The following is a 41,366-nucleotide window of genomic DNA, read 5'->3' as shown; positions in this document are numbered from 1 at the left end:
AAAATAAATTCGCCGCAAGATAATGCGGCGAGATTATCATTGTTATATTTATTTAAAAATATAGTTTATTTATTAAACCATTTTTTATAGATAGCATCTAACTCACCGTTAGCTTTTAATTTATCTATTGCTTGATCAAATTGGTTAAGTAATTTTTCGTTACCCTTACGGATAGCAATTCCTAAACCTTCACCAAAATAGTCGTGGTCAGTGATTTTATCGCTTAAAGCAACAATATCTGCCTCTTTGCTTAGCCATTCTCCAGCTACAATTGAGCTTGAAACTATTGCATCAATTCTCTTCGCTTTTAAATCTAAAATAGCGTACTGATAACTATCATAGCTAACTGCTTTCATATCTGGGAATTTATCACTTAAATATTTAGGATAAGTTGTTCCTTTTTGTAGACCAACTCGTTTACCTTTTAGTTGATCGAGACTAGTTAACGTATCTTTCAATGTAACAAATTGGATTGAGCTATCATCATAATAAATTTTAGTAAAATCAACTTGTTTTTGTCGTTCTGGCGTAATATCAATTCCGGCTATAGCGGCATCAATTCGACGAGTTTTTAAGCTAGGAATTAAACCATCAAATGATTGATTGACAATTTTGCATGAAACTTTTATTTCATCACAAATCTTATTAATCACATCAATATCAAAGCCGATGATTTCATTTTTTTCATTAGTAAATTCAAAAGGCGCATAAGTTGCTTCTGTTCCGATTGTTAAGGTGTCTGCTGCTTGAGCTACAAAAGCAGTTCCTGCAAGACAAATGGCTAGTAACGTTTTTTTCATATATCCACCTAATTTTATTTTAATTAATGTGACAAATAAGCTTTAAACTCTTCAGTTTTAGGATGAGCAAAACATTCGAGTTGTCCTCGCTCAATAATTTTACCTTGCTCCATATAAATTACTTGTGAAGCAATTTTGCGTGCAAAATCAACTTCATGCGTAACTATAATTTGTGTAATACCTGTTTGAGATAGCTCATTGATAATTTCGGCAATTTGCGATGTAATTGCTGGATCTAATGCTGCTGTAGGTTCATCGAATAATAATATTTGAGGTTCCATCATTAACGCTCTAGCAATAGCGACACGTTGCTGTTGTCCACCTGAGAGGTGAAGCGGGTAGCGTTGTGCCATATCATCAATTTGCAATCTTTGTAATATCGCCATTGCTTTATCGCAAGCTTCTTTTTTAGATAACTTTAATACTTGGCAAGGTGCTTCAATCAAATTTTCTAGTACCGTCAAATGCGGCCATAAATTATAGTTTTGAAATACCATGCCTACATTTTTACGGAGATGTCTAATTGTTGATTCACTGATTTTTTCAGAAAAATCAAAATGAGTGTTAGCAATAGTCATCTGCCCTGAACTAGGTATTTCAAGTAAATTAAAAACTTTTAATAAAGAGCTTTTTCCTGCTCCACTTTGACCAAGTAATACAATGGTTTCACCAAGTGGATAGCAGAGTGAAACATCATTTAAGGCCTGATGTTTACCATAAAAACAGTTAATATGGTTTAATTCAATATTCATTGTTAGTTATACATTTTTCTTGATGCTAAAGTTGATTAAATATTACTTTTTTCTGCATAAAAATGCAATCTAATTTATTAGACAAGTCCTCTTTTGTCTGGTTTTTATACTTAAAGATGCACTTTCCTGAAAGTTTTTATAATCTTTTGTTATTTAGGATGGTTATTGAGCATTAGATAAAATAGGAATTACAGGACCAAGATATCTAGGTTCTTTTTTTAGAATATAAAGATCAATAAATGCACTAACACGCGCAAACATTTCGCGAATACGGACTAACTTCATATTTTTAGGGGAGGGCACAGCAAAACATTGCGCTTGTATGTCTTGTGCAAGGGCAATAAAAATAGCTCGTTCGCAATGAAACTCTTGAGTGATAATAGTAAAATTATTTGCATCAAATACTTTATTGGCACGAACCACCGAATCGAAAGTTCTAAAACCAGCATAATCCAAAACGATCACATCGCTAGGAATTCCAGCTTTTATCAAATCCTTCTTCATAGTAATTGGTTCATTGTAGCTTAAAAGAGCGTTATCACCACTTAATAATAAATAATCAACTTTGTTTTGCCAATAAAGATCAATTGCTCCATCAATACGGTTACGATAAAAATCATTTAAGCCTCCTCCTCGAACATATTTCGATGTTCCAAGTACAACACCAATAGTTCGGTAAGGAAGTTTGTTTTCATCATGATAAATATAAGGAGCCGTTTTATAGCTGATCCAATAATCTAAACCTATAATAGCAGTTATTGAAATCAAGCTGAAACTAACAATATAAGCAATAAGCTTTTTTAATTTCATGCTAAAGCCACTTAAAAATAAATACCATTATTGGAAATAAAAAAGGTGCTGTCAATGAGGTCATAACACCACATAAAACTAATGATAACGAACTATACGCACCTTCGTTATAATCAACTTCAATACAACGGGCAGTGCCGACAGCATGTGAAACAGCACCGATAGCTAATCCTCTTGCTGGTGCTGATTTTATTTTTACTAAATTTAATATTTGATGTCCAAATATACCGCCTAATGTTCCAACTAATATCACGCATAATGCAGCTATTGACGGTACACCATCTTGATTACTTGCAATTGTTACTGCAATGGCAGTAGTAACAGATTTAGGTAGCACAGATGCAGCAATCTCAATACTTCCACCTAACCAAAATACAATACAAACACCGGTTATCATTGAAGCAAGCGATGCGGTAAAAGTAATAATCATTATTGACTTCCAACGAGCTTTAATTTGGGGAATAAGTTCATATAAAGGATAGGCGAGAGCAATAACAGAATAAGGCAAGAGGTCATTAATGATTTGTACGTTGTCAACGTATTGTGTATAGCTAGTGTTTGTTATCAGTAAAATTGGAATTAATACTATGACCGTAATTACTAGGGGATTAAATAACGGATTTTTTATTTTAAATGATATTTTTCTAATAATGAAGAAAACAAAAAGTGTTAATGGTAGCATCCATATCATGGCTGATTGACCTCACCTTTTGGTGATGAAATTGAATTTTTTGCTGCGACTTTATGACATTGTTCCGTTAAAAATGCAGTTAGAATCAATACAATAAGAGAACCACCTACACAGCCAAATATAATCGGAACCCAATTTTGTAATAAAAGTGAATAATTATCCATAATCCCCATTGCTGCAGGAATAAATAACAATGTCATGTAACGCATGAATAGATTACAGCTATTTTTGATCCAGCAAGTGGGAATTAACTGAAATGCAAGTAAGAAGAATAAGATCAATAAACCAATAATACTGCCAGGAATCATTATAGGTAGTATTTTAGAAATAATATTACCAACCCATAAACAAAGAGTTAATATGACCAATCCACGACCATAACTAAAAAGTGTATAGTATAAAGAATATAGTCTATGTCTGATGGTAGCGTGCTTAGCTAGAAAATGTTTCATAACGTAAATGCTATTAATCTTAATTATAAATTATGACGTTGCTAGTGTGACATAAAGTTATTTGTCTATATGATACGCTTGTCAAAATTAATTACCAACTAAATAATGGTAGTAATGATAAAGTTGTTTAATTAATGCTAGTTTTTCTGGTTGCTGAATATAAGTTTCAGCATATTGCTCTAATATTAATAAGTAATCTTGAATTTTTGGGGTGTTGAGTTTATCACGACAATAATCTTTCCAAATAATCTGTTCATGCTCTGTTAATGTTTGTGGGTAATTTCGCGCTTTATAACGAAAAAACAGTGTTGGTAAACGAGGATCATCAAACGTTAATGATAAACTATCTAATAGATGAATTGGAGTTGTTCGAATAGTTTCGCAGCGTAACTTATCTTGGTTATTTAGAAATTTTCCATAAATTTGAGAATCAACATCAGCGTTAATAGTATTAATAGGACTATTATTATCAATATTAAATAAAGACTGCATTTTATTTTGTAATAAATTTTGATTTTCTAACAATTTATGTTGGTTTATTAAACATTGCTCTATATCAATGTTAAACCGATTAGCATTTTCAGGTAATAATGTTTTTAATGGTGCAATAATAGGACATTTATTGGTATGAACCAATTTTAAAGGAATTCGTGATTCACCTAATTGTAGATCTTCAGTTTTGGTGTAGAGCCTTTCCTTTATTTGCTCAACGGGGAGATCGATTAAGAGATCTATATTACCAGTTAAATCGCAAATAACAGCGGCATTATTTTGTACTGGATGCCAAATTATAGGTGAAACTAAAGATAGATTACCACGATGGCTACCTAACATGCCTGATACATGAACTATTGGTGTCATATTAACTACATCAATAAGTTCAGCAACTTTATTTTTTTTACGTAATGAGAAAAAATAATTAAACAGTTTAGGTTGTTTTTCTTTTATTAATTTAGCCATTGCTATAGTTGCATAAACATCAGACATTGCATCGTGTGCATGTTCATGTTTAATGTTATTTGCTTTTGTTAGATGTTCTAAACGAAAACTTGGAAGGTTTTCATCATTAGTTGGCCAAATAATTCCTTCTGGTCTTAGCGCATAACAAGCACGAACTACATCAAGTAGATCCCATCTTGAATTGTTGTGTTGCCAACAATAAGTATAAGGGTCATAAAAATTACGATATAAAAGATTACGCGTTACTTCATCATCAAAACGAATATTGTTATAGCCTAAAATACAAGTATTAGGTTTGCTAAAAGTTTGATGAATTTGTCGAGTAAATTCAGCTTCACAAACTCCTTTGTTATTAGCTTCTTGAGGTGTTATGCCAGTAATTAGTACCGCTTCTGGATTGGGTAGATAATCTTGAGTTTGACAACAATATATAACCAAAGGATCTTCAATAATATTAAAATTCTCATCAGTTCGAATTCCAGCAAATTGAGCAGGGCGATCTAATGCAGGATGAGTTCCAAATGTTTCATAATCGTGGAAGTAAAAAGTTGGCTGTTCTTGGTTATTTTTCATTGTTCTTCTTTGCTCATAATTGTTCTTTTATTTATTTAAATTCAATAAGATATAATAAATTTTTGTTCATTTTTGTTTTTAGCTATTTAAGCGGTTTTTTATTTGTTCACTTGCAAATGTGTACAGATTGAGTACATAATTATATTTTTATATGTGTACAGAATGTAGAAAATAAAATGGCATTAAGTGATACAAAATTAAAATCAATATTAAATAAACCTTACACAGGGTTGCCTGAGTTAACCGATGGTGATGGTTTGGGAGTAAGAATATCACAAAAAGGAACAATTGCGTTTCAATTTCGTTATAGATGGAACGGAAAAGCTCAAAGAATGACAATAGGACGTTACCCATCATTATCGCTTAAAGATGCTAGGATTTTGGTCGGTGAGCTGAGAGACTTATACAATAAAGGAATCGACCCAAAAAAGCATAATCAAGCAAACAATACAGGTATGACTTTGAATGCTTGCCTTGATTATTGGATGGAAAAATATGTATCAACGCTTAGAGATAAAACTGCCACACTATATCAAGCCGTTGTATGCAAAAATCTTTATAATCAATTTCCTGATATACCAGTTAATGAGATACCTGTGCGTGACTGGGTCACTTTTTTTGAAAAGCAAGAACAAATTAATCTTAAAAGAGCCAGAACAATACTAGTGCAGGCTAAATCTGCAATAAATTGGTGTATTAGTCGTCAAGTTATAGACTCATGTGAGTTAATGAAATTAAGCCCTAAAAATATAGGCGTTAAAACTGAAATTGGTGATAGGGTATTAACATATAAAGAGTTGGCAAAAATATGGCTAGCAATTGAAAATAGCAGGGCATCAACAATAAATAAGCTTCTACATCAAATGCTAATGTTATGGGGGGCTAGAAATTCAGAATTACGACTTGCTTCTGTTGATGAATTTGATATGGGTGAATTGATTTGGACAGTTCCAAAGGAACATAGCAAAATGGGTAACGTAATAAGAAGACCTATTTTTGAACAAATTAGACCAATGGTTGAAAAATTACAAAATATGTTTAATGATAAAATGTTTCCCGGAACATCGTTAAATACCTCTATTACAATTTCAGCAGCTAATAGGTATGTAAGACGATTGCGTGAAAAATTAGATATGCCAGAATGGAGCTCCCATGATTTTAGAAGGACATTATCAACTAGATTATCAGAGGAGGGAGTTATGCCCCATATCACAGAAAGGATGTTAGGGCATGAACTTGGTGGTGTTATGGCTGTTTACAATAAACATGATTGGTTAGAAGATCAAAGAAAGGCATATGAATTATATGCTGATAAGATCCTTTGGCATATTAAACACGTTGATTAATTCCGCCATTATTAAACCAGTCAATTACCGCTTTTTTATTGTATCGCTTTGGATAATTCAATACAGCAGCAGGAAAACCTTTATTTTTTGTTAAATTATAAATTGTTGTCCTGCTTTTGATGCCAAACTTTTGCATGATTTCTTTTTCTTCGATTAAGTCATACATTTTATTTTTCTCCAGACTTTTACTTATACTGTATTTTTCGCCAAATTTGGCGTTAATTCATTAAAGGGGTATTCCCCCATTGGGGGATATTGTTTATTTATTTAACTCTGATGGTTTCTTCTCAACAATCTTCATAAATCCAACACCGAAATACTTAATATAAAGATCATTAATAAAAAAGAGCATTTCGTTAGCCATACCAAGTCTTTCTTCATCCCAGCTATCAAGTGCAGTATGCACCTCGTCTGCAATAATGCCGAATGCGTTAGCGGCTAAAGCTGACTGATTTAAAAGTGCACCAGCTATAAATGAGCTGAATTGATTGCGTATATCTTCATTAGAAAAGTTATTAAGTAAATTAGAATCATTTGTAACTGAAAAATCAGCACTTGGGTTATGCTTTTTTGCGAACAATATAAATTGCTGTCTTACCGCATTTGCCGCAACTTCATTTAATTCGCTGTTAATAATCATTTTAGTTAAGCTCATCTTTATGCCTCCTATTTAACATGTACGCATCAAGTTTGTTATTTTGTATTTTTCCATTAGTCGCTTTTACCTTGTGTTAATTGATACTCAATAGCAGAACGGAACCCTTGCGCAAACACATCAAAGATTTGTGCTGTATCGTTTTCAACATAGTTGTTTAAAGCTTTAATATTTGGGTCACGCACCAGTGAAAAATCTAGCTTATTTTTAACAACAAATTTTTCAAAACAAGTGTGAACAGTAAACATAAGATTATTCATTGGTTGATTCCTCCATTTTTATAAAAGCATTTTCTATAACACCTTTTAATATCAGTAATGCAGAACCGAATTGATTCATGGTTTCATCATCCACAGTAGTTAAATCGGCACAACGAAGCGTGTCAGCAATAGCGCCGATACCGTCATTTGCGATACTAAGCACTTCTCTTAATTCTTCTTTAGAGGCAGATGTTGAGAATAAATAATTAACTGGGTTATACATGGGTTATACCTCCATATATGATTTAATGGCTTTTATCCCGTTTTCGTTGTAACGAAAGTTGGTGACTTGCTTATCTGAATGTTCAGCTTTATCTAGCACAAAGATGCCGTTTTCCGCCGTCTTCAAATTGTACTTATTAGCAATTAGTCCCACCTTGTGACCTGATATTCCCAGTTGTGCACCGACTTCTTTTGCTGAATAAGTTTGTCCATCTAGAATAGGATAGGGGACAACAGAACCTGCGATTGGATTAATTAACTTAGCATAGATAGCTTGTTTTGATGGCGAACTCAAATTAGATAAGTGGCCACATAATTTTTCAGCAACGTTATAAACTTCTTTTATCGCTCTCGCTTTTCTTAATTCTGGTAACCCTGAGTTATCAATTTTTGGGGTAGGTGTAAGCTCGCCTTTTTTGTAATCCAAAAATACTTGGTTAACCGTCAACTGAAATTTTGGACTGATCCAACCGGCATAAGAAATGGCCAAAAGTTCATGGGCGAAAGTACCTTGATTAATACCGCCTTTTGTGACAGTGATTATTTCTTGACCGAAGGCAGAATTCTGCCTTAGCTCTTCAATAAGTTCTTGAGTAGACTTTGTGGCTAACCACGCTTTAGGTCTTTTAGCATCTTTGCCCCCACTGGCTTTATGCAAAGCATTAAGATTATATCGACCTTGCTCATCGGTCGTAATTGAGATTCCAGCTATTACTGGACAAGATAAATTGTTTTTGATACTATTTTTCATGGTTTCATTCCTAAGTTGTTGGTTTGATTTTCCCCTTTGATGGCGGTCTTAGGGGATCCACTTTTTGCCTTTTTCCTGATATCCACAAGTATTTGTGGAAATACTTCATATATGCAATTGAGATCACCCGTTTCTAAAAATCGATTATGAATCTTGGTTAAAGGTTCGATAGCATTTATGCATCGATTATTTAACTGCCTTATCACATTAGGGATTTCTTTTGCTGAGAAAAGAGCACTAAATAATGGCTTTTTCCCTTCACTAACCAAAAGAGATATAAATGGCTCATCTAAAAAACATCCTAAGCTGAAATTACTCATTTTTACTCCCACCCAACAGGTTTTGATAATTTTTCTAATTTACTTCTTATGTTTTCAATAACATCAGCAACCAACCACGCCGAGCTATTAATTTGATTATTGGCATAATCTCCGTCTGGTTTTGTTACTGTTAGAATTAACCCGACAACGCCTTTCAACTGCAATAATTGGCAATCAATTTCTTCATGCTCATCAGCGGTTAATTGAGTACATACATTCTTGTCGTCCATTTTTTACCTCATTTTTGTCTTGGTAAGTTATCTAAAGCTTCTAATGTCTCTTCTAACCGATCTGCTATCATCCACGCACAAGTGTTAACGTGGTCGTTTCTATTGTCGGAATCTGGGGATGTTGTTTCATTGATTAACATCGCCACAGCTTTCATTTGAATTAGCGTTTCTTGAATTCTTTCTCGTGACTCGTGATTTAATAAATAGGCAGTCTTCATTAGTAGCTCCTTATTGAGATTGATTTTTTATTAACCATTTGAATTAATTCAGATATGATGGTTATTAAACTAAAATAAAGTTGATAAAAGCAATGTTACAGTTAAAACTGTATTAAGTAAACAGCTAAAACTGTATTTTTAACTGTAATTAATCTAACCGATTATTTTTTAATCAATAAGGTGTTTTAAAGTTGTGGGGGGTTTAGGAATAAGAGATGCCAAGATCGCTGAATATTTGTTCCATTGCATTATGAGAATAAACGTCATAATCTTTTATATTATAACTTTCTTTTTCAACTAAAAAGTAAATTAATGGTGTTAATAGCTGCTTAAACTCAACCATTAACATCTGGTTTTCTTCAATTTTATTAAATATATAGGGTTTATCTGTTAGAAATTTTATATATTCATCAATACTATATTTATCAAGTAATTCTTTTAATTCTTCTAGCAGATAAATATTATTAGAGTTATCTTTTGCATCATAATTATCATTGGTTAATTCGTTAGCTATTTTTATGGTTACATCTACCCAAGATCCACTAAGTTCAGATATGAATATATCAATCGTTTCATCTGCTTTAGATAATAATTCATCTGTTGTTTCCATTAGGGCCATACTTTTTGCCATTAACCTTTTTACTTCTGCTGGTATATCTTTTGTAATAGATTTGTAAATCTTATCGTGGGACATTTCAGCATAAGCATGTTGTAATAGAGTTCTAACTTGTATTTCACATGGAGTGTCTTTGTTTATTGATATTCCATCATAATTAAAATTTTTTTTAGAATAAACAATATAATGTAGGGATTTATAGTCAAATATCCTAGGGTCATTTTTCCTCCAATCATCCAATTCCCTATCTTTTGAGTAGCACCAATCAGGACTATTTTCTATTATATTTTTTAATGCCATAACATGGCTTTCAAGAAGAACCACAAAACGAATACCTATCTTGTCTGTTATTTCTTCATAATTTCTTTTTTTACGTATAAATGCTTTTGCTAATAATGAGTTGATATCTTTTAATCTTGGATGATTTTCTCTGTATAACGGAATTTTTATTGCGTTCTCTACAAAATTTTCAGGTAATTTATTTACTATTCTAGACAAAACAAAATCACCCCATGCTTTAAACATGGGCATTTCTGATTCATATTTTTTCCTAAATTCATTCTGATCCATTTAGTTTTGGTTACTTAGATCGCCTTTAACTTTTATTGTAGTATATCCTTCATTATCTTTTAAACCAATTTTTATTAAATCATTAAAAGATTCTGATGGAGCTGTTATCTTAACATTTGTAGAAAAGTCTAACCTTCTAATTTTAAGTTTATTTTTTATAAGCGTTATATCTTTACTTATAGAAATAGTAGGGAAATCTTTATTTTTTAAGTAATTAATATAATCTTGGTTTAATTCTTTAGGGAAAAAATCTTCAGCAAACTTTAAAGGTTCTATGACTGTGTTTTGAGAAACTTTTAGTTCAATATGTAAAGCTTGTTGTAATTCAATTTTTTTAGAGTCAGGTAAATTTGTTTGTTTTATGAATTCAGTAGTTAATTCATAAAATTTTCTGGTATTTTGTTTACTGTCAGATGGAAGAGATAGACCTAAAAAATTAGAGTAAAAATATGTGGCTGCAGACTCTGTTTTTAATGACTTTATGTTACTATCAAAAAGATAAGCATATTCTTTGTCTTTAATAAAAACTCCAATTTTATATAATTTAGATGATGGTGTTAAAAAAACATTTTGTAAATAAGTTAGCATAACAGAACTTTCTTCTATTTTTTTGCTAAATCCTGATTGTTCATCAGCTTTTATTATAAAAATACACGGGATATTTATTGCAGTTATTGTTGCAGAAATAACAACTATCAATCCTCCAGGCCATTTAGCACTTGTATGAGCTGTGCTATATCTTTCTGCTATTTTTTTAGATACTGTAATAAATTTTTCATCCTCAACATGGTAACATTCTGAAGAATAATAATAACAGCTATCATCTGATTTTAATGCTATGTCCATCTTAATCGATTTTGATTCTTTACCCATGACCCTGATAATTCTATTTTGAAGATTTTTTAAACCATCAATAGGAAGAGTTGTAAGACAATCACTAACATTTGGTTGCTTTACAGTTTTATTTTCTGGTTTAAATACTTCATGAGTGATTATTTTTTTTATTTGTAAGTTTTCAAAACTGACATTCATTATATTTCGCTCCAAGTTTTTATTTTATCTCTATTTTAGTTATCTTTTGCGTCTGAATATTCTGTGTTCAACCATTGTACCAACTATTCTTATTTGCTGGGTTAGTGTACTCATTGTTGTATAGTCAGGATTTAACGGAATTAGCTCAAATTGCATTCTTTCATGTTCATCATATCCTAACTCTCGATATTTCTTGAACGTAGCTTCTGATTCGCCGTTCATTGCAACAACAAATTCACCAGGAATAGGTCTAACAGCTGGATCTATGATAACAACATCACCTTCTTTAAATTCTGGCTCCATTGAGTCGCCTTTTATTTGTAATGCAAATGCTTTATCTGATAACTCCAATGAAGTCATAATGTATTCAAATCCTGTTGAATCCCTTAATTCGCATGATTCAGTCCAAACTCCTGCTTGAACATAACTAATTAAAGGTACTTGGCGAGCCTTTAGCGCTATAGGCTCTACATTTTTTACTTCTTTCTCTTTTCCGCTTAATAACCACGCCATATCACATTTAAGAGCAACAGATATTTCATATAAATAGCGAGGTTTTTTTACTTCCCCACTTTCAATCGCTTGATAAGATTGTTGTTTTATTCCAACTTGTGAAGCTACTTGTTCCTGCGTTAAGTTCAATTCTTCTCGTCTAGCTCTAATTCGTTGACCAAGATTATTCATTTTTTAAAGTCCTCATTGTTATGGAAAAAATAATACAGATAAATCTGTAATTGACAAACAGTATAAACTGTTATGTAATACAGTAACAACTGTTAAATAAGCAGGGTTATATATGAGTATTGGAGAACGAATTAAACAAAAGAGAATTGAACTAAATCTAAGTCAATCTTTTTTAGCTAATTTAGTTGGTATGAAACAACAATCAATTAGTGATTTGGAATCAGGAAATATAAAAAAACCAAGGAATATTGTAGAAATAGCCAAGGCTCTGAGTTGTTCTGTTGAATGGCTGTATTACGGAAATGAAAATAAGCAATGAATAATGAAACAAATATTAATTATTGCTTACCCGAAACTTATTGCAAGGATGATGAAAAGTGGATCGCGGAAATGCTATCTAAGCTACCGCAGCGAGTTCGGAAAAGGGTGTCTGCTTTATATACAGATGTATTTGTAGCCGAATATAAAAAAGAGCCAATAGCACATAAAAAGGAGAATAAAGCTCGTAGAGAAGCCAATACAAGGCTTCGTAAATATGTAAAACGTTATTCAAGTGTAATGAGTTGTCAGGTCTGTGAGCCGCCAATAGTTACACTGTAACGAAAATCCTCAACATGTTTTGAGGTACTCATCAAGAGAGAGAAGCGGCTTTTGATGGGTAAGGGCGGGGGTGCTTGGTAGTTTAATAATACTACTGAGTATATATATTTTATTACTATTCCAAAGAAAGAATTATTTATATAGATCTTAATTATTATATATATAGGGGCATGAATGAAAGCTGAGATTATAGCAATACTAGCCAAGCAGTTTGACAAGACGACGGTATCGGATAAGCGGTTTTTTATGTCGGCATTGATTGCTAAGTTGAACCTAAATGGTTATGTGGTTGAGAAGGAGGCGAAGCATCCTTTCTTGGAAAATGCAAAGATCAACCTCAAGGTAAGTAAGAACGGTAAGTCTTGCTGGATTGAGCTTGATAACAAAAGCCCTCGTATTCGTTCACTGGAGCGTATTCAGTCACTAGGTGAACATGGTGAGCAAGGTTTTATTTTGTTGAGAAATAGTTTTTTATCTCAGCACAAAACGTTAGGCATTGATGTGGTTTCAGCGAGAAGGTAATCATGCTTAATATCACTCCAAATCACGCTCAAAAAAAGGGACTTGTTGAACTTCGTCAAAACTGGAAGGGATACCGCACATTCATGGTTAGTAGCCCAACAGGGAGCGGTAAAACGGGGCTTGCCGCATTCATAACTGATGGTTTTATTAATAACAATATGCGCGTGTTATTTATCGCTCCGTACACCGTTTTGATTGAACAAACAATGGCTCGTTTTGTTCAATACGGGATTGATGAAAATCTTATTTCTGTGATTTGGCAAAAGCACGAACTATATGACCCAAGAAAACCGATTCAGATAGCCAGTGCCGATACTTTGATTCGCCGTGAACTTCCTGCTGATGTCGATCTGATTATCATTGATGAAGCTCATTTAAAACGCAAAAAGTTACTGGCATACATCAAAGAAACATCAGCAAAGGTTATCGGGTTATCAGGAACACCTTTTGCAACATTCCTAGGGCAATATTACGAAAAACTCATAAAGCCAACCAGTATGAAAGAGTTAATACAACTTGGCGAGTTAAGCCCTTATGAATTCTATGCACCAACTAAACCCAACTTAAAAGGTGTTAAATCTCATAACACAGCAATGGGAAATGATTACAACGAAGATGAACTAGGCGAAATTATGTGCGGCGCTGATTTGGTGGGTGATTTAGTACAAAACTGGCTAGAACACGGCAATGACTTACCAACAGTTTGCTTTTGCGTCAATGTTAAGCACGCAAATTATGTCACTATCCAGTTTAAAAAATCGGGGATTAACGCTGAGGTTATGACGGCAAGCACTCCACAGGATGAGCGTAAATTAATTATTGAACGGTTTGAGTTGGGCATTACTAAAATCCTTGTCAATGTTGGTGTACTTGTTGCTGGTTTTGATAGTGATGTTCGATGTGTTATTTATGCCCGTCCAACGAAGTCAGAAATCAAATGGGTTCAGTGTATTGGTAGGGGACTTAGGACAGCGGAGGGAAAAGACAAGTGCGTTATTTTTGACCACAGCGGAACAGTTCACCGTTTAGGTTTTCCTGATGATATTGAGTATGACAAATTACCGTCAAAGGATGATGGTATGAAGGAAAATAAAATCCAAGAACGCCAAACTACCGAGAAAAAGCCAAAGGAATGCCCGTCTTGTAAATTTATGAAGCCTATTGGTGTTTATACATGCCCTAAATGCGGTTATGAGCCATTAGCTAATGAAGATGTTGAAACAGACGAAACCCGTAACATTCAAAAAATTAACAAAGGTAAGCGTACTGAGTATAGCCAATCAGAAAAGCAATCTTGGTGGTCTCAAATTTTGTTTTATCAGCATCAAGTAGCACAAACCAAAAATAAATCATTAAGCGATGGATGGTGCGCTCATGTTTACCGAAGCAAGTTTGGCGTGTGGCCAAGAAAGTTGAATTATTGCTTAAAAGAAATTGGTCCTGAGGTAAGAAATTTTATTTTAAGTAAACAAATTGCATACGCTAAAAGCCGTGGGGTATCAACACAAAAAATACAGCAAGACTTATCGTTAGCAACTGATGAAGTATTATTGGGCGGTCAAGTATGAGAACCGTGGACGCAATCAAGTATCACATTCCTGCTGTTTTAGCGCATTATAATTTGCCTCCAATCACTGGAGGTAAGCATTATCGTGGTGAATGCCCTATGTGCGGTAAGAAAAATCATTACCGCATGGATAACAGAGATAATAAGGGGACTTGGATTTGTAGTTGTGGCAATGGTGATATTTGGAAGCTATTGCAAACAACCCAGCAAAAAGATTTTAGAACGTTAGCGAAAGAAATCGATCTGCTGATCGGCAATTCATACACTAATAATAATCAACCTAAACAGTTAAAAAGCAATATAAATGAGCTTAGGAACAGGGTTATTAAGAAATTTAATAATCTTGAATCACTAAAAGGAACTCAGGCAGAAAAATACCTCAATAATCGTCATATTACGCTACCAGCTAATGTATGCAACATAAAGTATTCACCAAGCGAGGGAAAGGGAAATACTGCATTAAGTGCTATTTATGCATTAGCAACGGATCTTAACGGAAACCTGTGTTATCTGCATCGCACGTTATTAAATGGAGACAGTAAAGCAAACATTACCGCACCCAAGAAGCTAAATAGTTTACAAGATGAAAATTATTTGACTTATGCAAAGTCGGTAGCAATTCGATTATTTCCCGTTTCGTCAACGCTTGGAATTGCTGAGGGGATAGAAACAGCTTTGTCATGCTATCAAATTTATAGATGTCATACATGGTCTACTATCAATGCGGCATTTTTAGAAAAATTTATAGCACCACTTGGCGTTAAGCATCTGATGATTTTTGCTGATACTGATTGGAATTTAACAGGACAATCAGCCGCATTTAAATGCGCTAGAAATAACCTTTTATCGATACATAACGATGTTGAAAAGGTAACGATTAGATGGCCAGAAAAAGGTGATTTTAATGATGTGCTGATCCAGGGGCTAAAAGTTTATGAATGGGCGAGTTTAAAAGAGAAAAAAGGGGAGTAGGCGTGACTTATAAAATAACAAATGCAAAGCATAAAAAATATATCAAAGAATTCTATTCAGTCACTAAGTTTTTAGTTGTTGTCATTGTGATTGCGTTATTTTTGGGTGCGAGGTAGTGAAACGTGGTGACTAAAGCAGAATTAAAAATATTAGAAAAAGCATTTATGGCAGGATTAACAGGAACTTATTTTCAAAGCGAATCAAAGCTAGCCAAAAAATTAGTTGAGGACGGTCTGTTACAAGAGGTTACATCAGAGGAAATAACTTGTTTTGGGATGATGATAGTTAGGCATTTAAACTTAACTCTATTAGGTCATTTTATATATTGCGATAGTTGTGCAGAGGAGTAACTTAATGACAGCTGAACAAATTCTACAAAAATTAACTCGTAAATCAGCTCATTCATTTCTTCAGTTAGGTCAAACAGCTAGACGCATTGGAGAAAATAAGCGTCATCAGTTTTTAAAAGATGCTGTGCATTATGACCAGAATACAGGTATTTTTACGTCTACTTATAAAGAGGGTATCCATGTTAAAGGCATACATGACAAGCAAGGGCGGTTATTTATTGTTGTAAATAGCCGTAAATACGCTGCAGAACGACTGGCGTGGTTTTTAGTTACTAGCGAATGGCCAAAACGTAAAATCCAGCACAAAAATGGCAATATTGCAGATAATCGCTTTGATAATCTAGAAGAAGTTCGTGCAATTGAAAGGAAGATACCCAAGGTAACATTATCAGAGGGCGTGCATTATTCAGCATCAGATAATAAATGGGTTGCTATTGTTTATCGTAATCGGCAGCACTACAATTTGGGACGTTATACCAGTGAAAAAGCAGCAATAAAAGCGGTTGCAAGGTTTACCAAAAATCTGAATGAAGATGCGTTAAAAAACGAGAGTGCATACCATGCATTGGAGCAATTAAAGAATAAAAAGCAACTTGGTACCTGTATGTCACTGACAGCTTACCAACGCTTATTTATTGAAAATATTCTTACAGGTTGGGGAGCGTGGGCATATCAAGAGATAAAAGAAAGTAATGAGAATGTGATTGCTAAAATGATGATATCATCCTCCGATATTAGTAATACTGCGCTAGTTGATATTATTGATAGTTTATATAGCCAAGGATATAAGGGTAAAGAGTTATTCGAAAAAGCTAGTGATATTATTGCTTCATTAAAGCACCGCCACGCCGAACAATTAGCTGATGATGAAGCTTTAAAGGTGGACAAGCTTTTAATTGAAACATTCGGCAGAAACAGCCCTATTATCAAAATTGCGGTTAGCTATTATGTTTATGGTCACGCTATGTCAGATATAGCTAATTATCTCGAGAAAATAACAGATTTTAGACTAACTAACTATCAAGCAAGAAATAGAGTCAATTGGTGCTTAGATTACCTTAAAACGAGATTTTATCGAGCTTATCAATTTTTGGGAGAAAAATCGTAAAAATGCTTGAAATTATATGTGGCGCATGATATAAATGTGCTATATTCGACGCGAATAGTTGGATATAAGCCTTGTTAGAGATAACAGGGCTTTTTTTATTGCTTGCTACAACGTGGGAATGCTGACGTAGCAAACTGATAGAAAAATTCAGGGTAATGATAACAAATTCATTACAGAGCAATGTAATAAAGAAAGCCTCAATTAAGAGGCTTTTTATTATCAAGGTAAAATTTCACAGCATCAACAATAAGCTTAGCTTGTGATACATCTAGGTTTTTACTTGCTTGTTCAATTAATGCGATATCATCAACGTGTAGTTTGAAGCCTTTTACTTTAACTCCTCGTTTTTGGTCGCTTTTTTGATTAATTTCAACTCTTGTTAATGCCATGTTATCCGCCTTGATTTTTTAAAATTAAATTGTTATATTTAAGGTCATCGGAGAGGTTCCCCTCTCCTTTGAACTACTTTAGAATGCTGGGGAGCTAATCAAAAGTAGCAGAATTAAAATGAATATTTTCTTTTTCATTTTTCTTCTCCTTAAGCCCTCGTCTTAGGTCGGGGGTTTACCTTATCAAGTCCCTCACTTGATGCTTATTATTGTAAGTTAACTTACAATAAAAGTCAACACTATTTATCTAAAAATTTTAATTTTTATAGATTTATTACTGAATAAAATTATTAAATGAAGCCGCTTAATTGCGGTTTTTTTATGTCCAAATTTCACATATGTCGGCGACATTGATGTCGTCGAGTCGTAACTGCGCCTAAACTTCTGCCGTTTAGGTCTATTTATTTCCACAGAATCGACAGCAAAGCTAGACACACACATAACTACCAATAGCTAGTACGCTGTCACATCATTAACTCATATGAAGAATAATAACATGTATAAATCATCAATCATGGAATGGTTGCAATCGAATGCGCCATTAATTTATGGCGTCGTTTTATCCATCATCATAGCCTACGGTCGTTTAACGTATGATGGTGTGGGCGGACGTCGTAAATGGGTAGAAGCGTTATTGTGTGGTGCGTTATCATTAGCTGCTAGCAGTGGACTAGACTATTTTGGCTTACCAGTTAGTATGAATCCTTTTATTGGTGGTGCGATTGGATTTTTAGGGGTTGATAAATTACGTCAAATATCAAATTCAATGTTAAGAAAAAGGGTTGATAACAACGATGACCAAGCTAACTGAACATTTCACACTAGAAGAATTTACTCGCTCGACGACAGCTAGTAGATTAAAAATCAATAACTCTGTGCCTGCTGATTTAATGCCTAACGTGCAATTAACGGCTATTAAGCTGGAGTTGGTAAGAAAAGCTTTGGGTAAGCCAATCATTATCACGTCTGGATATCGCTGTCCTGCGCTAAATGCTAAAGTTGGCGGTGTAGCAACAAGCGCTCACACAAAGGGATTAGCGGTAGATTTTAAATCATCATTTGGTACGCCAAAAGAGATTTGCCAACGATTAATTGATGCTGGTGTGCAATTTGACAAACTGATACAGGAACACAATCAGTGGGTACATATCGGGTTCAGCCCAGCGAATAACCGTCGCATAGTATTAACTGCGGTCAAAAATGGTGGCAAAACTATTTATCTGAACGGTTTAAAATGAATAAAACATACACGACTATAGCGATTATTTTTGTTTTCATGATTTATATTATTATCAATCTACATTTAGATAATGAACGAATTCAAAAAACAAACGCTGAACTGTTCGGAAAAATCGAACAGTTGAACCAGGATATTGCTAAAAACAATCAAATTATAGCGCAACGAGAGCAAGAAAAAGCTCAAGACGCTATGTCAATTAAACAACTTCAAGAGCAAATGAAAGATGCGCTTAAAAATAATCAATGTGCTAATGAGTATATGCCTGACAGCGTTATTAATTGGATGCGGAACGGTAAAAACTAAGTACGTTTATCAATGCAATATCCCTGCATCACTAACACAGCCAAATAACGAGCCTCATATTGATAAACGAATCACGTGGGGACAGTGCCCTGTTTTGTACACTGAGTTATTAAACGAGCTTAGGCAGTGCAATGCGGATAAAAAAGCAATAATGGAGGTTAGTAATAAGAAATATAAACCCCTTAACTTTTTGTGGAAATAAAATATAATTTAACAAATCTATTCAGTGAGGAGTTAAATTATGGAACTAGAAAATAAGACTAAGACGAAAGCAATGGGAAATTGTCCTTATTGTGGAAATCGTGTTTCAGCAATAGTTATTGAGGAAAATATATTAAGAAGGGATAAATGCGAATGCCCTTCTTGTCATGAGGTTATTTATGTTTGTCGATGGCCTGGTTGTCATAATTATACTGTTGGAGGGGATTTTTATGATGATGAACTTTGTCCTAAATGCGGTAAAGATATTTTTGACTCAACAACCAATCTAGCAAAAGTAGCAGCGGGAATTATAACAGCAGAGTTTATTAGAAAGAACATGAAAAAATAATAGAATATATTCTCAATCAAACCGCTTAATTGCGGTTTTTTTATGTCTGAAATTTGCCATCACACGGCAAACACACGGCAATTAACAACAGTGTTCGTTCTTACACTTATATTTCAAATCCAAGCGAGTTATAGGAGATATTAATGCAAAATTTTAAAACAATTCTAGACGCCGCTATTAAAGCTCGAAACCATGCAATAAGTAATTCAATGCTAGATTCAGCTATATCAACACACAAAAGTGATGCAAGAATGACTGAATACAAAGTTAGATGCGCTACTACTTTAATTCGCTATTTAACGAAGCCATCAATGTCTTTATGGGATTCTAATAGTAAATTAAAAGAGTATCTAGCAACCAATCAACTACTATGATAAATGTATACAACAATCAACGATGGCGTAAAGCCAGACAAACATATCTACAGAGCAATCCATTTTGTGTTATGTGTAGGAAGCAAGGCAGATATGAACCAGCTACAGCAGTAGACCACATTATCCCCCATAAGTTAGAACAAGCATTAATATCGAAAGACCCAATAAAGATAAAGAAAGCCCAAAAGCTATTTTGGGATTCATCAAACTATCAAGGATTATGTAGTACTCATCACTCAAGCACTAAACAACGTATTGAGAATAAAGGTACAGAAATAGGATGCGATGTTAATGGTATGCCCTATGGTGGGCATTGGGTTGACTGTAAAAAATAAACCATTATTTTATAACAAGTTATCAAAAAATCATAAATAAGGGGAGGGGGTGGTAAATTTCTACAACTTTTGGTCGTCCAAACCGCCCACCCTCATTCATTTTAACGCTAACCCGATTTTTTTAGTTTTTTTTAGGATTGATTATGACCGCAAAAAAGAAAACACGCTCAGATAGCACTACGGCGGTTATCAGGGCAATGGATAATGCCGCTAAAAATACAATTGAACCACCAGAACATGCAGGGTTGACGGCTAAAGCTCGTCCTTTTTGGGATGCTAACATTAAATCGAAATCGTTAGATTTATGGACGGATACCGACCTTATTGAATGTGCTGATTTATGTAATAACCAGTTAAGAATTCTCGAATTAAGGAAAGAGCTGGCTAAAGAGAATAAAAAAACTGGCGAAGAACGAAACTCTAACGAGATAAAACGAATTGATAAGCAGATTACTGATTTGGGTCGGTTAGTTGCCGCACAAAAAAGAAATCTGCAAATACACTCTCACGCAACAAACGGCGAATCACGAGATCAAGTTAATCATAATAAAAACGAGCAAGAAGCTAGAAGATATTTGGGTAAACATGATGATGGCTTGCTTGCCACTCCCATACATTAAGGTGGACTATGACGAGAGGTGAAAAAGTAATTGCTTTTATTGAGCGATATTGCCGAGTCCCCGACGGCGAACACCTTGGTGAGCCGATGCAATTGGCTGATTTCCAGAAAAGGTTCATTTTAGATATTTATGATAATCCGCATGGCACTAACTCGGCATACCTCAGTATTGCGAGGAAGAACGGCAAGACAGGTTTAATTGCTGGGCTATTATTGGCGCACTTAGTTGGACCAGAAGCCGTACAGAATTCGCAAATCGTAAGCGGAGCAATGAGCCGAGAACAAGCTGCAATAGTCTTTGATTTAGCTGTTAAAATCGTGAATTTAAACCCTGAACTACAAAGAATTGTAAGGGTTGTACCAAGTGGGAAAAGACTTTATGGTTTAATTTGTAACGTTGAATATAAAGCGTTAGCCGCTGAAGGAAAAACGGCACATGGACTATCGCCAATTCTTGCTATCTTGGATGAGGTAGGGCAAATAGTTGGACCAAGAAGCGATTTTGTTGACGCAATTACAACATCACAAGGGGCACATAAAGCACCATTACTCATTGCGATTAGCACACAAGCGGCTAATGATGCGGATTTATTTAGTGTGTGGCTTGATGATGCAAAAAATTCTAACGATCCGCATATTGTTTCCCATGTGTATTCTGCTGAAAAAAATGCTGATGTATTGGATGAAGAAGCTTGGAAAGCAGCAAACCCAGCCCTTGGTCTGTTTCGTTCCTATGATGATTTGAAGCGGCTTGCTAATGCCGCTAATCGAATGCCGAGCGAAGAAAACAAGTTCAGAAATTTAAACTTAAATCAAAGGGTATCCGTCGTTAGTCCTTTTGTATCTCGCAATGTTTGGGAATCTTGCTCAGCCAAGCCGACGTCAGAAGATATCATTAGTTTTGCGGGGCTTGATTTATCACAAAAGAATGACTTAACCGCATTCGTTGTTATATCAAAAACAAGTGATGGGCACTGGAACGTTCACCCGTATTTTTGGGCAACAGAAGTTGGCATACATGATCGTTCAAAACGGGACAGAGTGCCATACGATGTGTGGGCTAAACAAGGTTACTTAAGAACAACGCCACGGGCATCTATTGATTATGAGTATCTAGTTAAAGAACTAGATGAAATCATCCAAGAATATAACATTTCAGCTATCGCCTTTGACCGATATCACATTGACTTTTTAATCAAGGAATTTGAGCGAATTAATGCCAACCCACCGTTAGTTAAGTTCGGGCAAGGTTTTAAAGATATGACGCCTGCCTTGTCGATTTTAGAAGATGAGCTTTTAAATGGAACTATCCGACACGGTAACCATCCAATATTAACTATGTGTGCTGCTAATGCTGTTGTTACAAGGGATGAAGCGGACAATAGGAAGTTCGATAAGCACAAAGCAACAGGACGGATAGACGGAATGCAAGCGTTAGCTATGGCTTTTGGTGTAACAAATAAAGAAGATGAGTTGGAAAACAATTTATCAGATCACATCCTAAACGTAGGAATACGGTCCTTATAATGAATATTTTTAATTTATTTAAACGTAAATCGCAGGGCGTTACCACCTCTCAAGAGGTACCCAATTACATCGGTCTTTCACTAGATACTTACGCGGGTCGCAGAGTTAGCCCGGCCCTAGCTATGCAGTTAACGGCGGTATTCGGTTGCGTGAGAGTGCTAACGGAATCGGTTGGAATGTTACCTTGTTTTTTATATCAAGCGACCGATAACGGGCGAAAGAAAGCACCTAAAGAAAAACTGTACTCGCTTTTGTACGTTGCACCAAATAACTATATGACACCGCAGGAGTTTTGGGAGTATCTAATCGGTTGCCTTTGTTTGCGGGGTAACTTTTACGCTTACAAAGTTAAAGTATTCGGTGAGGTCGTTGAGCTACTCCCGCTTTTACCTGGTAGCGTACAGCCCAAGCTTAATGAGAAATGGGAGCCTGTTTATCAAGTCACATTCCCCGACGGCTCTTGTGATGTTTTATCCCAAGAGGAAATTTGGCATGTACGCACATTCTCAATGGATTCTTTAGTTGGACTAAGCCCTATTAGTTATGCACGGCACGCTATAGGGTTAGGTTTAGCAACGGAAGAACACGGCTCCAGACTGTTCAGTAATGGTGCGGTATCAAGCGGTGTATTACAAACTGACCAAGTGTTAACTGATGAAGCGTACAAACGATTAAAAGACAATTTTCAAGAGCGCCATCAAGGTTTATCAAATGCACATAAGCCAATGATTCTAGAAATGGGTTTAAAGTGGAACAACATCAGTATGTCTGCCGAGGATGCCCAATTTCTAGAAACACGTAAATTTCAATTAGAGGAAATATGCAGAATATTCCGAGTGCCGATGCACATGGTGCAAAACACAGACAGGGCGACATTCAATAATATTGAAAATCTCGGCATGGGTTTTGTTAACTACTCATTAGTGCCATATCTAACACGTATTGAACAGCGCATAAATGTTGGTCTGGTTAACAAAGAAAAGCGAGGGCAGTTTTATGCCAAATTCAATGTAGGAGCTTTATTGCGTGGCGATATGAAATCACGTTATGAATCGTACGCCACAGGTATTAACTGGGGCATTTTGTCACCGAATGAGTGCCGAGATTTGGAAGAGCGTAACCCTAGAGAGGGTGGAGACATCTATCTAACCCCAATGAATATGACTACTAAACCACAGGATAATAACAAAAATGCTAAACAAAAAGAGACTTGATATACCCTTTGAAATTAAGTCAATCAGTGATACAGGTGCGTTTACGGGCTACGGCTCGGTGTTCGGCGTAAAAGATAGTTATTCCGATATTGTGATTAAAGGTGCTTTTGCAAATTCGCTTAATAAGTGGAAAGAAAAAGGACGTTTACCCGCACTCCTTTGGCAGCACAAGATGGACGAACCTATCGGCTATTACACAAAAATGGTTGAGGACGATAACGGATTATACCTTGAGGGGCAGTTATTAATTGATGATGATCCACTCGCAAAACGAGCACATGCTCATATGAAAGCAAAATCATTATCGGGATTGTCAATTGGCTATATATTAAACGATTATGATTATGACAAGGAAAAATCTGCATTCATTTTAAAGGATATTGACCTTTGGGAGGTTTCCGTTGTCACGTTCCCTGCCAATGATGAAGCAATGATTGATAACGTAAAAAGTATTTTCGAAAGTGGTGATATACCGCCGCCGAAAGAAATAGAAAGAGTACTGCGTGACGTTGGACTCTCCAGAACTCAGGCAAAGGCGTTCATGTCTGAGGGATACTCTTCACTAAAACAGCGAGACGTTAGTAATAGCGAAGAAAACGCATTAAACATTTTAAAATCCATTTTTAATTAGGAGATTATATATTATGGCAGTAGATCAAAAAGATGTTGAACTTGTCGCGCAAGAAATTAAAAATCAATTTGAACAATTCAAAGCAACTAATGACAAACGACTAGATGCAATTGAACAAGAAAAAGCAGCATTGGCGGGGAAAGTAGAATCTCAGAACGCAAAATTATCAGAATTAGATAATATAAAAACTGCGCTAGAAAACGAACTAAAAGAGGTCAAACGTCCCATAGGTGGCAACAAACAAGCAACAGCACATAAAGAAGCGTTTGCCATGTTCATCCGCAAAGGTGACGAACAAGGATTAGCCGAACTGGAACGAAAAGCAATGCAAACTGGCGTTGATGCTGACGGTGGTTTTGCAGTACCAGAAGAACTAAATACTGATATTTTAGCCGCATTGCGTGATGAAGTTGTGATGCGTCAAGAATGTACGGTAATGACGGTTGGCACACCTGATTGGAAAAAACTAACAAACAAAGGCAGCATTGCTAGTGGTTGGGTTGGTGAAACCGATGAGCGAACAGAAACAGGAACACCAAAACTCGGTGTTATTTCTCCTGTCTGGGGTGAAATCTACGGTAACCCATACGCCACGCAAACCATGCTTGATGATGCCTTTTTTAATGTTGAATCTTTTATTGTGAATGAGCTTTCTCAAGAGTTTGCAGAAAAAGAAGAAGAGGCATTTACACTCGGTGACGGAAATAAAAAACCGAAAGGCTTTTTAGCTTACGAAACTACAGCGCAAGCAGATAAAGATCGTGACTGGGGTAAATTACAAAACGTTGTAGCTGGTGCGGCGAATTTAACAACTGATGATATTGTGAAGTTAACTTACACACTGCGTAAGGTCTATCGTGCAGGTGCTAAATTTATGATGAACAATCAATCATTGTTAGCGGTTCGTTTACTAAAAGACTCTAACGGTAATTACATCTGGCAACCGGGCTTACAAGTTGGCCAACCATCACTATTATCGGGTTTTGCTGTTGCTGAAAATGAGCAAATGCCTGATATCGGCGACAGCTCAGGTAAAGCACCAATTGCGTTTGGTAACTTCAAACGCGGCTTTTATATCTTTGATCGCATTGGTATTCGTATGTTACGAGACCCATACACTAAGAAGCCATTTGTTGGATTCTATACAACCAAACGTGTTGGCTCTATGTTGAATGATAGCAATGCTATTAAAGTGTTAACTATGCCAGCAGTTCAATCACGTTCAGCAAAATCTTAACTGAAATGACAAGGCCCTTTATTAAATAAAGGGCTTAGAGGTTTTTATGTCTACCATAACTTATAAATTTCCAACGCTAGATGAAATCAAAAACCAATGTCGAATTGATAATGATGATGAAGACAATTTATTAAATATATATTTAAAGGCCGCAATTAGTAGAGCACAGAATTACACCAACCGTATATTTTATGAGGATGAAATACCGGCTGACGCATGTCCATCAGCCATGTTAGTTGAACCAGATGTAAAAATTGCAATTTTGTTGGCTGTGGGGTATTGGTATCAACAACGTGAAGATGTTGCTAACGAACAGTTATATTCTATTCCTCTTGGCTTCAATGCCTTATTAAACTCTTACAGGTATATACCAATATGATTAGAGCGGCAGGCAAACGAAATCAAAAAATATTGATTCGCCGAAGGTTTGATATCCCCGTTGGTTTTAGTGATGTAGATCCTGAATACTCAAAAGGTTTTTACAAATGGGCTAAAGTCACACAACCGAACTTTGCAACCTATTTTAATTCAATTCAGACCGAGAATGTAATCACTCATTATTTCGAAATAATTGCCAACGACGGGATGCCAATATCTGTTGATTATGAAATTGTTTGGAACGGTTCAGTTTATCGAATTAAACGATGTCGTTGGTTAGATCAGTTAAAAAAATATCTTTTACTTGAATGTGAGGAGTTTGCACTAAATGAATGATTACAACGTTCATGTTGATTTTAAATTAACCGAAGTGGCTGAACTTGACCGAAAAAAATTGCGTAAAACCTTCGTCAAAATCGGTAGAAAAATTCAAGCAACATCACGCTCATTAGTCAGTAAAAAACAGGTTTCCAAAAGTGGTGAATATCCGGGATATCGAAGTGGTAAGTTGAGTCGTTCTATCGGTTATAAAGTGCCTCGTCCTACATCACGGCGACCAGGACTCATGGTTATTGTGATGCCGAATGTTAAAGGCGGAAACAATATGGAAAAGCTAATGGGTCCGTATTATCCAGCATTTTTATTTTATGGCGTTAGGCGTAATGCCAAACGCGGGAAAAGCCATAAAAAAGGAGCATCAGGTGGAACGCCTTGGCGCATTGCACCACGTAAAAACTTTATGATTGATGCGTTAAATAAAGAATCATCATGGAGTAAATACACGCTAGCTAAAGAGCTAGTCAACTCAATGAAGCAGGTTAAACAATGAAATTATCACATATCGTCCACACATTGCGCCATTTTAGCCCTAGCTTTGAAGGTCGTGTTGGGGGCGCTGCTGAATTTTCAGCTATTAAAGATACAGCATTTTTAAAATTACCTGCCGCTTATGTGGTTCCGCTTGATGATAGAGCAGAAGATAACAAGTCACAAACTGACTATTGGCAAAATGTGACTGAGGGGTTTGGGGTTATTGTTGTATTAAAGCCGCTTGATGAGCGAGGGCAACACGAAGCATACGACATTGTTGAAAATATCAAAGTTGAACTGTGGCGAGCATTGCTGGGTTATGAACCTTCACCTGCGCATTATCCTATTCAATATGATGGTGGTGATTTACTTGATTTAGATCGAGGGAGAATTTTTTATCAATTTAATTTTAGCGCAGTGCGGGAAGTTGGGTTTGAGGATACTCGACAATATTTTGATTTAAATGCTATTGATAACCCAATTCCTGATCCTGATTGGCAACCCGATCCAAACAAACCTGATATTACTGAACCTCCGCAGTATAACCCGCTAAACATCGGCGACTTTGATACTTTAGCAGGGACTGTTAATGAACAGGATTCAAAGGTAACCGTTAATTTTGAACACAATAATATCTATGAGGGCAATAATGATAATTAGACCAGTGAGTGGCAAGCAGGTATATGACCCCAATAGCGGGGATTATTTACCAGCAGACGGTCGTAATGTTGAGTTTAACCAATACTGGGCTAGACGACTAACAAATAATGATGTTGAAGAAGTTACAAACATCAAAGTAAAACAAGAAAAAAGGGTAGCTAAAAATGACAATTAGTTTTAATAACATTCCTAGCAATATAAAAGTGCCGCTATTCTATGCTGAAGTGGATTCATCAGCGGCTAATACAATTCAAGATAGTGGTGCTTCATTAATCATTGCGTATCCATTGGCTGAAAGTCTAATTGAGCGTAATAAACTTACTATTATGCCAACAGCAGATCACGCTAAAAAACTCGCAGGACGAGGCAGTCAATTATCTAGAATGGTTGAAGCCTATCGCAATATTGATAATTTTGGTGAACTTTTTGTCATCGCTGTAGATGAACCCACAGCAGGCTCGAATGCGTCGGGTACTATCCAAATATCAGGTATAGCAGAAGAAACAGGCACATTAAGTTTCTATATCGGCAACAGTAAAATTCAATCACGAGTAACCGTCTCTGATACTGCAGAAAGCATAGCAAACGGATTATATAATGCGATTAATACTCATCTTGATTTACCTGTTACCGCAACCGTGACGAATAGCACAATAACGCTAACAGCTAAAAACAAAGGGTTGAGTGGCAATGACATTCCTTTGTGCTTTAACTACTATGGCACAATCGGTGGAGAAGAAACCCCAGACGGTTTAAATATTGTTATCACTCAAATGCATGGTGGAACTGGCACTCCAGATTTAACGCCGGTTATTGCTGCCATGGGTGACAAACTCCTTGATTTTATCGCATTCCCATTTAATGACTTATCATCTTTGGCAACATTTAATCATGAAATGGATGATACTACGGGTAGATGGAGCTATGCGCGCCAATTATATGGACACGCTTATACCGCTAAAAAAGGTGATTTATCTGAGCTTGTCGAATTTGGTGATAAATTAAATTACCAACATATTACTGTTGCCGGTTATGAGAAAACCATCCAAACGGGTATTGATGAATTAGTTGCGATGCGAACTGCTCGTAATGCTGTATTTATTCGTAACGATCCTGCTCGCCCAACGCAAACTGGATTATTAAATGGTGCATTGCCAGCATCCGATAGTCACCAATTCACGCTTACAGAACAACAATCATTATTAAGTCACGGCATTGCGACAGCATATGTTTCTAGTGGTAATTTATTAATTCAGCGAGATATCACCACATATCAACGTAACAGTTACGGCATTGCGGATAATAGCTATCTTGATAGTGAAACACTTCATACACTTGCATATGTATTACGTAAATTACGTAGCGTGATCACATCGAAATACCCACGTCATAAACTGGCTAACGACGGTACACGATTTGGTGCTGGACAAGCAATTATCACACCCGCAGTAGCTAAGGCGGAAATTAATGCAACATATCGTCAATTAGAATTACTAGGCTTAGTTGAAAATTTTGATGTGTTCAAGAAGAACTTAATTGTTGAACGAAATGTTAACGACCCAAATCGATTGGATGTGCTATTCCCACCCGATCTCGTTAATCAACTACGCGTTTTTGCTGTGTTAGCACAGTTTAGATTGCAATATCCAGAGGAGAAAAACTAATGACACAACGACGTATTGCAGGAACAACTTACATTAAAGTTGATTCTATCCAGTTATCGTTAACGGGCGGTATTGAAGTCCCAATGAATACTAACGTTAAAGAAAGTATTTTGGGGTTAGATAATAGCGTTCACTACAAAGAAACGTTCCGAGCTCCGTACATTAAAGGGACATTTAAAGTACCGAGTGATTTTCCAATCGATAAGTTAATGTCTAGTGATTCAATGACCGTTACCGCAGAATTGGCCAACGGTAAAGTTTACGTTTTGTCTAATGCCTGGGCTGAAGGTGAAGTCAATCACAATGCCGAAGAAGGTACAGCAGAAATCGAATTTCACGGTGAAGAAGGATTTTATCAATAATGAAAGAAATTAAATTATCACAGCCGATTATGGCACACGGCAATGAGTTACATGTACTTGAATTAAAAGAGCCTACCGTTAAAGATATCAAAAAATTAGGCTTTCCATTTGATAGCCAAATGATTGGTGACCCTAAAAAAGTGGCCGATTACATTGTTGCGCTAGGTAACGTTACGCCAAGCTCCGTTGAGCAACTTACACCCTATGATTTTTTAATGATTACGGGTGAAATTATGATGTTCTTCGGCCCAAAGGAGAAGGTGGAGAATACAGCGGAGGAGCAACCGACAGCGGAATAATTACAATCGAATATCTTGTAAACCTTTGTTTTGACCTCGCCAAGTATTGGCAACTTTCCCCCTTTTATATCATAGAAGAACGTTCACTATCCGAAGTTTTTGAATTATGTGAACAAGCAAATCGCATAGAAAATAGCAAGGAATCATAAATGGCAGGCTTTAACTTAAAAGCAGTGGTGACATGTGTTGATAAACTGTCACCTCAATTAAATACCATGAAAGGCAAACTTGAAAAGTTCCAAAAAAAAATGAACAAATCAGGCTTTGGCAAACTTGGTTTAAAAGATGCTGTAACAGGTTTGGCTATTTCTGCGCCGTTTGTTAAAGGGGTGAAAGATGCGATGGCGTATGAAGAAGTAATGGCTGACATTAGGAAAGTCGTTGACTTTGATACGCCTGAACAATTTAAACAAATGGGCCAAGATATTCGTGAAATGTCATTATCATTACCGATGGCTGCGAAAGATATTGGAGCCATTGTTGCCGCAGGTGGGCAAGCAGGTATACCCAAAGAGGATTTAAAGCAGTTTGCCGAAGATGCCGTAAAAATGGGTATTGCTTTTGACACATCAGCCGAAGAAGCAGGCAGTACAATGGCTACTTGGCGCACAGCTTTAAAACTCACTCAAAGTGAAGTTGTTGGGCTATCCGATAAGATCAATTTATTGAGTAACACACAAAATGCAAAAGCAAAAGATATATCAAGCGTTGTATCACGGATCGGTACACTTGCAGCAACATCAGGGGTTAGTGCAGATAAATTAGCGGCATTAAGTTCAACAATTATTGCAACGGGTACCAATACCGATCAAGCGGCTACAGGTATTAAAAACTTTATGCTGACGCTAACATCAGGAAAAGCAGCGACAGCGAAACAACAAAAGGCCTTGCAACAATTAGGCTTCACATCAACTCAAATAGCGAAAGGGATGCAGAAAGACGCCGAAGGGACGATTATGTCGGTACTTGAATCGCTAGGTAACGTGTCGGAGGACAGGCGTACTGCTGCATTAACGGTTTTATTTGGAAAAGAAAGTGTTGCCGCAATATCGCCATTACTCAACAATATGGAGTTATTAAAGGAAAACTTTAAACGTGTCGGTGATCAATCGCTGTATGCTGGATCAATGCAGAAGGAATATGACTCCCGTTCAAATACAACCGCAAATAAACTGCAGCTTTTTAACAATGCGCTAACCAATATTAGTTTATCAATTGGTGATGCGCTGTTACCTGCATTTACTGAGTTATTAAATCAAATGCAGCCGCTAGTTGTTTCATTCGGCCATTTCATCCAAGAAAACCCTGAACTAGTGAAGATGGTTGCAATTGCGGTTGCAGGGTTAATTGGTCTTCGTGTTGCGTGTGCGGGGGTGAATATTATTGTTGGCGCGTTATCAACAGGGATCACATTTTTCAACGGGGTATTGAAAGGCGTTACTGTTGCAACAAAACTGTTTACATTTGCACAAATAGCATTATCAAATGCGTTTAAAGTTGTGCGTATAGCGTCAATAGCTTTGAACGCTGTGATGGCCATGAATCCAATAGGGCTTATCATGACAGGTATTGCTATAGCAGCTACATTAATCATCACATATTGGGATGATATAGTTAAGTTCTTTCAGTGGTTGTGGGGTGTTATTAAGCCTTACGTTATGCCAATAATCAATTTCTTTATTGAAGGGTTCAAAGTTGGAGCTTCTTTTATTGTTAATGCTTGGGGTGCTGTTAGTAAATTCTTTAGTGGTATCTGGGAGTTTATCCAGCCTTATGTCATGCCTATTTTTGATATATTCATTGAGCCCTTTAAAAATGCGGGTGAAGTTATACCAAAGGTATGGGAAAGTGTGCAGAAGTTCTTTAAAGAATTGTGGGATAACGTTAAGTCAGGCATCCAACCGCTACTAGATGCGTGGGACTATATTTTCGGTGATGATGAAAAGGAAGTAAAAGTTAAAATTGATACGGCAAATTTACCGAAAGAAATGGCGAAACCAATGGTTACCTATCCTCATTATCAAGCACCACAAATGCCACTAAACAACTTTTCAAATAATAATGTAAATCGCAACAGTAAAGGCGAGCTTGTTGTTAAGTTTGAGAATGCACCGAATGGCACAGTAGTAAAAGAGACAAAACAGGCATCAGGTTTTAATACTAAAACTGACGTTGGCTGGAATCCCTACGCTAACTTTGGGAGAAATTAATGAGTTTTATGAGCTTTATGAACTTAAACTGGTTAAATAATTTATTGCCGGCTAGTTTTCGCGGTGTTCCTTTTCAAGTTAGCGGTACATCATCAGAGTTTGGACGGCGGAATCAGACGCATGAATACCCGTTTAGAGATGTACCCTATACCGAAGATCTGGGACGTTCAGCACGTAAAAATAAAATTGACGCCTTTGTGGTTGGTGATGATCACAAAGAACAAGCTGAAAAACTGGTAGAGGCAATTGAAGAAGAGGGAGCAGGAACATTAATACACCCTATTCTTGGTGAACTTAATGTCAATATTGTGGGTACTGCAACAGTCAGCAACTCAGTTGAAAATGGTAGAATGAGTATTATTTCATTTTCATTTGTCGAAGCTGGCGAGTTAATATTTCCCGATTCTTCTGTAGCTACTGATGATGTAGTTGATGAAAATGCAGATAATGTAGATCAAGCACTATTGGATGCGTTTGAAGATTTTGACTTAATTGATGCGCCCGATTTTGTACAGCACAGCATTCTTGATGACACCATGTCAATTTTAAATGACATCGCTGATGCTTATAATGCGATAACTCCATATGTTAATGATGCGGTTAAAATCCTAAATGGTGATTTATCTCCAATCCTTGGTGCGGGTGGTTCATCCATTATTAATTCAATCAAAAATGTTTGGAAGAGTGCAACAAAATTTTCCAATTCTATAAATGGGTTGATAGCAAGAGTAAAGGTGTTTAACGGTATATCATTCATAAAAAGCATTTTACCCGGTGCTATTTGGTCAACCGATAGCAAATCAACTAAAAAAAGAAAGAAAAATCAAAACTTAATTAATACTGCTATTCGAGTAACCGCACTAACAGAAGCATCACGAATAATCGCATCACTACCGAAACAGGTTGAAGATAAAAGAAAACAAGCTTTTGCTCCTGTGGCATTAGAATCAACAAAAGGTAAAAAAGAGCATTCTTTTGACCAAGATCATACGTTACCAACTGGTCATTCAACTAATAACATAACAAACACTCCCGTATCAACATCATCAACAGTTGAAAAAAGTAACACAATTTCATTTGATGATTTACTGGATATCAAAGAATCCATTAATGAATCCTTTGATAAAGAATTGTCACGAACCGAGCATGATGGTTTATACATTGCACTAGTAAAATTAAAGGCTGCGGTTAACCAAGATATCAATGCACGCTTAATCAAAATAGAAAAAACAATTGTCTATATCCCTAATGAAGTGTTGCCTGATTTGGTTTTAGCTCACTATCTCTATAACAATGCTACACGTTGTGAGGATATATCAATTCGCAACAATATTCTTCATCCTGGTTTTATTCCTGTTAAAGAGCTGCGAGTACCAAAACCATGAATCAAAATAAAGTTTTTTTGAAAGTTAACCGTAAGTACTTCGGGGGTTGGACTGATGTGAGTATTTCGGCCGGTATTGAACGGCTAGCCCGCGATTTTAATGTCACCATTACTCGACAATGGCCATCATCAGGCGAGGATTCAGAGACGAAAATTGATGTTAAAAATGGTGATTTAGTTGAAGTGTATATCGATGATGATGTGGTTTTAACGGGTTACATTGAAGCGTTGCCGATTCGGTACGATGCAGGGTCGCTATCAATGGGCATTGTCGGCCGAAGTAAAACGGCAGATTGTGTTGATTGTAGTGCGGTACCGAAACAATATAGCGGTAGTTCAACTATTCAAGTTATTCAAGATTTGGTTAAACCATTCAAACTGAATGTTATTAATCAAGGCAGTGATGCAGGTTCCGTTAGTATTCAAGCGGATCAAGGGGATACCGTTTTTGATGTCATTAGTAAAATAATGGGCATGCAACAAATTGTTGTGTTTGATGATGAGCAAGGGCAAGTAATAATTGGTGATATTGGTTCAGATGAGGCAAACACAGCTTTGGTTTTAGGGGCTAATATTTTGTCTGCGGATACTGAAAAGAGTATCAAAGAACGGTATTCCGATTATTTTGTCTCAGGGCAAGGCGTCGGTGATGATGAAAACTTTGGTGAAGCAACACTAGCATCAGTTAGATCCACATCTAAAGATGAAGGGATCTTAAGATACCGCCCTCTAATCATTAAACAGTCTGGCGATTCGAATAACGGTACTTGCCAAGAACGCTGTGAAATGGAAAAAGTGCTGAGAGCAAGCAAAACCAGAGAAGTTACATACACGGTTCAAGGTTGGCGGCAAGGTGATGGAACGTTATGGAAACCGAATCAAATGGTTGTCGTTGATGATCCGCTACTGGGTTACGATAATGAAAAGCTGGTTATTGCCGAAGTTAAATACAGCTTAAGCAGTCGCGGAACGTTATGTGAATTAAAAGTAGGTCCCGTTGAAGCCTATTTGCCTGATAAGAAGAAAACCAAGAAGAAAAAAGGTAAGAAAGCCGATGGCGAGGTATTTTAATGCGTAAAGTTTTAAATAAAATAATGAACCTTGTATCTCGTGGCTATATCACATTCAGTAATAGCGCAAGCAAATGCCAGACGTTGCAAATCAAAATGTCGGGCGGTGAACAAAAAAGTGATGTCGAGCATATCGAGCCGTACGGTTTTACGTCACGTCCGCTTGACGGAGCAGAAGCGGTAGCGTTATTTTTAGACGGAGATAAGTCGCATGGTGTGATTCTTGCTGCTGGCGATCGTCGCTATCGTATTAAGTCGCTTAAAAAAGGTGAAGTTGCTATTTACACAGACGAAGGTGATTACATTATTTTTAATCGCAATAATGAAATCAATGTAAAAACAAAAAAATTTATTGTGAGTGCTGATGATGCAATAGTGTTAAATACAAAAAACTTAACAGTTAACGCATCATCAGGAACACAATTTAATACACCATCATTAAAATCTTCTGGAGAAATAGAAGATAAAACCAGCACTATTTCAGATATCAGAACCGTTTATAATGGTCATACACATAACGAAACAAACACGGTAACACGCAATCCAAATCAAAAAATGGGTTAGTTTGTATAGACGTTTAATTCAAAGGGGACAAATTGCGCCTTTATTCTGTCAAAATAATACGTCATTTCAAAAGGCGCATCTTTTGCTAATACCCACAGATGTCCCGCTTGTTTTAAAGCATCGTCTTTGGATGCCAGTTTAGGCTGTAACATCCTCATTACAGAATATGTTGAACACAACATACCTTGTCGTGCTTGCTCATTTTTAGCATTGCCAGTAGATGTTATTTGTATGTTGGTCAATTTATCTTTTTCGTTAATTTTTAATATGACAGTAAAAGTAACGTTACCTAGATTAAATTCTTGATAACCGTTTGCGCCATCATTTATTAAACGCAACTCATCTACTTTCATTTCTGCACATTGTGGAATTGTGCTGAAGTATTTTTTTACCCCTTTATCAAACTGTTTAGCGGTTAATGACAGAGCTTTTTGTTCTGCGCTCGCTGAGGCTGTTAATAAAACTAAAACTAACAAAAACAATCTTTTCATTCTTTATTCCTTATTCTGTGAGTTAGTAACATGTTTATAAACGTTAATGACAAATTGATGTCAATGTCATCACATACAAAACCACTGTATCGATCTTTAATAATTTCGCTATTCACATGGCGACGAAAAAACACCAGTGACGATTCAGATCATCCATATGGTTGGTGGGGTGATTCGTACCCTAGTATAGCAAATGACAAAATTGGGTCACGCCTTTATTTATTGGCTCGCTCAAAATTAACCAATCAAACAGCGAACTTTGCAAAAATTTATATAAAAGAGGCTGTGCAATGGATGATTGATGACGGGATAGCTTCTCGAATAGATGTTTCAGTAAAGCGAACCGATTTAACTGTTTTAGTTGCTACTATCAATATTTATAAAACAGATGGCAGCAATGAAGAATTTAGGTTTGACAACTTATGGAGTGATATTAATGTCTAGTGGATTTTCAAGACCAACATTACCGGATTTAATCACAACTATACGCAATGATTTGTATGCGCGCCTAGCTGTTGATGATGAATTAATTTCATTACGCCGTAATGACCCAGAAGTATACGGACGAGTTATAGCGGGGGCCACGCATGTGTTATTGGGCTACATTGAAAATATGGCCAAAAATATTTTACCTGATCAGGCCGATGAAGAGTGGTTAACTCGACATGGAAATATGAAGCGTTGCTATAGAAAACAACCTACGCCTGCGGTTGGTTATATTCGATTTGAGGAAGTGGCTGATGGCATTGTTATGAATAAAGACCAAAAGGTCAGGCGTCAAGTTGATCAGTGCATGTATACAGTTACCAAAACGACAACATCAGCAAATAATGTTTTAAGAGTGCCTGTAGTGTGTGATGAGGTAGGCAAAAAAGGGAATTGTGATGATGGTACCAGTATGTCACTGATTACCCCTGTTACTGGTCTATCATCAACTTGTTTTGCTGATTCTATTGAGTCAGGTGCTGATGTCGAGGATTTAGAATATTTTAGGAAACGAGTTATCGATAGATGGTATTACACACCTCAAAGCGGCGCAGATCAAGATTATGTACAGTGGGCAAAAGAAGTTCACGGCGTTACACGAGCTTGGTGTTATCGTCATTGGGCAGGGACAGGTAGCGTTGGAGTGATGGTTGCAAATAGCGATCCAGTTAATCCCATTTTAGACAATACCACAATTCAAAACATCAAAAAACATATCGAGCCATTAGCACCCGTTGCCGGCTCTATGCTAATTGTTTTTTCACCGATACCTAAGCCAATTAATTTTAAAATTATGGTCACACCTGATAACCCAGAAATTCGTTATCAAATAGAAGCCGAGTTAAAAGAATTTTTGCTACGGGAAGGGAAACCACAATCAACACTATTTAGATCACGTATTAGCGAAGTGATTAGCTCTTCATTCGGCGAGTATGCTCATGAATTAGTTTACCCCGATAAAGATATTTTTGTAGAAAAAAATCAGGTAGCTGTCTTCGGAGGTATTGAGTGGATTTAGAAAAACAATACCGAAGCATGGTAGAGCACTTATTGCCCTACGGTCCAGCGTGGGATAAATCAGAGCCAATCCTTTTATCACTAGCATTAACACTATCAAAAACGCATATTCGATTAGATGATTTAATGCAAGAAATCAATCCCAAAACGACAACAGAACTCATAGATAGATATGAGCAAATTTGCGGATTACCCGATAGTTGTTACCCATCGGAGGTTCAAACGCTAACTACTCGACGCAACCGTTTAGATTCTAAGATAAATTTGGTCGGCGGCATAAGTAAAGAATTTTTTCTACAAGTTTTAAAAGCCAACGGCTATTTAGACGCCACGATCACAAACTATAACAATGATGTTTTTACTTGTGAATCAACATGCCAAGACTATTTATACGACGAGGAGTGGCGTTTTTACTGGATTGTAAACATACCTCACGATTATCAAATAACAGAAATGACCTGTAACGACGGGTGCGATTCGCATTTGAGAGCGTGGGGGGATAAACAAATTGAATGCATAATTGAAAAATTATGCCCATCACATACCTATGTAATTTTTAAATACGGAGCAATCAATGCATAGAATTGACACATCTACTGCCCAAAGAGATAAATTCGGGCAAGGTAAAAATGGTTTTACAAGAGGCAACCCTCAAACAGGCACACCAGCAACGCAATTAGACTATCTATATTGTGATGCCATTCAGGAAGAAATTGCTAATGCGATTGAATCAGCAGGCATTAAACTTGATAAATCAAAGCATGACCAACTCGCCACAGCAATTAAAGAATTTGTCAGCAAAGGTAGCGTAAAGCTCAACTCATCAACTGATAGCACATCAGAAACAGAAGCTGCGACACCAAAAGCAGTGAAATCTGCATACGATTTAGCATCAGGTGCAGTGAAAAAATCGGGAGATGAAATGACTGGGCAGTTGCGTATGTCCGGTGATTCTGCGGGTATTAAATTCAAATATGCTGATAGTAATAACGAATTTGTATTGCGTACGCTGAGTAATAGTCTGTCATTTATTTTTTACGACGAGCAAATAAAAAAATGGTCAACAAAATTAGCATATATAACAGATAAAAAACAATGGTGTTTTCTAGGTGTTGATGATGTAACAATTAATAATAAATCAGTGTTAAAAGCAGGCGATTACGGCATCGGCTCATCCGTCGGTGCTATTGCTAATAATTTTGATGATCATCTTGTTGGGGGATTTTATCAATGTAGAACGACGGATTTTTCAGATTTGCAGCTGTCAGGTAATAGCGCTGCGACATTATTAGCATATCCAAGCACTACGCCCACATGGAAAATTGAACAGCTATCAGTTGTTAACTCAAAAGAGCCGCGAATTTATTATCGTTGTGACACAAAAGAAGGTAAGCAAAAATGGCACGAAGCAATCACGACAGCGAATATCAATGATTATCTGCCGGTTGGAATACCACAACCTTGGCCAACAACAACACCACCGGCTGGCTGGTTAAAATGCAACGGATGGAAATTTGATAAAAATAAATATCCAAAGCTAGCGCGCGCGTACCCCTCAGGTTATTTGCCAGAAATGCGGGGAGAGACAGTCCGTGGATGGGATGACGGGCGGGGAGTTGACCCAGGTCGTGAGATTTTAAGCTGGCAAGGTGACGCAATTAGAAATATTTGGGGTGAAATATCACCAATTTCCGAGACGTTTGCATCAGAACCAATAGCTACTGGCGCATTTAAATATTTTGAAAAGCACGCAGGTCACACCCCTACAAGCATTGATAGAGGCAGTGTCGGCGGCGTTGTATTTGATGCGTCAAATATAGTTCCGATAGCTCATGAGAATCGAGTTAGAAGTCTGGCGTTTTTGTACATAGTTAAAGCAGAATAGGAGGAAATTTTAATGAAATATCAATTAACACCAAAAATAGCACAGTTTGACAAAGACGGTTTTGTAACAACTGAGGGCTGGGCATTAATTTATAACACAGATCTGAAAACAGGTGAATTTATCAACGCAACATACGAATATGTTGCCGTGGGTATCGGTTTACCCGATCATGTTTGTTTAGATGCGCCAAATCCAGTTGATGACGAGCACGCGATCATCAGGGATGGCGACAAATGGGTATACCCAGCAGATCATCGGGGCAAGAAAATCTATTCAACTGAAACAGGTGTAGAATCAACAGTAACAGAAATCGGCGATATTCCGAATGATTACACGCTATTAAAACCAGATTCTGAGTTTGACGTGTGGAATGGCGAAAAATGGGTGTTAGATGAAAATAAACAGCATCAGTACGATGTAAATGTTGCAATAGCACAGAAAAAACAGCTATTAAGCGAAGCTACAACACAGATCGACTATCTGCAAGATGCAATTGATACTGATATTGCAACAGACGAAGAAAAAGCACTGTATTCGTCATGGAAAAAATATCGTGCATTATTAAATCGTATTGATGTTGATGCTGCGCCAAAAATTAGTTGGCCAGAAAAGCCACAATAAAATCAAAACACACTATCAATCTTCAACTTACAATACTCAACAGCGTCATGTAGCATCACAAAATCGGCGATATCGTATAGCGTTTTTGCTGTTTGATAGAATACATAATTGTGATCGTCGTCGCTATTGATAATGTAGCATTCGCCAGTAATTTCATTTTCGTAATCTTCGGGTGCTTGACGTATGTAAATTGGTAGTGTGTAGTTTATTGTTATCATTTATCCAGATTTTGCATCAGGATAATTCTCATTATTTATTCGTTCTAATTCTGTGTTTATTCTAGATATAAAACTTTCATCTTTAATTATTGTCTTAAAGATTCTACTTCTTTTAAAAGTTATTGATGGCATAACAAGACAAGCTGCAATTCCTACCATAGTAAAAAATATAACTATTAATGATATTAATGTATTTTTGATTTCAAAAATAACAGAAAAATTTAATATTGCTATTATTGCTATAAAAAAATACCAAAAAATACATGATACTTTTTCATGCTTATCAAAAAGATTCAGACCAATTATTTTTTCATCTTTTATTTCAAAGTATCGACTAATCGCAGTTATATCAGATATATCTATAATATTTTCTCTGTCTGCATTCACCAGAGCTATTGCAATTTTTTCTTGATTATGAGTGTTTGCATTATAAAAACAGCACTCCTTCCACAATTTTTTCTTCCTAATATTATTTAGATAGTCTTTCTGATATTGTTTGAAATCTATACTTCCCATCTCATTAAAATATTTATCTAAATTATTGCTATAAAAATTAAAAGGAATTCTTTTGTACAAGAAAGCAATAATATCGAATATTTTCCCAAGTAATCCTTTTAAAAAAACACTAATGATATCCATAGTACAATCCTTATATGTTATTTTGACGTATAAAAGTGAGTACATATTTGAGTACAGATTCAATTACATTTGAAATTAAAATAAATAATAAACAAAGTCATACATTAAAAGTTTCATAATCGTGGAAGTAAAAACTTGGCTGTTCTTGGTTATTTTTCATTGTGTAATCATATATTTTATGTTTTCTGTAAAGAAACTCATAAATTTCATTATATATACTCAAAATAATCAGCTTCTTTTCCCCATTTTATAGGGGGCTTAGAATAATTTATTATTAGCAAGGTAGAAATTAATCAATTCAAAATTTTGAATGATTTAAAATGAGTATAATTTATTCTTAATTAGTTGGTGCACTTTCGATAATATCTGCTAGTTTTTCGAGTGTTAGCCTTAAAAATTTTGGCATAGCTTCCAACTCAATAGAATCCATTAAATTTTTTACATATAACCCCAATTCAGTATCACCTTCAACAATCAAGCGACGTTGAAAAAATAGTGAATCGGGATCTTGTCGTCTAGTTGCTATCATAATCAAATCATTAGCATTACCTATAAAGCTTACATCAGCAATTTCTTCCCGGCTAACAACTAATTTGTTATCGATTAAACTAACAAACCACACAAGCTCTAGATCAGTAACTTGAATTTTAAGCCAACGATTTTCTAAAAAATCTAGATCACTATCTTGTAGAGAATGTTCAAATTGTAATTTCAATAATTGTTCTATGGTTTGTTTTTTGACATTAAAAGGAATGTATCGTAAGGTAAGCCCCAAAATATGGGGCGCTTTATTGACAAACTGTGAATGAATTTTGTTTAGAATTTGGCTTTTTGCTCCAATCATTTATGCATCCCCAGAAATCATTTTTTCATAAATATCCAGATCGTTATTTAAATGTTCATAAACTTCTTCGCTCACTTCATTACGAACTTTCATTTGTAGTAAAGCTGTACGTTCTGCACCAATTGCAACTAGACGCATACGTCTTTCTAAGTTTTCAGCCTCTAGTGCTTTTTGTTCTAAATCTTTAAGTCCAGTTCGGCGTCTTAATGAACCAATGACACGAGAACCAATTTCATGTATAATTTCCTGATCTAAGCCAGATTCAGACGTTTCTTGCAATAAAT

Annotated in this window: 58 protein-coding genes and 3 pseudogenes (1 of these 61 only partly in view); 38 read left to right on the top strand and 23 right to left on the bottom strand. The window is 36.0% G+C overall.

Annotated features, from left to right (window positions below):
- Positions 1-65: 65 nt before the first annotated feature.
- The 6 genes and pseudogenes from A9G32_RS08555 to sbcB all read right to left on the bottom strand — a co-directional run bounded on the left by A9G32_RS08555 (position 66) and on the right by sbcB (position 5,038).
- Entirely contained in the window at positions 66-800 is a 735-nt protein-coding gene (locus tag A9G32_RS08555; RefSeq protein WP_065590898.1) for a transporter substrate-binding domain-containing protein, read from the bottom strand.
- A 23-nt stretch (positions 801-823) separates the two neighbouring features.
- Positions 824-1,552, bottom strand: a complete 729-nt coding sequence (gene artP / locus A9G32_RS08550) for an arginine ABC transporter ATP-binding protein ArtP (RefSeq protein WP_065590899.1) — start codon at positions 1,550-1,552, stop codon at positions 824-826.
- 180 nt (positions 1,553-1,732) lie between these two features.
- Positions 1,733-2,362: pseudogene (locus A9G32_RS08545) on the bottom strand (ElyC/SanA/YdcF family protein); the annotation flags it as partial.
- A gap of 1 nt (position 2,363) precedes the next feature.
- Entirely contained in the window at positions 2,364-3,053 is a 690-nt protein-coding gene (locus tag A9G32_RS08540) for a CidB/LrgB family autolysis modulator (protein WP_065590900.1), read from the bottom strand.
- The gene (locus A9G32_RS08535; protein ID WP_081296801.1) at positions 3,050-3,505 is read right to left on the bottom strand and encodes a CidA/LrgA family protein; all 456 of its coding nucleotides are present in this window, start codon (positions 3,503-3,505) and stop codon (positions 3,050-3,052) included. Before A9G32_RS08535 ends, A9G32_RS08540 begins: the two co-directional genes overlap by 4 nt.
- A gap of 87 nt (positions 3,506-3,592) precedes the next feature.
- Positions 3,593-5,038, bottom strand: a complete 1,446-nt coding sequence (gene sbcB, locus A9G32_RS08530; protein WP_065590901.1) for an exodeoxyribonuclease I — start codon at positions 5,036-5,038, stop codon at positions 3,593-3,595.
- A 176-nt stretch (positions 5,039-5,214) separates the two neighbouring features.
- Between sbcB and A9G32_RS08525 the strand changes: the two genes are divergently transcribed.
- Positions 5,215-6,384, top strand: a complete 1,170-nt coding sequence (locus A9G32_RS08525) for a tyrosine-type recombinase/integrase (RefSeq protein WP_065575174.1) — start codon at positions 5,215-5,217, stop codon at positions 6,382-6,384.
- Here A9G32_RS08525 and A9G32_RS08520 read toward each other — a convergent pair.
- The 11 genes from A9G32_RS08520 to A9G32_RS08470 form a co-directional block, all read right to left on the bottom strand.
- Entirely contained in the window at positions 6,368-6,550 is a 183-nt protein-coding gene (locus A9G32_RS08520; RefSeq protein WP_065567557.1) for a helix-turn-helix transcriptional regulator, read from the bottom strand. The two genes, A9G32_RS08525 and A9G32_RS08520, sit on opposite strands and share 17 nt — an antisense overlap.
- Before the next feature lie 93 nt (positions 6,551-6,643).
- On the bottom strand, positions 6,644-7,039 hold the full coding sequence (locus A9G32_RS08515; RefSeq protein WP_065590902.1) for a hypothetical protein: 396 nt from the start codon (positions 7,037-7,039) through the stop codon (positions 6,644-6,646).
- Positions 7,040-7,095: 56 nt separating this feature from the next.
- The gene (locus tag A9G32_RS08510; protein WP_065590903.1) at positions 7,096-7,299 is read right to left on the bottom strand and encodes a hypothetical protein; all 204 of its coding nucleotides are present in this window, start codon (positions 7,297-7,299) and stop codon (positions 7,096-7,098) included.
- Positions 7,292-7,522: a hypothetical protein gene (locus A9G32_RS08505; protein ID WP_065590904.1), complete on the bottom strand. Its 231-nt coding sequence runs from the start codon at positions 7,520-7,522 to the stop codon at positions 7,292-7,294. The genes A9G32_RS08510 and A9G32_RS08505 overlap by 8 nt, the downstream gene beginning before the upstream one ends.
- A 3-nt stretch (positions 7,523-7,525) precedes the next feature.
- The gene (locus A9G32_RS08500) at positions 7,526-8,272 is read right to left on the bottom strand and encodes a KilA-N domain-containing protein (protein WP_065590905.1); all 747 of its coding nucleotides are present in this window, start codon (positions 8,270-8,272) and stop codon (positions 7,526-7,528) included.
- Positions 8,269-8,592, bottom strand: a complete 324-nt coding sequence (locus tag A9G32_RS08495) for a hypothetical protein (protein ID WP_065590906.1) — start codon at positions 8,590-8,592, stop codon at positions 8,269-8,271. Before A9G32_RS08495 ends, A9G32_RS08500 begins: the two co-directional genes overlap by 4 nt.
- A gap of 2 nt (positions 8,593-8,594) precedes the next feature.
- Positions 8,595-8,822 (bottom strand): hypothetical protein, encoded by a 228-nt coding sequence (locus A9G32_RS08490; protein ID WP_065590907.1) that lies wholly within the window; start codon positions 8,820-8,822, stop codon positions 8,595-8,597.
- An 8-nt stretch (positions 8,823-8,830) separates the two neighbouring features.
- Complete coding sequence (locus A9G32_RS08485) at positions 8,831-9,040, bottom strand: hypothetical protein (protein ID WP_065590908.1); 210 nt, start codon at positions 9,038-9,040, stop codon at positions 8,831-8,833.
- A 202-nt stretch (positions 9,041-9,242) separates the two neighbouring features.
- Positions 9,243-10,226, bottom strand: a complete 984-nt coding sequence (locus A9G32_RS08480) for a GTP pyrophosphokinase (RefSeq protein WP_065590909.1) — start codon at positions 10,224-10,226, stop codon at positions 9,243-9,245.
- Complete coding sequence (locus A9G32_RS08475; RefSeq protein ID WP_065590910.1) at positions 10,227-11,258, bottom strand: nucleoid-associated protein; 1,032 nt, start codon at positions 11,256-11,258, stop codon at positions 10,227-10,229.
- Between the two features lie 39 nt (positions 11,259-11,297).
- Entirely contained in the window at positions 11,298-11,942 is a 645-nt protein-coding gene (locus tag A9G32_RS08470; RefSeq protein WP_065590911.1) for a LexA family protein, read from the bottom strand.
- Positions 11,943-12,054: 112 nt separating this feature from the next.
- On the opposite strand from A9G32_RS08470, the gene A9G32_RS08465 reads away from it, so the two are divergent.
- From A9G32_RS08465 to A9G32_RS08435, 7 genes are all read left to right on the top strand, one after another.
- On the top strand, positions 12,055-12,261 hold the full coding sequence (locus tag A9G32_RS08465; RefSeq protein ID WP_065590912.1) for a helix-turn-helix domain-containing protein: 207 nt from the start codon (positions 12,055-12,057) through the stop codon (positions 12,259-12,261).
- Entirely contained in the window at positions 12,258-12,542 is a 285-nt protein-coding gene (locus A9G32_RS08460; RefSeq protein WP_065590913.1) for a hypothetical protein, read from the top strand. Before A9G32_RS08465 ends, A9G32_RS08460 begins: the two co-directional genes overlap by 4 nt.
- Before the next feature lie 174 nt (positions 12,543-12,716).
- Positions 12,717-13,064, top strand: coding sequence for a hypothetical protein (locus A9G32_RS08455; protein WP_065590914.1), 348 nt, complete (start codon positions 12,717-12,719; stop codon positions 13,062-13,064).
- A gap of 2 nt (positions 13,065-13,066) precedes the next feature.
- Complete coding sequence (locus A9G32_RS08450) at positions 13,067-14,632, top strand: DEAD/DEAH box helicase (protein ID WP_065590915.1); 1,566 nt, start codon at positions 13,067-13,069, stop codon at positions 14,630-14,632.
- Entirely contained in the window at positions 14,629-15,603 is a 975-nt protein-coding gene (locus tag A9G32_RS08445) for a DUF7146 domain-containing protein (RefSeq protein ID WP_065590916.1), read from the top strand. The genes A9G32_RS08450 and A9G32_RS08445 overlap by 4 nt, the downstream gene beginning before the upstream one ends.
- 122 nt (positions 15,604-15,725) lie before the next feature.
- Entirely contained in the window at positions 15,726-15,953 is a 228-nt protein-coding gene (locus A9G32_RS08440; protein WP_065590917.1) for a hypothetical protein, read from the top strand.
- Between the two features lie 4 nt (positions 15,954-15,957).
- Positions 15,958-17,061: a DUF1133 family protein gene (locus tag A9G32_RS08435; protein WP_065590918.1), complete on the top strand. Its 1,104-nt coding sequence runs from the start codon at positions 15,958-15,960 to the stop codon at positions 17,059-17,061.
- Positions 17,062-17,258: 197 nt separating this feature from the next.
- Here A9G32_RS08435 and A9G32_RS08430 read toward each other — a convergent pair whose 3' ends face one another.
- Complete coding sequence (locus A9G32_RS08430) at positions 17,259-17,450, bottom strand: hypothetical protein (protein ID WP_065590919.1); 192 nt, start codon at positions 17,448-17,450, stop codon at positions 17,259-17,261.
- A 496-nt stretch (positions 17,451-17,946) separates the two neighbouring features.
- Here A9G32_RS08430 and A9G32_RS08425 point away from each other — a divergent pair, with 496 nt between their 5' ends.
- The 24 genes from A9G32_RS08425 to A9G32_RS08315 all read left to right on the top strand — a co-directional run bounded on the left by A9G32_RS08425 (position 17,947) and on the right by A9G32_RS08315 (position 34,881).
- On the top strand, positions 17,947-18,261 hold the full coding sequence (locus A9G32_RS08425) for a phage holin, lambda family (protein ID WP_174796895.1): 315 nt from the start codon (positions 17,947-17,949) through the stop codon (positions 18,259-18,261).
- Positions 18,245-18,688: a D-Ala-D-Ala carboxypeptidase family metallohydrolase gene (locus A9G32_RS08420; RefSeq protein ID WP_065590920.1), complete on the top strand. Its 444-nt coding sequence runs from the start codon at positions 18,245-18,247 to the stop codon at positions 18,686-18,688. Before A9G32_RS08425 ends, A9G32_RS08420 begins: the two co-directional genes overlap by 17 nt.
- The gene (locus A9G32_RS08415) at positions 18,685-18,993 is read left to right on the top strand and encodes a DUF2570 domain-containing protein (RefSeq protein ID WP_065590921.1); all 309 of its coding nucleotides are present in this window, start codon (positions 18,685-18,687) and stop codon (positions 18,991-18,993) included. Before A9G32_RS08420 ends, A9G32_RS08415 begins: the two co-directional genes overlap by 4 nt.
- Positions 18,914-19,195, top strand: a complete 282-nt coding sequence (gene lysC, locus A9G32_RS13670; RefSeq protein WP_442902826.1) for an Rz1-like lysis system protein LysC — start codon at positions 18,914-18,916, stop codon at positions 19,193-19,195. Before A9G32_RS08415 ends, lysC begins: the two co-directional genes overlap by 80 nt.
- Before the next feature lie 39 nt (positions 19,196-19,234).
- Positions 19,235-19,543, top strand: coding sequence for a hypothetical protein (locus A9G32_RS08410; RefSeq protein ID WP_065590922.1), 309 nt, complete (start codon positions 19,235-19,237; stop codon positions 19,541-19,543).
- 143 nt (positions 19,544-19,686) lie between these two features.
- Positions 19,687-19,917, top strand: a complete 231-nt coding sequence (locus A9G32_RS08405; RefSeq protein ID WP_065590923.1) for a hypothetical protein — start codon at positions 19,687-19,689, stop codon at positions 19,915-19,917.
- A complete protein-coding gene (locus A9G32_RS08400) occupies positions 19,914-20,252 on the top strand; it encodes an HNH endonuclease signature motif containing protein (protein ID WP_065590924.1) in 339 nt (112 codons plus the stop codon). Before A9G32_RS08405 ends, A9G32_RS08400 begins: the two co-directional genes overlap by 4 nt.
- A 143-nt stretch (positions 20,253-20,395) precedes the next feature.
- Entirely contained in the window at positions 20,396-20,872 is a 477-nt protein-coding gene (locus tag A9G32_RS08395; protein ID WP_065590925.1) for a terminase, read from the top strand.
- A gap of 8 nt (positions 20,873-20,880) precedes the next feature.
- On the top strand, positions 20,881-22,398 hold the full coding sequence (locus A9G32_RS08390; RefSeq protein ID WP_065590926.1) for a terminase large subunit: 1,518 nt from the start codon (positions 20,881-20,883) through the stop codon (positions 22,396-22,398).
- Complete coding sequence (locus A9G32_RS08385; protein WP_065590927.1) at positions 22,398-23,612, top strand: phage portal protein; 1,215 nt, start codon at positions 22,398-22,400, stop codon at positions 23,610-23,612. The genes A9G32_RS08390 and A9G32_RS08385 overlap by 1 nt, the downstream gene beginning before the upstream one ends.
- Positions 23,590-24,243, top strand: a complete 654-nt coding sequence (locus A9G32_RS08380; RefSeq protein ID WP_065590928.1) for an HK97 family phage prohead protease — start codon at positions 23,590-23,592, stop codon at positions 24,241-24,243. Before A9G32_RS08385 ends, A9G32_RS08380 begins: the two co-directional genes overlap by 23 nt.
- 13 nt (positions 24,244-24,256) lie before the next feature.
- Positions 24,257-25,480 carry a phage major capsid protein gene (locus tag A9G32_RS08375; protein WP_065590929.1) on the top strand — a complete coding sequence of 408 codons (1,224 nt, stop codon included), beginning with the start codon at positions 24,257-24,259 and terminating at the stop codon, positions 25,478-25,480.
- A 46-nt stretch (positions 25,481-25,526) separates the two neighbouring features.
- Positions 25,527-25,859, top strand: a complete 333-nt coding sequence (locus tag A9G32_RS08370; protein ID WP_065590930.1) for a head-tail connector protein — start codon at positions 25,527-25,529, stop codon at positions 25,857-25,859.
- The gene (locus A9G32_RS08365; RefSeq protein WP_081296800.1) at positions 25,856-26,194 is read left to right on the top strand and encodes a phage head completion protein; all 339 of its coding nucleotides are present in this window, start codon (positions 25,856-25,858) and stop codon (positions 26,192-26,194) included. Before A9G32_RS08370 ends, A9G32_RS08365 begins: the two co-directional genes overlap by 4 nt.
- Positions 26,187-26,687, top strand: coding sequence for a hypothetical protein (locus tag A9G32_RS08360; protein ID WP_065590932.1), 501 nt, complete (start codon positions 26,187-26,189; stop codon positions 26,685-26,687). The genes A9G32_RS08365 and A9G32_RS08360 overlap by 8 nt, the downstream gene beginning before the upstream one ends.
- Positions 26,684-27,328 (top strand): phage tail terminator protein, encoded by a 645-nt coding sequence (locus tag A9G32_RS08355; protein WP_065590933.1) that lies wholly within the window; start codon positions 26,684-26,686, stop codon positions 27,326-27,328. The genes A9G32_RS08360 and A9G32_RS08355 overlap by 4 nt, the downstream gene beginning before the upstream one ends.
- The gene (locus A9G32_RS08350; RefSeq protein ID WP_065590934.1) at positions 27,318-27,503 is read left to right on the top strand and encodes a DUF2635 domain-containing protein; all 186 of its coding nucleotides are present in this window, start codon (positions 27,318-27,320) and stop codon (positions 27,501-27,503) included. The genes A9G32_RS08355 and A9G32_RS08350 overlap by 11 nt, the downstream gene beginning before the upstream one ends.
- Complete coding sequence (locus tag A9G32_RS08345) at positions 27,493-28,992, top strand: phage tail sheath subtilisin-like domain-containing protein (protein ID WP_065590935.1); 1,500 nt, start codon at positions 27,493-27,495, stop codon at positions 28,990-28,992. The genes A9G32_RS08350 and A9G32_RS08345 overlap by 11 nt, the downstream gene beginning before the upstream one ends.
- Positions 28,992-29,354: a phage tail tube protein gene (locus tag A9G32_RS08340; protein ID WP_065590936.1), complete on the top strand. Its 363-nt coding sequence runs from the start codon at positions 28,992-28,994 to the stop codon at positions 29,352-29,354. Before A9G32_RS08345 ends, A9G32_RS08340 begins: the two co-directional genes overlap by 1 nt.
- Positions 29,354-29,653, top strand: a complete 300-nt coding sequence (locus A9G32_RS08335) for a phage tail assembly protein (protein WP_065590937.1) — start codon at positions 29,354-29,356, stop codon at positions 29,651-29,653. Before A9G32_RS08340 ends, A9G32_RS08335 begins: the two co-directional genes overlap by 1 nt.
- 149 nt (positions 29,654-29,802) lie before the next feature.
- Complete coding sequence (locus tag A9G32_RS08330) at positions 29,803-31,863, top strand: phage tail tape measure protein (protein WP_065590938.1); 2,061 nt, start codon at positions 29,803-29,805, stop codon at positions 31,861-31,863.
- A complete protein-coding gene (locus tag A9G32_RS08325) occupies positions 31,863-33,248 on the top strand; it encodes a DNA circularization protein (protein ID WP_081296799.1) in 1,386 nt (461 codons plus the stop codon). The genes A9G32_RS08330 and A9G32_RS08325 overlap by 1 nt, the downstream gene beginning before the upstream one ends.
- Positions 33,245-34,318, top strand: a complete 1,074-nt coding sequence (locus A9G32_RS08320) for a phage baseplate assembly protein (RefSeq protein ID WP_065590939.1) — start codon at positions 33,245-33,247, stop codon at positions 34,316-34,318. Before A9G32_RS08325 ends, A9G32_RS08320 begins: the two co-directional genes overlap by 4 nt.
- Positions 34,318-34,881 (top strand): phage baseplate assembly protein V, encoded by a 564-nt coding sequence (locus A9G32_RS08315; protein WP_065590940.1) that lies wholly within the window; start codon positions 34,318-34,320, stop codon positions 34,879-34,881. Before A9G32_RS08320 ends, A9G32_RS08315 begins: the two co-directional genes overlap by 1 nt.
- Here the strand turns inward: A9G32_RS08315 and A9G32_RS08310 are convergent.
- On the bottom strand, positions 34,878-35,372 hold the full coding sequence (locus tag A9G32_RS08310) for a hypothetical protein (protein WP_065590941.1): 495 nt from the start codon (positions 35,370-35,372) through the stop codon (positions 34,878-34,880). The two genes, A9G32_RS08315 and A9G32_RS08310, sit on opposite strands and share 4 nt — an antisense overlap.
- 57 nt (positions 35,373-35,429) lie before the next feature.
- On the opposite strand from A9G32_RS08310, the gene A9G32_RS08305 reads away from it, so the two are divergent.
- The 6 genes and pseudogenes from A9G32_RS08305 (at position 35,430) to A9G32_RS08285 (ending at position 39,381) form a co-directional block, all read left to right on the top strand.
- Positions 35,430-35,816, top strand: coding sequence for a phage GP46 family protein (locus A9G32_RS08305; RefSeq protein WP_218055871.1), 387 nt, complete (start codon positions 35,430-35,432; stop codon positions 35,814-35,816).
- Positions 35,809-36,876, top strand: a complete 1,068-nt coding sequence (locus A9G32_RS08300; protein WP_065590943.1) for a baseplate J/gp47 family protein — start codon at positions 35,809-35,811, stop codon at positions 36,874-36,876. The genes A9G32_RS08305 and A9G32_RS08300 overlap by 8 nt, the downstream gene beginning before the upstream one ends.
- Before the next feature lie 17 nt (positions 36,877-36,893).
- Positions 36,894-37,457 carry a putative phage tail protein gene (locus tag A9G32_RS08295; protein ID WP_141672789.1) on the top strand — a complete coding sequence of 188 codons (564 nt, stop codon included), beginning with the start codon at positions 36,894-36,896 and terminating at the stop codon, positions 37,455-37,457.
- A pseudogene (locus A9G32_RS13665) lies at positions 37,450-37,764 on the top strand (phage tail protein); the annotation flags it as partial. The gene A9G32_RS08295 and the pseudogene A9G32_RS13665, both read left to right, overlap by 8 nt.
- 549 nt (positions 37,765-38,313) lie before the next feature.
- A pseudogene (locus A9G32_RS13660) lies at positions 38,314-38,557 on the top strand (phage tail protein); the annotation flags it as partial.
- A gap of 215 nt (positions 38,558-38,772) precedes the next feature.
- The gene (locus tag A9G32_RS08285) at positions 38,773-39,381 is read left to right on the top strand and encodes a tail fiber assembly protein (protein ID WP_065590945.1); all 609 of its coding nucleotides are present in this window, start codon (positions 38,773-38,775) and stop codon (positions 39,379-39,381) included.
- A gap of 2 nt (positions 39,382-39,383) precedes the next feature.
- Here the strand turns inward: A9G32_RS08285 and A9G32_RS08280 are convergent, their stop codons facing one another.
- The 4 genes from A9G32_RS08280 to A9G32_RS08265 form a co-directional block, all read right to left on the bottom strand.
- On the bottom strand, positions 39,384-39,599 hold the full coding sequence (locus tag A9G32_RS08280) for a hypothetical protein (RefSeq protein ID WP_065590946.1): 216 nt from the start codon (positions 39,597-39,599) through the stop codon (positions 39,384-39,386).
- Positions 39,600-40,238 (bottom strand): hypothetical protein, encoded by a 639-nt coding sequence (locus A9G32_RS08275; protein ID WP_065590947.1) that lies wholly within the window; start codon positions 40,236-40,238, stop codon positions 39,600-39,602.
- Positions 40,239-40,575: 337 nt separating this feature from the next.
- Positions 40,576-41,061: a ubiquinone anaerobic biosynthesis accessory factor UbiT gene (ubiT, locus tag A9G32_RS08270; protein ID WP_065590987.1), complete on the bottom strand. Its 486-nt coding sequence runs from the start codon at positions 41,059-41,061 to the stop codon at positions 40,576-40,578.
- A 21-nt stretch (positions 41,062-41,082) separates the two neighbouring features.
- On the bottom strand, positions 41,083-41,366 hold the end of the coding sequence (locus tag A9G32_RS08265) for a Na+/H+ antiporter (protein WP_065590948.1). It continues 1,348 nt past the right edge of the window; 284 of the gene's 1,632 nt are visible here — the last part of the coding sequence; the start codon falls outside the window, past its right edge; it ends in the stop codon at positions 41,083-41,085.

It is taken from the genome of Gilliamella sp. Gris3-2 (assembly GCF_001690345.1).
GTDB classification, from domain to species: Bacteria; Pseudomonadota; Gammaproteobacteria; order Enterobacterales; family Orbaceae; genus Gilliamella; species Gilliamella bombi.
This window is presented reverse-complemented; position numbering and strand designations above follow the sequence as displayed.

Bases quoted from the DNA above. Each gene is read 5' to 3' on its own strand.
- A9G32_RS08555 (WP_065590898.1), bottom strand. From the start codon at position 800: ATGAAAAAAACGTTACTAGCCATTTGTCTTGCAGGAACTGCTTTTGTA.
- artP (WP_065590899.1), bottom strand. From the start codon at position 1,552: ATGAATATTGAATTAAACCATATTAACTGTTTTTATGGTAAACATCAG.
- A9G32_RS08540 (WP_065590900.1), bottom strand. From the start codon at position 3,053: ATGATATGGATGCTACCATTAACACTTTTTGTTTTCTTCATTATTAGA.
- A9G32_RS08535 (WP_081296801.1), bottom strand. From the start codon at position 3,505: ATGAAACATTTTCTAGCTAAGCACGCTACCATCAGACATAGACTATAT.
- sbcB (WP_065590901.1), bottom strand. From the start codon at position 5,038: ATGAAAAATAACCAAGAACAGCCAACTTTTTACTTCCACGATTATGAA.
- A9G32_RS08525 (WP_065575174.1), top strand. From the start codon at position 5,215: ATGGCATTAAGTGATACAAAATTAAAATCAATATTAAATAAACCTTAC.
- A9G32_RS08520 (WP_065567557.1), bottom strand. From the start codon at position 6,550: ATGTATGACTTAATCGAAGAAAAAGAAATCATGCAAAAGTTTGGCATC.
- A9G32_RS08515 (WP_065590902.1), bottom strand. From the start codon at position 7,039: ATGAGCTTAACTAAAATGATTATTAACAGCGAATTAAATGAAGTTGCG.
- A9G32_RS08510 (WP_065590903.1), bottom strand. From the start codon at position 7,299: ATGAATAATCTTATGTTTACTGTTCACACTTGTTTTGAAAAATTTGTT.
- A9G32_RS08505 (WP_065590904.1), bottom strand. From the start codon at position 7,522: ATGTATAACCCAGTTAATTATTTATTCTCAACATCTGCCTCTAAAGAA.
- A9G32_RS08500 (WP_065590905.1), bottom strand. From the start codon at position 8,272: ATGAAAAATAGTATCAAAAACAATTTATCTTGTCCAGTAATAGCTGGA.
- A9G32_RS08495 (WP_065590906.1), bottom strand. From the start codon at position 8,592: ATGAGTAATTTCAGCTTAGGATGTTTTTTAGATGAGCCATTTATATCT.
- A9G32_RS08490 (WP_065590907.1), bottom strand. From the start codon at position 8,822: ATGGACGACAAGAATGTATGTACTCAATTAACCGCTGATGAGCATGAA.
- A9G32_RS08485 (WP_065590908.1), bottom strand. From the start codon at position 9,040: ATGAAGACTGCCTATTTATTAAATCACGAGTCACGAGAAAGAATTCAA.
- A9G32_RS08480 (WP_065590909.1), bottom strand. From the start codon at position 10,226: ATGGATCAGAATGAATTTAGGAAAAAATATGAATCAGAAATGCCCATG.
- A9G32_RS08475 (WP_065590910.1), bottom strand. From the start codon at position 11,258: ATGAATGTCAGTTTTGAAAACTTACAAATAAAAAAAATAATCACTCAT.
- A9G32_RS08470 (WP_065590911.1), bottom strand. From the start codon at position 11,942: ATGAATAATCTTGGTCAACGAATTAGAGCTAGACGAGAAGAATTGAAC.
- A9G32_RS08465 (WP_065590912.1), top strand. From the start codon at position 12,055: ATGAGTATTGGAGAACGAATTAAACAAAAGAGAATTGAACTAAATCTA.
- A9G32_RS08460 (WP_065590913.1), top strand. From the start codon at position 12,258: ATGAATAATGAAACAAATATTAATTATTGCTTACCCGAAACTTATTGC.
- A9G32_RS08455 (WP_065590914.1), top strand. From the start codon at position 12,717: ATGAAAGCTGAGATTATAGCAATACTAGCCAAGCAGTTTGACAAGACG.
- A9G32_RS08450 (WP_065590915.1), top strand. From the start codon at position 13,067: ATGCTTAATATCACTCCAAATCACGCTCAAAAAAAGGGACTTGTTGAA.
- A9G32_RS08445 (WP_065590916.1), top strand. From the start codon at position 14,629: ATGAGAACCGTGGACGCAATCAAGTATCACATTCCTGCTGTTTTAGCG.
- A9G32_RS08435 (WP_065590918.1), top strand. From the start codon at position 15,958: ATGACAGCTGAACAAATTCTACAAAAATTAACTCGTAAATCAGCTCAT.
- A9G32_RS08430 (WP_065590919.1), bottom strand. From the start codon at position 17,450: ATGGCATTAACAAGAGTTGAAATTAATCAAAAAAGCGACCAAAAACGA.
- A9G32_RS08425 (WP_174796895.1), top strand. From the start codon at position 17,947: ATGTATAAATCATCAATCATGGAATGGTTGCAATCGAATGCGCCATTA.
- A9G32_RS08420 (WP_065590920.1), top strand. From the start codon at position 18,245: ATGACCAAGCTAACTGAACATTTCACACTAGAAGAATTTACTCGCTCG.
- A9G32_RS08415 (WP_065590921.1), top strand. From the start codon at position 18,685: ATGAATAAAACATACACGACTATAGCGATTATTTTTGTTTTCATGATT.
- lysC (WP_442902826.1), top strand. From the start codon at position 18,914: ATGCGCTTAAAAATAATCAATGTGCTAATGAGTATATGCCTGACAGCG.
- A9G32_RS08410 (WP_065590922.1), top strand. From the start codon at position 19,235: ATGGAACTAGAAAATAAGACTAAGACGAAAGCAATGGGAAATTGTCCT.
- A9G32_RS08405 (WP_065590923.1), top strand. From the start codon at position 19,687: ATGCAAAATTTTAAAACAATTCTAGACGCCGCTATTAAAGCTCGAAAC.
- A9G32_RS08400 (WP_065590924.1), top strand. From the start codon at position 19,914: ATGATAAATGTATACAACAATCAACGATGGCGTAAAGCCAGACAAACA.
- A9G32_RS08395 (WP_065590925.1), top strand. From the start codon at position 20,396: ATGACCGCAAAAAAGAAAACACGCTCAGATAGCACTACGGCGGTTATC.
- A9G32_RS08390 (WP_065590926.1), top strand. From the start codon at position 20,881: ATGACGAGAGGTGAAAAAGTAATTGCTTTTATTGAGCGATATTGCCGA.
- A9G32_RS08385 (WP_065590927.1), top strand. From the start codon at position 22,398: ATGAATATTTTTAATTTATTTAAACGTAAATCGCAGGGCGTTACCACC.
- A9G32_RS08380 (WP_065590928.1), top strand. From the start codon at position 23,590: ATGCTAAACAAAAAGAGACTTGATATACCCTTTGAAATTAAGTCAATC.
- A9G32_RS08375 (WP_065590929.1), top strand. From the start codon at position 24,257: ATGGCAGTAGATCAAAAAGATGTTGAACTTGTCGCGCAAGAAATTAAA.
- A9G32_RS08370 (WP_065590930.1), top strand. From the start codon at position 25,527: ATGTCTACCATAACTTATAAATTTCCAACGCTAGATGAAATCAAAAAC.
- A9G32_RS08365 (WP_081296800.1), top strand. From the start codon at position 25,856: ATGATTAGAGCGGCAGGCAAACGAAATCAAAAAATATTGATTCGCCGA.
- A9G32_RS08360 (WP_065590932.1), top strand. From the start codon at position 26,187: ATGAATGATTACAACGTTCATGTTGATTTTAAATTAACCGAAGTGGCT.
- A9G32_RS08355 (WP_065590933.1), top strand. From the start codon at position 26,684: ATGAAATTATCACATATCGTCCACACATTGCGCCATTTTAGCCCTAGC.
- A9G32_RS08350 (WP_065590934.1), top strand. From the start codon at position 27,318: ATGATAATTAGACCAGTGAGTGGCAAGCAGGTATATGACCCCAATAGC.
- A9G32_RS08345 (WP_065590935.1), top strand. From the start codon at position 27,493: ATGACAATTAGTTTTAATAACATTCCTAGCAATATAAAAGTGCCGCTA.
- A9G32_RS08340 (WP_065590936.1), top strand. From the start codon at position 28,992: ATGACACAACGACGTATTGCAGGAACAACTTACATTAAAGTTGATTCT.
- A9G32_RS08335 (WP_065590937.1), top strand. From the start codon at position 29,354: ATGAAAGAAATTAAATTATCACAGCCGATTATGGCACACGGCAATGAG.
- A9G32_RS08330 (WP_065590938.1), top strand. From the start codon at position 29,803: ATGGCAGGCTTTAACTTAAAAGCAGTGGTGACATGTGTTGATAAACTG.
- A9G32_RS08325 (WP_081296799.1), top strand. From the start codon at position 31,863: ATGAGTTTTATGAGCTTTATGAACTTAAACTGGTTAAATAATTTATTG.
- A9G32_RS08320 (WP_065590939.1), top strand. From the start codon at position 33,245: ATGAATCAAAATAAAGTTTTTTTGAAAGTTAACCGTAAGTACTTCGGG.
- A9G32_RS08315 (WP_065590940.1), top strand. From the start codon at position 34,318: ATGCGTAAAGTTTTAAATAAAATAATGAACCTTGTATCTCGTGGCTAT.
- A9G32_RS08310 (WP_065590941.1), bottom strand. From the start codon at position 35,372: ATGAAAAGATTGTTTTTGTTAGTTTTAGTTTTATTAACAGCCTCAGCG.
- A9G32_RS08305 (WP_218055871.1), top strand. From the start codon at position 35,430: ATGTCAATGTCATCACATACAAAACCACTGTATCGATCTTTAATAATT.
- A9G32_RS08300 (WP_065590943.1), top strand. From the start codon at position 35,809: ATGTCTAGTGGATTTTCAAGACCAACATTACCGGATTTAATCACAACT.
- A9G32_RS08295 (WP_141672789.1), top strand. From the start codon at position 36,894: ATGGTAGAGCACTTATTGCCCTACGGTCCAGCGTGGGATAAATCAGAG.
- A9G32_RS08285 (WP_065590945.1), top strand. From the start codon at position 38,773: ATGAAATATCAATTAACACCAAAAATAGCACAGTTTGACAAAGACGGT.
- A9G32_RS08280 (WP_065590946.1), bottom strand. From the start codon at position 39,599: ATGATAACAATAAACTACACACTACCAATTTACATACGTCAAGCACCC.
- A9G32_RS08275 (WP_065590947.1), bottom strand. From the start codon at position 40,238: ATGGATATCATTAGTGTTTTTTTAAAAGGATTACTTGGGAAAATATTC.